Origin of the sequence: Brevundimonas sp. SPF441 (genome assembly GCF_009661015.1) — a bacterium.
Classification (GTDB): domain Bacteria; phylum Pseudomonadota; class Alphaproteobacteria; order Caulobacterales; family Caulobacteraceae; genus Brevundimonas; species Brevundimonas vesicularis.
The window spans coordinates 1-55,815 of sequence record NZ_WJWX01000015.1; the positions used below are offsets into that span (position 1 = coordinate 1).

A 55,815-nucleotide genomic window follows, 5' to 3' on the forward strand; every position below is an offset into this window, starting at 1 on the left:
CCACCACTTCGTGGTCCCCCTCCCCCGTGAACGGGGGAGGATTTTAGGATGCGTCTCCCCTCCCTCCTTCGCCGCACACCCTTCCGGCTGACGCTGCTCTTCCTGGCGCTGTTCGTGGCGGCGGCGGGGGCGATCCTGGCCTATGTCTATTTCGCCTCGGCGTCGGAGGCCCAAGGTCGGGCCAAGGCGGATGTGGAGATCGAGCTGGGCGCCCTGACGGCGATCCACCGCACGCGCGGCATCGACGCCCTGAACCAGGCCTTGGTCGAACGCTCCATCCGGGGCGGCCCGTATCTGTATCTGCTGACTGACAAGGCCGGAAAGACGATCACCGGCAACATCACCGAATCCCCGATCGACATCGACCTCAGCCTGCCGGCCGGCGCCAGCGACTGGGAGACCTTCCGCCTGACCGACACGGACGCCCAGGGCAAGGTCCAGCGGCGTCGCTCCATCGGGGTGATCACCACCCTGGCCGGCGGCGAACATTTGTTCGTCGGTCAGGACATCGGCGACATCGAGGCCTATCTGGCGCGCCTGACCCAGGCCCTGTGGGGCGCCATGGCCCTGGTCATGCTGCTGGGCCTGGCGGGCGGTCTCTACATCAGCCGGCGGGTCGAAAACGCCATGGCCGGGCTGAACCGCGTGGTGCAGTCGGTGCAGGACGGCGACCTCAAGGTCCGTGCGCCCGTGCGCCACACCGGCGACGAACTGGACGAACTGGGCCAGGGGCTGAACACCATGCTGGATCGGCTGGAGGCGTCCATGTCCTCGATCCGCCACGCCGGCGACGCCATCGCCCACGACCTGCGCTCGCCCCTGACGCGGATGCGGGCCAAGCTGGAGGTGGCCCTGATCGACGCCGAAGCCGGCAAGATCGACGGGGTGGACGCCCTGGGCATCGCCCTGGACGAGGCCGACCATCTGCTGAAGACGTTCAACACCGTCCTGGCCATCGCGCGGCTGCAGGCGGGCGGGGCGCCAGATCCCAAGGTCATGGACGCCGCCGACCTCGCCGCCGACATGGCCGAGCTTTATGAACCCGCAGCCGAGGACAAGGACATCGACTTCTCGTCCGAGGTCGAAAAGGGACTGATGATCGAAGGCAACCAGCCCTTCCTCGCCCAGGCCCTGGCCAACCTGATCGACAACGCCATCAAATACACCCCCGCCGGCGGGGCGGTGAAGCTGCGCGCGCGCCGCCGCTCGTCGGGCGAGATCGAATATTCCGTCACCGACACCGGACCGGGCGTCCCGGAAGAGGACCGCGAGCGGGTGGTCCAGCGGTTCGTGCGCCTGGACAACAGCCGTACCGAACCCGGCTCGGGCCTGGGTCTTTCGTTGGTTACCGCCGTCGCCGAGGCCCACTGCGGACGGGTCGTGCTGGATGAAGGCCCCGGGGCCTACGGCGACTTCGGGCCGGGGTTACGGGTGGCGCTGGTGCTGCCGCCGGCCTCGACCGGGATGAGCGGATGATGTGATGGCCCATCCACAATCCTCGATCCCGTTGGCGGACAGGCTTATCGCCGTCGGTCCGGTCACAAACATCGCCGCCGCCGACCGGCTGCAAGAAACCCTGATCCAAGCCGCCGACGCCGACGGCTGGCGCGAGATTCTGGACGCCGCCTGGCCCGCCCTGGCCCCCGTCGCCGGCGCCTCGCCCTATCTCGCCGGTCTGATGCGGCGTCGCCCCGCCCATCTGCGAAGCCTGCTGGAAGCCGATCCGGTGGAGGCGCTGGAGCGGATCATTCGCGACACGGACGCGCTGGACGCCGAGCCGGACGCGGTGCGCGCCCCGCTGCGGGTGCTGAAGGCCGACCTGCACCTGCTGACCGCCCTGGCCGATCTCGGCGGGGTATGGGGTCTGGATCAGGTCACCGACGCCCTGTCCCGGTTCGCCGACGCCGCATGCCGGGCCGCCCTGCGCGCCGTCGCCGCCGAACAGAGGGCGCGCGGCCGGCTGATCTCGCCGCCCGGCGATCCGCGCGGCCCCATTCCCGGCCTTTTCGGCCTGGCCATGGGAAAACATGGCGCCAACGAACTGAACTATTCGTCCGACATCGATATCTCCCTCTTCTTCGAGCCGCGCCTGATGGGCCTGGCCCTGCGCGAGGGCGAGGAGATGCAGGACTTCGCCAATCGCGTCGGCAAGGGGATCGCCGGCCTGCTGACCGAGCGGACAGGCGACGGCTATGTCTTCCGCGTCGATCTGCGGCTGCGGCCTGACCCGTCCTCGACCCCGCCGGTCGTCGCCGGGCCGATGGCGTTGGCCTATTATGAAAGCGTCGGCCAGAACTGGGAGCGGGCGGCCTTCATCAAGGCGCGGCCGGTGCTGGGCGACATGCGCGCGGCGGGCCGGTTCCTGAAGGCCATGATCCCCTTCATCTGGCGGCGCAGCCTGGACTACGCGGCCGTGCTCGACATCCAGTCGATCAAGAAACAGATCCACGTCCACAAGACGGGCGAGGGACTGCAGGCCGCCGGGGCCAATCTGAAGCTGGGTCGCGGCGGCATCCGCGAGATCGAATTCTACGCCCAGACCCAGCAGCTGATCCTGGGCGGCCGCGATCCGGCTTTGCGCAAACAGCGCACGCTGGAGGCGTTGAAGGCCCTGGCCGACGCGCGTCATGTGCCCTTGGCGGTCTGCGAGGAACTGTCCGCCGCCTATGTCGCGCTGCGCGGGCTGGAGCACCGCGTGCAGATGCTCGACGACGAGCAGACCCACCGCCTGCCCGAGGACGCCGAGCGCCGCGCCGCCGTCGCCGCCCTGGCCGGTTCGAACGACCTGGCCGCCTTCGACGGCCAGGTCGAGGCCCTGCTGGCGCGGGTCAACGCCCGCTATGGTGAACTGTTCGAGGGCGGCGAAGATCTGGACTCCAGCTACGGCAGCCTGGTCTTCACCGGGGTCGAGAACGATCCCGAGACGCTGGAGACCCTGCGTCGCATGGGCTTTTCCGAGGCGTCGTCGGTCGCTGACACAATCCGCAGCTGGCACCACGGCCGCATCCCGGCGACGCGCACGGCGCGGGGGCGCGAACTGTTCACCCGCCTGGCTCCGCGCCTGCTGGAGGCCCTGGCCCGGTCCGGTGCGCCGGACGAGGCGTTCCGGCGTTTCGCGGTCTTCTTCTCCGGCCTGGCGGCGGGCGTGCAGGTCCAGGCCCTGTTCCTGAACCAGCCCAAACTGTTCGAGATGGTGCTGGGCGTCATGGCCTTCGCGCCGCGTCTCGCCCGAACGCTTGGCCGGCAACCGGCGGCGCTGGACGGCGTACTGGACGCCCGCTTCCTGGTCGATCTGTCCGAAGAGACCGGCCTGACCGAACAGATGCTGCGTGAGGCCGGCGAGACGGAGGACTTCGAAGGGGCAATGAACGCCGTGCGCCGCCTGCATCGCGAGCAGATGTTCCGCATCGGCATCCACGCCCTGACCGGCCGGGCGGGGGCCGAGACGGCGGGCCGCGCCTACGCCGCCCTGGCCGACGCCGCCATGCGCACCCTGTCGCCCGCCGCCCTGGCCGAGGCCGAACGGCTGGGAGGCGCCTTCCCCGGCGCAGTCGCGGTGGTCGCTTTGGGCAAGGCCGGCTCGCGCGAGATGACGGCCGGATCGGACCTGGATCTGATGACCCTGTACGAGGCGCCGCCCGAGGCGACGTCCGAGATCAAGGGCTGGACCGCCGACGTCTTCTACGCCCGCTTCACCCAGCGGCTGATCGCGGCCCTGTCGGCGCATACGGCGGAGGGCGGCCTCTATGAGGTGGACATGCGCCTGCGCCCCACCGGCTCCAAGGGGCCGGTTTCGGTGCGGCTGAAGGCGTTCGACGCCTATTACGCCAAGGAGGCCGAGACCTGGGAATTCATGGTTCTGACCCGCGCTCGCGTGGTCTGGGCCAGCGATCCCAAGTTCGGCGCCCAGGTTTCGGCCGCCATCGAGGCCGCCCTGCGCCGTCCGCGTCCCGGCGTCGATGTCGCCGCCGACATCCGAAAGATGCGTAGCCTGATGGATCGTGAGCGTCGCCCGCACGGCTTCTGGGACTTGAAGCTCTCGCCAGGCGGGCAGGTGGACGCCGAGTTCGCCGCCCAGTTCCGCCAGCTTCAGGCCGCCGCCATCGGCGAGCCCTTGACCCTGTCGACGTTGGAGGCCCTGCACGACGACCCGGTACTGGCCGAGGCCTGGCGCGTGCAGCAGCGTCTGGCTCACCTTCTGGCCGCCGCCTTCGAGGGGCGGGTCGATCCGGAGAGCGAGCCCGGCGTCTTCCAGCTGCGCCTCGCCGAGGCCGCCGGCGCGCCGGACTTCGACACGCTGAAGATCGAGCTGACCGACCTGCGCGCGCGGGCGCGAAAGGCCTTCGAGCGGGCGGTTCCAGCAGGCCGCGACGGAGAATCCGCAACGCCGCGTTCAATCTCCTGACAGGGCAATGTCAAAGGGCGCCAAACGCGCCCGTGGAGATGATCGAGATGAGAAACACCTTTCTGACCGGCCTGGGCGTCATCGCTCTGGCCGCCGCCGCCGGCGCCGCGACAGCACAGGTTCCCCCGGCCCCCGCCGCCGGCGCCCCTGCGCCGCATCATTCGCGCGCGGATCCGAACCGCCAGATCACCCGCGCCGAGTTCGTTGATGCGCGCATCGCGCGCCTGACCGCACTCGATACGAACCGCGACGGCGTGGTCAGCCCCGAAGAGCGCACCGCCGCCATGCAGGCCCGTCGCGCCGAACGCGCGGGCGACCGGTTCGCCAAGCTGGACGCGAACGGCGACGGCTCCATCAGCCGCGCCGAGTTCGACGCCGGCCATGCCGCACGCCCGGATCGCGCTCCGCGCGCGGACCGCGCCGGTCATCGTGAGGGTCGTCGCGGGGGCGCGCATCACGCCATGCGCGGACAGGAACGCGAACGCGGTCCGGTGGTGATCGCCGAAGCCTCTGCTAAGCTGGGCGAGCGTTTTGATAAGATGGACGCCAACCGCGACGGTGTGATCTCCTCCGACGAGCGCCGGGCGGCCATGTCCGCTCAGCGTGAGCAACGGCAGGAACGCCGCGCGGCCCGCCAGGCTCAGCATCAGGCGCAACAACCCGCTTCCCCCGTCCCGGCTTCGGAGTAAGACGGTGTCGGGGTCGGCCGTCGTGAACGCACCGGTCCCTTTCGTCAGCAGCGGAAGAGGCAGGTTTGGTCGCGATCGTCGACCCCGACGAGGATCTGGTGCGGCGCGTGGGGCAGGGCGACCCGGCGGCGACGCAGACGCTCGTCTCGCGCAAGCTGCCGCGCATCCTGTCGCTGGCCCAGCGCATGTTGGGCGATGCGGTCGAGGCCGAGGACGTGGCCCAGGAGACGATGCTCAAGGCCTGGCGTCAGGCGCCCAAATGGACGCCCGGCAAGGCCCGGTTCGACACCTGGCTGCATCGGGTCGCGCTGAACCTCTGTTACGATCGGCTGAGGCGTCGGCGCGAAATCCCGACCGACACGCCGCCGGATCGTCCCGACGAAGGCCCGGCGCCGGATCGCGGTCTGCTGGCGGCCGAAACGGGCGTGCGGGTCACGGCGGCCCTGAAACGTCTGCCGGACCGACAGCGCGAGGCCATCGTCCTGTGCCATTATCAGGAGCTGTCGAATATCGATGCAGCGGCCCTGATGGAGATCAGCGTCGAGGCGCTGGAGAGTTTGTTGTCGCGCGGTCGTCGCGCATTGCGTCTGGCCCTTTCGGACATCGGTCCGGGGTCAATTAGAGGAGACGGACGATGAAGGCGGAACGGTTGCACGAACTGGCGGACGCCTATGGCGCCGACCTGCGTCGGTGGCCCGCGTCCGAGCGCGCCTTCGCCGAAAGCCTGATCGCCGCCGATCCGTCGCTGAAGGCGGTGCTTGATCAGGCGGCCGCGCTGGACGCTCTGCTCGACGCCGCGCCCAAACCTGTCCCGTCCGCCGCCCTGACCGCGCGCATCCTTGCGGCAGCGCCCCGGGCGAAAAGCCGTCTGGGCAAGGCGATCTGGTACCTCGGCGCCGGCTGGGCCGCCGCGGCCTGTGCGGGCGTGGTCGCCGGCGTCGGCCTGACCACCCATCTGACCGCCGACGCGCGCGCCGATGCGGTGCTTTACCAATCCTCGCTGACGGGCGTGGATGACACGGAACTGCTGGGATGACGTCCAAGAGCCTGAAGATCGCCTTGGCCGTCTCGGTGGCCCTGAACCTTTTCGCCGTGGCGGGCGGTGTCACCTATGTCGTCAATCGCGACCGGATCGAACGCCGGATCGAGGACCAACGCCGTCCGGGGCGCGAGGGACCGCTGGCCGAGGTGCTGGCCGATCTGGATCCGGCCGTACGCCAGCGCGTGCGCACCGCGCTGCGAGAATCGGCCCTGGCGGCGCGTCCTGATTTCGAGGCGGCCCGCGCCGCCCGGCGAGAGGCCATCGACGTCGCCGGTCAACCGACCCTGGACGCGGCCCGGGTCGAAAGCCTGCTGGAACAGTCCAGAGCCGCCGAGATGCGGGGCCGCACGCGCCTGGAAAACGGCGCGGTCGCCGTGCTGGCGACGCTGACGCCCGAGGAGCGCAAGGCCCTGGCCCCGATCCTTCAGCGTAAGGGCAACGCCCGTCGCGCCGCAGCCCACGGGCCGGATCACCGTCAGCCGGACGACCGCGCGCCCCGCTGACGGCGCTTCAGCGCTTAGCCCTTCCTGGACGCGCGGAAGGCGGCGACGGCGTTCACCGCCGAACGCACCGACGCCTCGATGGCGGCCCAGTCGCCCGACTTCACGGCGTCATCCGTCACCAGTTTGGAGCCCATACCCGCTGCGACGATGCCCGCGCCGAACCATTTGGCGATGGACGCCTCGTCCGGATCGACGCCGCCGGTGGGCATGATCTTGACCCAAGGCATCGGGCCCTTGACCGCCTTGACGAAGTCCGGTCCGCCGACCGACGAGCCGGGGAACAGTTTGACGATGTCGCAGCCCAGCTCGTGCGCCTCGCCGATGTCGGTCACCGAACCGCAGCCGGGGAAGTAGGCGACCATGCGGCGGTTGCAGACCTTGGCCACGTCGGGGATCAGGCAGGGGCTGACCACGAACCGGGCGCCCCGGTTCAGGTAAAGCGACGCCGTTCCAGTATCGACGACCGAGCCGATGCCCAGCACCACGTTCGGGTCGGTCTTGATCAGTTCGCGATTGATCTCGCCGAACAGGTCGCAGGCGAAGTCGCCGCGATTGGTGAACTCGACCACCGGCGCCCCGCCGCGCGCGCAGGCGCGAATGACGTTCAGGCTGACCTCGGCGTCGGGATGGTAGAAGACCGGGCACACGCCCTGGGTCTGAAGCGCCTGAAGCACGCTGACGCGATCATGGGCCATGGACGGGTTCCTCTGCGATAGGTTTGCGTCCGACCTCCGCTGTCGCGAATGCAAGGTCAAGTCAAACCGCGTAAGCAAAGCGATCAGGCGAATAGCATGAAGCCGATGCAGACCAGCAAGACGGTGCAAACCGCTCCCATGATCACCAAGAATACCGAACTTGCGTTCCAGTTTGCTGCTGCGGCCTTCATCTGTTCGGGAAAACGGATCGGCAGCCCCGTGAAGGGCAGCGACACGAAGGCGCAAACCAATCCTGCGATACCGCCCGCAAGGCACAGAAGCCAAGGTGGATTGTGGGGTGTCGTATACGCCAAAGCCCAAGCCAGCGGCGTTATAATCCCGCTGAAAACCGCAGTCGCGAGGAACTGCCAGACCTTGCCGTTTCGAACAGAAAGCGATGCCATCACGCCGGTGAACGTCGCCGGTACGAAGCCTATGACGTAAGCGAAAATGAACGGCAGTCCTCCCAGAAACAGGGAAAATATTGCGCCGCCTGGGCCCGCAATCACGATGAAGCCGACCAGAGGTCCGACCAGAGCGAAGACGGCCGTGATCGAAGCGGTCGAGCGAAGGGAGGACCGTGTACTTTCCATCTGTCGATCTTGACGGCTTTGGATTGTGGATCTCCTAACTTGAGATTATCGAGCTGCCTTTCTCGACACTGGCTGAGTTTGATCGTCCGTCAGGTGCCATTCTTAATGGCGACCGACTGTATGATGTCGGTCAACTAGAACCCTTCACCAATGCCGCCAGCCGCTTGACCAGGGCGCTTTCCGGATCGAACAACGGATCCAGAACCGTGAAATGGTTCAGGTCGGGCAGGGGCTCGAAGCGTGCCTTCGCCCCGGCGTCGCCCCAGCGCGTGGCCATGGCGCGGCTTTGATCCACGAAGGCCTCGCTTTCCGCACCGCCGACGATGCAGTCCAGAACCGCGCCGGCGGGCGCCGGCCATCGCATCGGCGACAGGGCCTGGGCCTCGGCCCTATTCAGATCCAGGGCGACGTTGAGCGAGGTGGGGATCAGCGGCTCCAGATCGAACACGCCCGAGATGGCGACCGCCGCCGAAGCCCGCCCGTCCGCCAGCAGGCAGGCCGCCATATGCCCGCCTGCCGAATGGCCGCTGACGACGGGGCGAGCGCCGGTGCGGGCATGGATCAGATCGACCGTCGCCCGCGCCTGATCGACGATCCGGCCCAGCCGCACGGTCGGCGCGAGGTCATAGGTCGGGATGGCGACGCTGACGCCGTGGGCCAGCAGGGGCGGAGCCACGAAGCTGAACCAACTCGCATCCAGCGCCTGCCAGTATCCACCGTGCAGGAAGACCACGACCGGCGCGCCGTCCCCGGCGTCGAACCAGTCGATCCGCTCGCGCTCGCCTGGGCCGTATTTCAGGACCTGGGGCGGATGGGCGGCGCGGGCGGTCTCCGATCCCGTCTTCCAGCGCGCCATCACCGCGGGGTGGTCGGGGACCAAGGCGCGGTTGTTGTATTGCGCCTCCAGCACGGCGTCTGTGTCTTGCGGCTTACCCGTCACGTCTTCGTCCGCTAGAAGCGCCCTCGAACCAGAGGACTGATCCGCCATGATGACCGCCATCTTCGTCTTCATCAAATGCGAGCTGGGCTACGCCAACGACGTGGCGGCCGATATCGTGGACAATGTCGAGAACGTCTCGGAGGTCTATTCCACCTCGGGTCAGCACGACCTGCTGGCCAAGTTCAACTTGCCGCGCGACGCCGACATCGGCACGTTTGTGACGAAACAGGTCCAGACGCGGCCGCACGTGCGCGACACCTTCACCGTCATCACCTTCTCGCCCTTCCTGCCGAGCAAAGGCTAGGGCGCGGCCTTTCGCCTGACCTTGTCCTTGCGGTCCTCGGCCTCGTCGTCGTCGCCGACCTTTTCCTCGACCGTGGCCGACAGGCGCTGGAAGACGCCCAGGCCCACCAGCACCAGCACCGAGGCGATCAGCAGGGCGGTGGGATAAAGCAGCTGCGCCACGTCCTCGCGCGCCGTCTTGAACACCACGACCAGCGCTTCGAGGAACAGGGCGATGACGATGGTCGACAAGAACTTGGTCAGGCTGCGCCGGGCCTCGGCGGCGCTGCGTTTCTCGTTGCCGCGCCGAACCTCGTCCTCGAAGATGTATTTGGCCACGTCGAAGACGGCGATGGCGACGATGACATAGCCCAGCACGTCCAGAACCGCGTCGGCGCCGGACTTGTCGGGCGAGCCGATGCCGTGCAGCGCATCCTTTACCCCGAACCCGATCAGGGCCATGGCCGCCAGCAACAGCAGCAGGCTGGCGAAGGCGAACACCGCCCGGGTCAGATAGGTCATGGAAATCCCTCCGCGTGGCCACAGCAACGCGCCAACCGCCAAGCTGTTGCCTGACGGGCAAAGGGTGACGCTGGCGCCGGGGACGGCTAAACGAGGGGCATAGGGAGACACGACATGACGCGATCCAACGCGCCCGCCTACATGACCGGTTTCGGCAATCATTTCGCGACCGAGGCCGCGCCCGGCGCCCTGCCGGTGGGTCGCAACTCGCCGCAGAAGACGCCGATGGGCCTGTATGCCGAACAGCTGTCCGGCACGGCCTTCACCGCGCCGCGCGCCGAGAACCGCCGCAGCTGGCTCTATCGCCTGCGTCCGTCGGCCCAGCATGGGCCTTACACGCCCTTCGATCAGGGCTGCGTCCGCTCCGGTCCGTTCGACGAGACGCCGCCCAATCCCAACCGGATGCGCTGGGACCCGCTGCCGATGCCGCAGGCTTCGACCGACTGGGTCGAGGGGCTGACGACCTATGGGGGCAATGGCGAGCCGGACGGCGGGGCCGGGGCGGGCATTCACCTGTATGTCGCCAACCGATCGATGACCGACCGGGTCTTCTATGACGCCGACGGCGAACTGCTGATCGTGCCCCAAGAGGGGCTGAATCGCTTCGTTACCGAGATGGGCGTGATCGAAGCCGAGCCGGGCCACGTCGTCCTGATCCCGCGCGGCGTGCGTTTCCGTGTCGAGGTCGAGGGGCCGGTTCGCGGCTACGTCTGCGAGAACTACGGCAGTACGTTCCGTCTGCCCGATCTCGGCCTCATCGGGTCGAACGGCCTGGCCAATCCACGCGACTTCGAGACGCCGATCGCGGCCTATGAGGATGTGGATCGCCCGACCGAGTGCGTCCAGAAGTACGGCGGGCGCCTTTGGGCCACGACCTTCGATCACAGTCCGCTGGACGTCGTCGCCTGGCACGGCAATCTGGCGCCCTGCCGCTATGACACGGCGCGGTTCAACACGATCAACACCGTCAGCTACGACCATCCCGATCCGTCGATCTTCACCGTCCTGACCAGCCCGTCCGAGGCGCCGGGCACCGCCAACATCGACTTCGTCATCTTTCCGCCGCGCTGGATGGTAGCCGAGGACACCTTCCGTCCGCCGTGGTTCCATCGCAACGTGATGAGCGAGTTTATGGGTCTGGTGACCGGCGCCTATGACGCCAAGGCGGGCGGATTCGCGCCAGGCGGCGCATCGCTGCACAACCGCATGAGCGGCCACGGCCCCGATCAGGCCAGCTATGACGGCGCGATCAAGGCTGAACTAAAGCCGCACAAGATCGAAAACACCCTGGCCTTCATGTTCGAGACGCGCATGCCGATCCGCGTCACGAAATGGGCGTCGGAATCACCGCAGATGCAGCTCGACTACGACGACGTCTGGTCAGGCTTCACCAAAGGACAGATCTCATGATCCGCATTTCCCTCATCGCCGCCGTCGCGCTCCTGGCCGCCGCCTGCTCGCCCCAGACCACGGGAGCGGCGTCGGATGCGCCGATGCAGAGCGCCGACGCCGCGTCCTGCGCCACGCGCGGCGGCACGATGAAACAGGTTGGGCGGATGCAATCCTGGCAGTGCGTCATCAGCTATGCCGACGCCGGCAAGCGCTGCACCGACGGCGATCAGTGCCAGGGCGACTGCCGCATCGAGGGCAACAGCGGCGTGGCTCCGGAGACGGCGGCGACCGGCGTCTGCCAGGCGACCAGCGACCGTTTCGGCTGCAATACGACGGTCGAGGACGGCAAGGCCGGCCCGACCCTGTGCATCGACTGAGGTCGCAGGCACGAAAAAGCCCCCGTCGCGAACGACGGGGGCTGATCCATCCATAAACGGATTTAGTGGGTCGCCAGACCTTAGTGGGTCGAAGGCGTGTTAGCCGTCGTAGCGCCGCCATCAGCGTTGCCGGCTTGCTGCTCGACCATGTCGGCCTTGCGGTCGGCGTTCTTCTCGACCTGATCGGCCTGGGCGTTCAGGGCGTCGGCCTGAGCAGCGGTCGGAGCGGTCGCGGCTTGCGATTCCAGCTGGTCGGCGCGGGCTTCGCCCGTCGCTTCGATGGCGTCGGCTTGCTTTTCAGCGGCCTTGTCGGCGGCGCTTTCACCGCAGGCGGCGACGCCGGCCAGCATGAAGACCGAAGCGGCGGCGATGGCGAACTTTTTCATTTGAGGTTCCTCTCCTAGGTGGAAACTCTCAAACGCTACGGTGACGGTTCGGTTCACGCCGCCGTGAGATTTTCGTGATCGCCCGCCGCGTCAGCCCTCCGACTGGGCGAAGGCGACCCTCGCGGCGCCCAGAAGCGCGGCGTGTTTGTGCATGATCACCTTGGTCGGAATGTCCTGCATATACTCCTTGAACCGGCCCTTGCGCTCGAACCGCTGTCGGAAGGGACTGGCCTTGATGAAGGGCAGGATGCGCGGAACGATGCCGCCGGCGATATAGACGCCGCCGCGCGCGCCGGTGGTCAGGGCGATGTCGCCGGCGACCGCGCCCAGGATGGCGCAGAAGCGGGCCAGGGTCGCGCCGCACGGGCTGTTCGGATCGGCCAGGGCCGTTGCGGTGATCTGAGCCGGGTCTTCGATGTGGGTCTCGCGTCCGTCGATCTCGGCCAGGGCCCGGTGCATGTTCAGCAGGCCCGGCCCGCAGATCAGACGCTCGATCGACACCCGGTCATAGCGGCGACGCAGGATGCGCAGGATTTCGTCCTCGACAGGATCGCCGGGGGGGAAGCAGGCGTGCCCGCCCTCGGACGGCATGGCCATTTCCTTGCCGGCCGCATCGCGCACCAAGGCCGAGACCCCGAAGCCTGTGCCAGGGCCGAGCACCGCGACGGTGCAGTGCGGATCGCCGTCGACCGGGCCGCCCAGACTTTCCAGCTGGTCTTCCGGCACGATGGGCGCGCCCCATGCCAGGGCCTCGAAGTCGTTGATCAGCTTGACGGGCTTCAGGCCCAGGGTCTGAAGCTCCGCCTCCGACACCTGCCAGGGCGAGTTGGTCAGGTCGATGGCGCCGTCCGTGACCGGGCCGGCGACGGCGATCACGCCGCCCGTCGGCTTGACCTCGCAGCCGTCGATGAAGGCGGCGACGCCTTCGAGGAAGGTCGGATAGGTCTCGGCCGGGAAGCTCTCGTGGTGGTCCAGCACGGGCTTGCCGTCCAACATTCGGGCCACGGCGAAGCGGGCGTTCGTGCCGCCGACATCGCCGACGAGGAGGGTCTTGTCATTCATTGGGGCGTTTCCTGCGCTCGGTTCGGTGGATCAGGCGTCCACAGTCCGATCGACGAAGTTGGGATTAGGCGGGGTGTCGTCGTTGCCGCGCGAACCGGTCGGCAGGGCGAAACAGACCGTCGCTCCCTGCTCGGCCGTCGTGACCACATGGCGGAAGGCGCCGAACAGTTCACGGCCGTAGCCCCAGGACGAACCCTCGGCGTTGGCGGCGGACCGGGCGGCCAGCGGACGGGCGGTCAGGTCGGGAACGCCGACGGTGGTCAGAACCCCGGCCTCGGCGTCCAGGCGGATGATGTCGCCGTCCTGAACATGGGCCAGCGGACCGCCGGCCAGGGCCTCGGGCGAGACGTGGATGGCGGCCGGCGTCTTGCCGCTGGCGCCCGACATACGGCCGTCGGTGACGAAGGCGACCTTGAACCCCTTGTCCTGAATGACGGACAGGGCCGGCGACAAGCTGTGCAGTTCCGGCATGCCGTTCGCCTTGGGTCCCTGGAAGCGCAGGACAACGACCACGTCGCGGAACAGCTTGCCGTCCCGGAAGGCTTGCAGCGCGTCTTCCTGAGTTTCGAACACGGCGGCAGGCGCCTCAACGATGCGGTTCTCCGGTTTGACGGCGGAGATCTTGATGACCGCACGACCCAGGTCGCCCTGAACCAGACGCAGGCCCCCCTCCTTGTCGAAGGGATCCGAGGCCGGGCGCAGGATGTCGAGATCGAGACTTTCCTGGACGCCGTCGCGCCAGACGAGTTCGCCGTCCACCATCGACGGTTCCTGGAAATAGGCCTCGATTCCGCGACCCATGATGGTCGTCACGTCGGTATGGATATTGCCCGCCATCGCCAGCTCACGCGCGATGAAGGCGACGCCGCCAGCAGCCTGGAAGGCGTTCACATCCGCCGAGCCGTTCGGATAGACCCGCGCCAGCAGCGGCGTCACCGACGACAACTCGTCCATGTCGGTCCAGTCGATCAGCACCCCCGCCGCCCGCGCCATGGCGACCAGGTGGATGGCGTGGTTGGTCGAGCCGCCTGTGGCCAACAGGGCCACTATCATGTTGACGATGGACTTCTCGTCGATGACGTCGGCCATGCGGCACTCGCCGCTGCGGGCCAGTTCGACCGCCCGTTTCGCCGCCGCCGCCGTCAGGGCGTCGCGCAGGCCGGTGTCGGGATGGACGAAGGCGGTGGAGGGCATGTGCAGTCCGCCCAGCTCCATCATCATCTGATTGGAGTTGGCAGTGCCGTAGAAGGTGCAGGTGCCGGGCGAGTGATAGCTGCCGATCTCGCTTTCCAGCAAGGTCTGACGATCCACCCTGTTCTGCGCATATTCGGCGCGGACGCGGGCTTTTTCGGCATTCGGAATGCCCGACGGCATCGGACCGGCGGGGGCGAAGACCACGGGCAGATGGCCGAACGCCAGGGCGCCCATGAACAGGCCGGGCACGATCTTGTCGCAGACGCCCAGCATCAGGCCGGCGTCGAAGGCGTCGTGCGTCAGGGCGATGCCCGCCGACATGGCGATCAGGTCGCGGCTGAACAGCGACAACTCCATGCCCGGACGACCCTGCGTGACCCCATCGCACATGGCGGGAGTGCCGCCGGCGACCTGGGCCGTAGCGCCGACCTCGCGCACGGCCTTGCGCACCACGTCGGGGAAGCGCTCGAACGGCTGGTGGGCCGACAGCATGTCGTTGTAGGCGGTGACGATGCCCAGATTGGGCTTGGACCCGTCCATCGAGGTCAGCTTGTCGGCGATGGTCTGGCCGGCGAAGGCGTGGGCCCAGTTGGCGCAAGACAGTTTGGCGCGGCCGGCGCCGCTGTCGCGCGCGGCGTCCATGCGACGGATGTAGTCGGCGCGGGTCTCGCGGCTTTTCTCGACGATGCGGGCGGTGACGGCCGCCACGGTGGGATGAAGCGCCATTTCAGCCTTCCTCCGTCCACAAAACTTCAAGGGGAACGCCGGCGGCGATCAGGGCGGCGATGGGCTGGATATTGGGATCGCCCGCCGCCTGTTCCTCGAACACACGACGCTTGGCGGCGCCCTTCAGGCCCAGGATCACCCGACCGGCCGACATCAGATAGGGCAGGTTGATCGACAGTCGTTCGAGGCTCGGCGCCATGCCGTCGCGCCCATGCGGCACGCCCAGCACCGTGGGCTTCAGCGTCGGAGTCAGCAGGGTCTTCAGCGTCGGGCTTTCGGGAAACATCGAGCATATGTGGCCGTCCTCGCCCATGCCCAGCAGCACTGCATCGAACCGCCCGCCGGCATCGGCCAGGGCCTTGGCCGCCACGATGGCCGCGCGGTCCACGGTGACCTCGGGCGTATAGAGCGGGATGAAGCGCGCCGTCGCCGCCTTGTCCTGAAGAAGCACGTCGCGGATCAGCCGGGCGTTCGATTCCGGCGAAGTCTCAGGCACATAACGCTCGTCCACCAGGGTCACGGCGATTTTGGACCAGTCCAGATCGGTCGCCGCCAAGCGGCGGTAGACGGGCGCGGGCGTCGAACCGCCGGGACCGGCGAACAGGGCCCGGCCATGGTCGCGGACGGCCGCGCCAAGAGTTTCGGCCAGACGCGCGGCGATGGCTTCGCCCCAGGTCTCGACGGAGGCGAAGGCTTCGATGGGATGGGTCATTTGTTTTTCCTCCCTTTCGTCATCCTCCGGCAAGCCGCGTAGCGGCGCAGACCGGGGGACCCAGCGGCGCCGAAGCGCAGCGAAGGCGAAATGTCGGATACGAAAGCGTGCGTGGCAGGGTCGCGCTCTCGCGCGCCGCTGGGTCCCCCGGTCCGGCTGCGCCGGCCGGAGGATGACGAAAGAAAGATGTCAGACATCGGTCGTATTCCAGTCGCGGCCGGTGCGGGCCATCAGCATGTCGGCGCTGTCGGGACCCCAGGTTCCGGCGACGTAGTCGTCGGGCTTCAGGTCGGATTCGGCCCAGGCCTCGGACACCTCGTCCACCCATTTCCAGGCCTGCTCGGCCTCGTCGCGTCGCACGAACAGGGTCGAATCTCCCGCCATCGCGTCCAGCAGCAGACGCTCATAGGCGATGCGGCGACGCGGCGGGGCGGCGGATTTGCCGTCCACACCCCACGACAAGCTCATCTTGATCGGCTGCAACTGCATGCGCTGATCCAGGCCTGGCCGCTTGTTCATCACCGTCAGAGAGATGTCTTCCTCGGGCTGCAACTCGATGATCATGCGGTTGGCCTGAACCTCGCCGCGGTCGTCGCGGTCGAAGATCGAGTGCGGCACCGGCTTGAACTGGATGACGATCTCGGTGCGCTTCTCGGGCAGGCGCTTGCCGGTCCGCATGAAGAAGGGCACGCCGGCCCAGCGCCAGTTGTCGATGTCGGCGCGGACGGCGACGAAGGTCTCGGTGTCGGACGGCTGGCCGCGTTCCTCGTCATAGCCCTTGGCCGGCTTGCCCTCCGAGACGCCCGCCACATACTGGCCGCGCACGGTGACGCGCTCGACCTCGTCCACCGTGACGGGACGCAGGGACCGCAGCACCTTGACCTTCTCGTTGCGCACCGAGTCGGGGTCCAGGTCGCTGGGCGGCTCCATCGCCACCAGACACAGCAGCTGCAGCATGTGGTTCTGCAGCATGTCGCGCAGGGCGCCGTATTCGTCATAGTAGGGCCAGCGATCGCCGACCCCCACCGTCTCGCCGATCGTGATCTGCACGTGATCGATAGACAGGTTGTTCCACAGCGGCTCGAAGATCGTGTTGCCGAACCGCAGAGCGATCAGGTTCTGGACTGTCTCCTTCCCCAAATAGTGGTCGATGCGGAAGACCTGGTTCTCGCTGAAGGCGTGGGCCACGGCGTCGTCGATTTCGAGGAAGGACTTCAGATCGCGCCCGACCGGCTTTTCCAGCACGATGCGGCAGTTCTTTTCGGCCAGACCCGCCGCCTTCATCGCCGTGACAATGCGGGCATAGAGCGAGGGGGAAACGGCCAGGAAGGAGGTGACCTCGCCGTCGCCGACCTTGTCCTTCAGCGGCTTCAGGCTTTCGGGCGAGGTGGCGTCGACCGCCAGATAGTCCAAGCGGGCCTTCATCCGCGACCAGCTGGCTTCGTCCCAGACCTTGTCCGCCTCGGCGCGCGCCTTCACCGCCTCGTGCACCTTGGCGATATAGTCGTCGGCGCTCTCTTCAGAACGCGCGGCGCCAATGATCTTCAGCCCTTCAGGTAGCAGGCCGTCGTGTTCGAGGAAATACAGCGACGGCAGAAGCATGCGCATCGCCAGATCGCCGCCGCCGCCAAACAGAATGAGAGCCGCCATGTCTTGTCCCTCGATGATCCCATGTGTCGGGACGCACGCCTTTACGGTCTAGCCGCTGTCTTTGGCCGCTTCCGCTCGCGAGGCCAACACGTCCAGCACGTCCTGAAACACCATGTTACGGGCATGGAGAAGAACGAGCAGGTGGTAGATCAAATCCGCAGCCTCGCTGGCGAGTTCCTCGTCCGGGCCGGCGACGCCGGCCAGAGCGGTCTCCACGCCCTCCTCACCGACCTTCTGGGCGATGCGTTTAGGGCCCTGTGCGATCAGTCGGGCGGTCCAGCTTTCGGACGGATCGGCGGCGGCACGTTCGGCGATGGTTCGCTCCAGCCGGGCGATCCGACCCAAGCCCGGCGCGTCGGCCTCTCCGAAACAGCTCGTCCGGTTCAGGTGGCAGGCATTTCCGACCGGCCTGACGCCCAAAACGATGGCGTCGGCGTCGCAGTCGGCCGTGATGGAGACGACGTAAAGCCGGTCGCCCGAGGTCTCGCCCTTCCTCCACCGCCCGCCGCGCGAGCGCGAGAAGAAGGTGGCCTCGCCGGATGCGATCGTCTCGTCCAGCGCAGCGCGATCCATATAGGCCAGGGTCAGGACCTGCAGCGTGGCGGCGTCCTGCACCACGACGGGGACCAGGCCGTCGCCCTTGGCGAAGTCGATGGTGTTCGGGTCGATCACAGTCTCATCTCCAGGCCTTCGTCGGCCAGGTATTGTTTCAGGTCCGGAATGGCGATGGCGCCGGTGTGGAAGACGCTGGCGGCCAGGGCGCCGGAGACGTTGGCCTGCTCGAACACAGCCTTGAAATGCTCGGGCGCGCCAGCGCCGCCCGAGGCGATCAGGGGGATGGTCAGACGTGCCCGCGCGGCGGACAGTTGCTCGATGTCATAGCCGCGCCGAACGCCGTCCTGATCGATGCAGTTCAGCACGATCTCTCCGGCGCCCAGGCTCTGCGCCTCGTCCAGCCAGTCCAGGGTGCGTTTGCCGGCATGACGGCGTGCATCGGGGTCGCCGGTATATTTGTGCACCACCCAATCGCCGTCTTCGAACCGGCTGTCGACGCCGACGACGACGCATTGGCTGCCCAGCCGCGCCGCCATGTCGGCGATCAGTTCGGGCCGTTCCAAGGCGGGAGAGTTGATCGAGACCTTGTCCGCCCCGTGGTCCAGGCAGCGCGCCGCCTGCTCCACGGTGCGAATACCGCCGGCGACGCAGAAAGGAATGTCCAGCAGTCGGGCGATGTCCTTGATCCAGCCGTAGTCCAGCGTCCGCCCCTCGGGACTGGCGGTGATGTCGTAGAAGACCAGTTCGTCGGCGCCTGCGTCGCGATAGCGGGCGGCCAGCACCGCCGCGTCGCCCATGTCCGTATGGCCGACGAATTTCACGCCCTTGACCACCCGGCCGTCCTTCACGTCCAGGCAGGGGATGATGCGCCGCGCCGTCACGACCGTTTGGCCGTCGCGATCGCCTCGGGCAGGGTGAAGCAGTTCTCGTAGAGCGCGCGCCCGACGATGGCCCCGTGACAGCCCAGCGCCTTGACCGCGGCGATATCGTCCAGCGAGGAAACGCCGCCCGAGGCCTGCAGCACCAGATCCGGCCGACGGCTGCGGATCTCGGCCAGCAGGTCCAGGTTCGGCCCGGTCAGGGCGCCGTCGCGACCGACATCGGTCACCAGCAGGTGTTTGGCCGTTCCCTTGGGATACCGATCCAGAGCCTCCCAGAGCGTCATGCCCGAGGACTGGGTCCAACCCTTCAGTGCAGGCACCGGCACGCCGTCCTCGATCTTGACGTCCAGGGCCAGGGTGATGCGCTCGACGCCGAAGGTTTCCAGCCAGGTCGCCACCGCCTCAGGCTGGGTCACGGCCAGCGATCCGACCACGACGCGCGACACGCCGGCGTCCAGCAGCTTTTTCACATCGTCGGCGCTGCGCACGCCGCCGCCCGACTGAACCTTGACGTCTATGGCTTGGGTCAGTTCACCGATCAGGGCGTGCTGGCGCGCCTCGCCCGCCTCGGCTCCGTCCAGGTCGACGATGTGGATCCACTCCGCGCCCTCGGCCGCAAAGGTCGTCAGGCGGGCGGCCGGCTGCTGGTCGTAATGCGTCACCTGGGCGAAGTCGCCGTGCATCAGGCGCACGCAGACGCCGTCCTTCAGGTCGATGGCGGGGTAGATCAGCATGACAGGCCCAGGAAGTTCTTGAGGATGGTCGCCCCGGCCTCGGCCGAGCGTTCGGGGTGGAACTGGCAGCCCCAGCGGTTGGCGGATCGAACCACAGCCGGAACGACGCCGCCATAGTCGGCGCGCGCCAGGGTCGCCGGTCCGTCGGGACAGACGAAGCCGTGGACGAAATAGGCATAGGCGCCTTCGGCGACGCCCTGCAGCAAGGGGTCGTCGCGGTCGCGCGTCAACCGGCTCCAGCCCATGTGCGGCACCGGCAGATCGCCCGCAGGCCTTAGCCGGGTCACCGCGCCGGGAATGAGACCCAGCAGATCGACGCCGTCGCCCTCGTCGCTCGATCCGAACAGCAGTTGCTGACCCAGGCAGACACCCAGCAGGGGGCGCGGGAAGGCGCGGATCGGCGCGATCAGACCCAGGTCCGACAGGCGCTTCATGGCGTACCCGGCCGCGCCTACGCCAGGCAGGATCACCCGTTCAGCCTCGGCGATGACGGCGGGATCATCGGTGAGGCGCACGATCGCGCCCAGCCGCTCCAGCGCGAACTGGACCGAGGCGACATTGCCGGCGCCGTAGGCGATGACGGCGACCTCGGTCACAGAACACCTTTGGTGGACGGCACGGCGTCGCCCTCGACGCGGATGGCCTGGCGCAAGGCGCGGCCGAACGCCTTATAGACGGCTTCGGTCTTGTGATGGTCGTCCTGGCCCGTGACCTTGATGTGGACGGCCGCGCCCATGGCCTCGGCCAGCGACCGGAAGACGTGGGCGGTCAGGTCGGTGCGGTAGTCGCCGATGAAGGGCGTCTCGAACGCTCCCTCGAACAGCGGATAGGGGCGGCCGGACAGGTCGATGGAGACCGTCGCATTGGCCTCGTCCATCGGCAGGACGAAGCCGTAGCGGGCGATGCCCTTGCGCTCGCCCAACGCCTGTTTCAACGCCTGGCCAAGAGCGATGGCGCTGTCCTCGATCGTGTGGTGCGGATCGGTGTGCAGGTCGCCTTCGCATTGCAGACGCAGGGAGAAGCCGCCGTGGGCCGCGATCTGCTCCAACATGTGATCGAAGAAGCCGACGCCGGTCTCGATCTTCACCGGACCGGGCGCATCCAGATCGACGGCACAGACGATGCGCGTTTCCTTGGTGTCGCGCACGGCCTGACCAACGCGGGCGGGCCGGCGCTTGGCCGGCGTCAGGCCGAAGGCGGCGAGCAGCCGGTCGTTGACCTCGGACTTGATCGAGATCGGCAGTCGCAGACGCTCGCCGGACAGATCGGCCTCGACGCCATAAGACTTCAGACCGGCCAGGGCGGCGGCAGGCTCTTCGGGGCGCGCCATGATGATGGGACCAACGCCCGGTTCGACCGGCATCTGGCGACCCAGCTCGCGCACGACCCGTTCGCGCTCGCGCCGGACCGAGGCGATCCGCTCGGCGGTCTCGATCATCCGGGACGGATCGAGCGCCTGCATCGCCAGCCGCACCAGCGGTTCGGGCAGGGCATAGGGTTCCAACACCGACGCCAGACGCGTCAGGGTCTGGGCTTGGCCGATCGCCGCGCCGACGCGGGCGCCGGCTAGACCATAGGCCAGGGACAGGCTGCGCAGCACGACCAGGTTCGGCTGATCGGCGACGACGGTCACGGCCGAGACGCTGTCGGAGAACTCGATCAGCCCCTCGTCCACCACCAGCAGGGCGGGGGCGACGCGGGCGGCCATTTCGGCGACGGCTTCGGGCGAGCCCAGGGCGCGGATGACGACGATACTTGCTTCCGGGGCGGGTTCGCCCTTGGCCGGATAGATGGCGGCGAGACTGTCATAGGGTTCGGCCTTCGGGGCCTCGACCGATCCGCCGTCGCGGGCGGCGAGGCGATAGGCCAGTTCCAGCCCGTGGGTCAGGCCGCGCACCGGCAGCACCTGTTCGGCGGGCACGCCATAGACCGCTGCCATGCGGACGGCGAGGGTTGAGGCGTCGTCGGGATAGCGATCCAGACCTTCGCCGCTGGAAACCAGCGGCGGATAGGGAGCGGGCAGCGTCATCCTTCAGCCCTCAGATCGGCGGCGCGGGCGTGGGCTTCCAGGCCCTCCATCCGGGCCAGGCGGGCGGCAATAGGGGCCAGCTGACGGGCGCCCGCCTCGGTCACCAGTTGGACCGACATAGTGGTCATAAAGCTGGCGGTGGTGACGCCGCCCAGGGTGCGGGCGCCGCCGTCGGTCGGCAGGACGTGGCTGGGACCGGCGGCATAGTCACCCAGCGTCTCGGCGGCGAACCGGCCGACGAAGACGGCCCCGGCGGCCTTGATCGAATCGACCAGCGGCTCGGGATCGTCGATCTGGATCGCCAGGTGTTCGGGGCCATAGAGGTTGGCGACTTCTGCGGCGGCGTCGAGGTCGCGCACCAGGATGGCGCGGGCTTCGTTCAGAGAGGCGCGGGCGATGGCTTCGCGGGGCAGGGTTGCGACCTGAACCTCCACCTCGCTCAGGATGTAGTCGATGGTGGCGCGGCTGGTGGAGACCAGCAGAACCTGCGCATCCGCATCGTGCTCGGCCTGGCTGAGCAGGTCGGCGGCGGCGATCTCGGGCGCGGCGTCGCGATCGACGATGACCATCAACTCCGACGGGCCGGCCGGCATGTCGACGGCGGGACCGCCTGGCAGGGCGGAGGCCTGCTTCTTGGCCTCGGCCACATAGGCGTTGCCGGGTCCGAACAGCTTGTCACAGGCCGGAATGACCCCGTCTTCCAGTTCGACGCCGAAGGTCAAGGCGGCGATGGCCTGGGCGCCGCCCATCAGCCAGATGGCGTCCAGTTCCGCCTCTGCGGCGGCCAGGATCATGGCGGGGTGGATGCCGCCGTCCTTGTTCGGCGGCGTCACGGCGATGCGCTGCACTACGCCCGCGACGCCGGCCGGAATGGCCAGCATCAGCAGCGACGAAAACAGCGGCGCGGTGCCGCCCGGAATATAGAGGCCGGCCGAGGCGATGGGGCGCCAGGCCAGTTTGGACCGCACGCCAGGCGTCGTCTCGACGAAGGGTGTGTCCTCGGGCCGGGTCGCCTGGTGGAAAACGCGCACATTGTCGGACGCCATGCGCAGGGCGCGCACGTCGCCGGGCGGCAGGGCGTTGCGCGCCTCGGCCACAGTCTCGGGCGTGATGGCGATGCGACGGGGCGGCGCCTTGTCCAGCTTCAAGCACCAGTCGGTTACGGCCGCGCCGCCGCGCTGGCGAACGTCGTCCAGGATGGTGCGCACGACCTCGGTCACGTCGCCGGCGGTGCGTTGGGCCGGGCGGGCGAGGGCGGCCGTCTTGCCGGCGGCGTCAAGGGAAGACCAGTCGATGCGTTTCATCACATCATCTTCTCGATCGGGAGAACTAGAATGGCCGAGGCGCCGGCGGCCTTCAGTTTCTCAAGCGTCTCCCAGAAGACGGCCTCCTGACAGACGGCGTGGACGGCGACCGCATCGTCGCGACCCATCAGGGGCATGACAGTGGGCGAGCCGGCGCCGGGCAGGATGGCGGTGATCTCGTCCAGGGCCGAGCGCGGGGCGTTCAGCATGACGTATTTGGCGCCTTGCGATGAGACGACGCCCGCCATCCGCTCAATGACGCTGTCCAGCAGCTGCTGCAGCGCGGGCTCGGGCGCGACGGGCGACTGGATCAGCACCGCCTGGCTTTCCAGAACCGTATCCTTGGCCCCCAGGCCGTTGGCCTCCAGCGTCGCGCCGGTCGAGACCAGGTCGCAGATGGCGGCGGCCAGTTTCAGCCGGGGTGCGACCTCGACGGCGCCGCGCATCACGACGATGTCGGCCTTGACCCCGCGTTCGTCGAGGAAGCGGCGCAGAATTTTGGGATAGGAGGTGGCGATGCGCAGACCGTCCAGCGAGGCCGGACCGTCATAGGCCAGGGTCGGAGGCGTGGCGATCTTCAGCGTGCAGCGACCGAATCCCAGCGGCATGACGATCGAGGCGTTCGGCCCGCCGTTGCGGCCTTCCTCCAGCACGTTCTCGCCGACGATGCCGAGGTCGCAGACACCGTCCGCCACGAAGGTGGGAATGTCGTCGTCGCGGACGCGCAGCAGGTCGATCGGATAGTTCTCGACCCGGTATAGCAGGTCGTTGTGACCCTTGACCCATTTCAGGCCCGCGTCGCGGATCAGGTCGAGGCTGCGGTCGGCCAGACGGCCGGATTTCTGGACGGCGATGCGAAGCCGGCCCTGCACGGTGCTCATGTTCGGATACTCAGTTCTTGTTCTTCAGGCGGTCCAGGGCGAGGCGATAGCCCTGATGCGGCATGTCTTTTAGATAGCGGGCGACGCGGACGACGGTGGTGGGGCTGGCATGGGCCTCGGCGGCGATCTCGCGATAGGATTTGCCGCCGGCGTCGAGCAGGCGCGCGACCTGCCAGCGCTCGGAGAAGGCGCGCAGTTCCGCAGGCGTGCAAAGATCGGCCAGAAAGGCGTCGATCTCGGCGCGCGTCTGCATCGACAGCAAGGCGTCATGCAGGTCGTCACGGGCGGGCTGGGTCGTCATGTGCGTTCCACTATGCTGTAACGATGGAACGGTCAAGGGGGGAGGAGACAGATCGTGCGTGGCGCACTATCTGCGTCTTTATGACCAAGGTTCTCATCATCGGCGCGGGACACGCTGGCGGCTCCGTCGCGGCGTTCCTGCGGCAGTATGGGCATGAAGGCCCCATCGTGCTGGTGGGCGAGGAGGATGCGCCGCCGTATCAGCGGCCGCCGCTGTCCAAGGCCTGGCTGAAGGGAGAGGCGGATCTGGAGGCGCTGCTGCTGCGGCCTCTGAGCTTCTACGCCGAGCAGAACATCGACTTCCGACCCTCGATGGTCGCCGTGTCGGTGGATCCGGCAGCGAAGACGGTCGTCTTTGAGGACGGGTCGTCGGAGACCTACGACATCCTTGTGCTGGCGACCGGTTCGATGGCGCGCAAGCTGCCGGTTCCGGGCGGGGACCATCCCGATCTGCTGGAACTCCGCACGATGAAGGACGCCGAGCGACTGAAGGCGGTCCTCGGGCCCGGCAAGCGTCTGGCGGTCGTCGGCGGCGGCTATGTGGGGCTGGAAGCGGCGGCGTCGGCGCGGGCCCTGGGCGCCGAGGCGGTGGTGATCGAGCGCGCGCCGCGCGTGCTGGCGCGGGTGGCGTCCGAGACCCTGTCGGCCTTCTTCACGGCACAGCACCGGGTGCACGGCGTCGAAATCCTGACCGACGCGGAGGTGGTCGCCGTGGCCCGCGACGGCGTGAGCCTGGCCGACGGATCGGTGGTGTCGGCGGATGCGGTGTTGGTGGGGGTCGGCGCCCTGGCGTGCGACGTCCTGGCGAGATCGGCCGGCCTGACCTGCGGCGACGGCGTGGTGGTGGACGCCGAGGCGCGCACCAGCGACCCGGCGATCTTCGCCATCGGCGACATGACGCGACGACCGATTCCGGTCCACGGCGGCGTGCATCATCGGCTGGAAAGCGTGCCCAACGCCCTGGAGCAGGCCAAACAGGCGGCCGCCGCCATCGTCGGGCGGGCCGGACCCACGCCCGAAGTGCCGTGGTTCTGGTCGGACCAGTATGACGTCAAGCTGCAGATCGCCGGACTGCCGTTCGACGCCGACCGACAGGTGGTGCGTGGCGACCCGACGGCGTCGGGCTTTGCCGTCTTCCATCTGAACGGCGACCGCATCGTCTGCGTCGAGGCCGTCAACGCTCCGCCCGAGTTCATGGCCGGCAAGCAGTTGATCGCCAAGGCGACGCCTGTGGACGTGGACAAGCTGGCCGATCCGGCGGTGTCGATGAAGGCGGTGGCCGTCGGATAAGGCGTCGCCGCAGTGCAACAAAACTGTTGCGCTTTACGTTCGTGACCATTCAAGCTGCGACTTCAACGCGGCGGGGGCGGATGACGAGAGCTTTCGACGAAATGAATGGCGGCGGATCGGGTGCGATCCGCGACAGCTACAAGACGCTGGCGGCGTGGCTGGAAAACGCGCCGGCCGATCTGTTGCAGGCGCGCTCGCGCCAGGCGGAGCTGTTCTTCCGCCGCATGGGCGTGACCTTCGCCGTCTATGGCGACGAGGAATCCAACGAGCGGCTGATCCCGTTCGACGTGGTGCCGCGCATCATCGGCGCGGACGAATGGGGCGGTCTGGAAAAGGGGCTGAAGCAGCGGGTCACCGCCATCAACGCCTTCCTCAAAGACATCTATGGGCCGCAGGACTGCATCAAGGCGGGCATTGTCCCGGCCGATCTGATCCTGACCAATCCGCATTATCGGCCGGAGATGCAGGGCCGTCGTCCACCGGGCGACGTCTGGTGTCATATCTCGGGCGTGGATCTGGTGCGCACGGGCGAGGACGGCTTCTACGTACTCGAAGATAACTGCCGCACGCCGTCGGGGGTCTCCTACATGCTGGAGAACCGCGAGATGATGATGCGGCTGTTCCCCGACCTGTTCGCGGAACACGCCGTACGTCCCGTCGAGATCTACACCGACATGCTGCTGCGCTCCTTGCAGGCGTCCGCGCCGGCAGGGGCGGGGGCGGATCCGACCATCGTCGTGCTGACGCCCGGCCCCTTCAACTCGGCCTACTATGAGCACAGTTTCCTGGCCGACAAGCTGGGCGTCGAGCTGGTCCAGGGCACGGACCTGTTCGTCAATGACGACACGGTCTTCATGCGCACGACCGAAGGGCCCAAGCGCGTCGATGTCATCTATCGCCGCATCGATGACGACTTCCTCGATCCCCTGACCTTCATGCCCAACTCCACCATTGGGGTGCCGGGGCTGATGTCGGCCTATTTCGCTGGACGGGTGACCCTGGCCAATGCGGTCGGGACGGGCGTGGCCGACGACAAGGCCGTCTATACCTACATGCCCGAGATCATCCGCTTCTTCACGGGCGAGGATGCGATCCTGCAGAACGTGCCGACCTGGCGCTGTCGCGAGCCGGACGCCCTGAAAGAAGTACTGGATAAGCTGCCGGAACTGGTGGTCAAGGAAGTCGGCGGATCGGGCGGCTACGGCATGCTGGTCGGGCCGACCTCGACCAAGGCCGAGATCGAGGATTTCCGCGCCAAGCTGATCGCCGATCCCGACGACTTCATCGCCCAGCCGACGCTGAGCCTGTCGACGGCTCCGACGCTGAATGGCGGCGCCCTGTCGCCCCGCCACGTCGATCTTAGGCCCTTCGTGCTGTCCAGCCCGGCCGGCGTGCGCGTCGCGCCCGGCGGCTTGACGCGGGTGGCGCTGAAGGAAGGGTCGCTGGTGGTGAACTCCAGCCAGGGCGGCGGAACCAAGGACACCTGGGTGCTGGACAACTGATGCTTTCACGCACCGCAGACAGCCTCTATTGGACCGGCCGCTATATGGAGCGGGCGGACTTCCTCGCCCGAATTCTGGAGGCGGCGATCCGTCTCGCCGCCCTGCCGGCGAAAGATCAGGCCGCCGTCACCGCCTGGGCGGGGGCCATCGCCTCGTCGGGGGTCAAGGCCGGCTTTGACGCGACCGGCCGGACCGTGTCGGAAAAGTCCGTGCGGGAATATCTGGCCTTCGGCTTCGACAATCCGACCTCGATAAAGGCCTGCATCACCAAGGCGCGGACCAATGCGCGCTCGGTGCGCACCGCCCTGACCATCGAACTGTGGGAGGCGATCAACGGCGCCTGGAACGGTCTGAACGAGCTGGGCGAACCGACCAAGCGCGACGACTTCACCAACTTCCTCGACTTCGTGAAATCGACGTCCCTGGCGGTTGAGGGCGCGTCGTCGCGGACCATGCTGCGCAACGACGCCTACTGGTTCCTGCGACTGGGCATGGCGATCGAACGGGCCGACAACACGGCGCGTCTGCTGGACGTGAAATATCACCTGCTTCTGCCACCCGGCGAACGGGTCGGGGGGCAACTGGACTACTTCCAGTGGACGACCCTGCTGCGCGAGGTTTCGGCCCTGACCGCCTATCGCTGGGTCTACCGCGAAAGCGTGCGGCCGTGGCTGGTTGCGGACCTGTTGGTGCTGAACCGCCAGATGCCGCGTTCGCTGGCCTCGTGTCAGGGCATGATCGTCAGCTATCTGGAGAAGCTGGCCACCGATTACGGGCGACGCGGCCCGGCGCAACGGCTGGCCTCCAATCGCCTCAGCCAGTTCAACGAGGCCAAGATCGAAGACATCTTCCAGTCCGGCCTGCACGAATACATTCAGGGCTTCCTGAACGAGAACAACGCCTTGGCCGCGGCCGTCCACGAACAGTATCTGGTCTGACCATGCGGATCCGGATCGATCACTCCACCCGCTACGCCTACGCCCGGCCCGCGCGCTTCATCGTCCAGATGCTGCGCCTGACGCCCAAGTCGTGTGAGAGCCAGCAGGTCCGCGACTGGCGGATCGAAACCGATGTGGACGCCCGGCTGCGGCGCAGCGAGGACGCGTTCGGCAACATCGTTCACAGCCTCTACACCGAGCGGCCGACCGACGCCCTGACCATCCGCGTCACCGGCGAGGTCTCGACCGTCGAGACGGGCGGCGTCGTGAAAGGGCAGGCCGAACGCCTGTCGCCCATCGTCTATCTGCGCGACACCCCGATGACCAAGGCCGACGCCGGCATCATCGATTTCGCCCGCTCCATTCCCGAGGGCGCGACGCTGGGCCGGATGCATCAGTTGATGGGCGCGCTGAAGGACACGGTGGCGTTCGAGGTCGGCTCGACCTCCGCCTCCCACACCGCCGCCGAGGCCTTTGCTCAGAAGCGCGGCGTCTGTCAGGACCATTCGCAAATCTTCATCTCAGCCGCGCGCCTGCTGGGCGTGCCGGCTCGCTATGTCTCGGGCCATCTCAGCCGTCAGGACGGACGCCACGATCAGGACGCCGCCCATGCCTGGGCCGAGGCCTGGGTCGAGAACCTGGGCTGGGTCGGGTTCGATCCGGCCAACGGTATCTGCCCGACCGAACACTATGTCCGGGTCGCGGTCGGCCTGGACGCGCGCGGCGCCACCCCGATCCGGGGCACGAGCTATGGCGGCGGCCAGGAGCAACTGACCGTCGCCCTGAATGTGCGGCCGGTGCAACAGAGCCAGCAACAACTGCAATCCAGTGGATGGCCCCGATAGGCATGACGCGCGAATCTGTTAGCGTCTGGGGATTCGCAACGCGGGGAGCGAATAGAGCGAAGTGACCTATTGCGTAGGCATGCTGGTGGACGACGGGTTGGCGATGATCGCCGACACGCGCACCAATGCGGGCGTGGACAACATCTCGTCCTATCGCAAACTGCACATCTACAAGTCGCCGGGCGAGCGGATACTGGCGGTCGCGACGGCAGGCAATCTGTCGGTCACCCAGACGGCGCTGGCCATGGTCGCAGCTGGGGTCAAACTGCCGGATTCCACCGAGCTTGAAACGCTCCAGACCGCCCCGACCCTGTTCCGCGCCGCCCAGCTTCTGGGCCATGCGATGGCCAGCGTGCGCGCCAGCATCAATACGCCGCCGACGCCGACCGCCGACGGGCTGAACGTCACCGCCTCCATGCTGCTGGGCGGTCAGATCGCTGGCGGCAAGATGGGGCTGTATCTGATCTACGGGCAGGGCAACTTCATCGAGTGCGGACCCGATACGCCCTATCTGCAGATCGGCGAGCTTAAATACGGCAAGCCCATTCTGGATCGCGCCCTGCACAGCTCCACCTCCCTGTCCGAGGCGGTGAAGCTGGGGCTGATCTCGTTCGATTCGACCATCCGCTCGAACATCGCCGTCGGCCCGCCGCTGGACCTGATCGTCATGCCGCGTGACCAGCTGACCGGCACGGCGCGGCGCATCGAGGCGGATGATCCCTATTTCCGTGATCTGGGCCGGCGTTGGTCCGAAGCCCTGGCCGCCGCCCACCGCGCCATGCCTGATCCGACCTGGCTGGATATCGACACGTCGGCGCCTCAGAGGAGCATAAGCGCCGTCGGCTAATTAAGATTGCGATTTGTTCGCAATTGTCTTGTGCCTTCCTGTGGGGCTGGTTATTGCGAGCGCATCGCAAAATCAGACCAAAAGGTCGCAAGACTATGTCCGAATCCCGCGCCGCCGCGCTCCGCTTGCTTCTCTTCGCCTCCAGCGCCGCCGGCATGCTGGTCGCCGCCCCCGCCATCGCCGCTGATGTGACCGCCGAGGACGGCGTGGTCGTCACGGCCGACCAGTCCCAGCCCGCCAATCTGGGCACGATCGACGTCAACGGTCGGTTCAAGAAGCCGGCCCCCGTCAGCCCCGAGTTCGTCGCGCCCCTGGTGGACACTCCGCGCGCCGTGACGGTCATCCCCCAGGCCATCATCGAACAGACCTCGGCCTCGTCCTTGCAGGACCTGCTGTCCAACTCACCCGGAATCACCTTCGGGGCAGGCGAGGGCGGTCAGCCGCTGGCCGATCGTCCCTTCATCCGGGGTCAATCGTCGGGCAACAACATCTTCGTGGACGGCATCCGCGACACGGGCGGGCAGCAGCGCGAGGTCTTCAACCTGGAGCAGGTTGAGGTCATCAAGGGGCCGGACGCCGTCTATTCGGGACGCGGCTCGGGCGGCGGCAGCATCAATCTGGCCTCCAAATCGCCCAAGCTGAACGCCTTCACCAATGTCAGCGCGGGCGCGGGCACCGACGGCTATCTGCGCGGCACGGTTGACGCGAACCTGCCGCTGGGCGAGACCGCCGCCCTGCGCATCAACCTGATGGGCGCCCAGGGCGACGTCCCGGGTCGCGACGCCGTGGACTACGATAAATGGGGTGCGGCCATCAGCCTGGGCGCCGGTCTGGGCACGCCGTCGTCGATGGTCTTCAGCTACTATCATCTGACCAGCGACCAGATGCCAGACTACGGCATTCCGCTGTTCACCAAGATCCAGTCGCGCACGACCGACAGCGGCGTTCTGGATGTGCCCTATGACAGCTTCTATGGGCTGAAAGCGCGCGACTACCTGACCAATGAGGTCGATGCGTTCACCTTTAAGGCCGAGCATCGCCTCAACGATTTCGCCACGATCCGCAACGTCAGCCGCTATTCGCAGACGCTGAATGACTACATCGTCACCAACCCCGGCGACGGCGGCTATGTCGGACGGGCGGCGGACGGCACCTACTGGATGAAGCGGGGCACCAAGACCCGTTGGAACCCGGTCACCACCCTGGCCAATGTGACCGATGTCTTCGGGCAGTTCGCCACCGGTTCGATCAAGCACAGCTATGACGTCGGCGTGGAGCTGTCGCGCGAGCACAACAAGAACGCCTCCTATTCGACCTACACCACTTCGGGCTCGGCCTGTCCGACGGGTCTGACCACGGTGTCGGGAACGTATCCGACTGCGACCAGTACCCTGGGCGCCGGCGACTGCACCCCGGTCTATAATCCCAACCCCGACGACGCCTGGACCGGCGTGATCAACCGCGGCCCGACCAGTTCGAACACGACCGAGGCCATCGGAGTTTATGCGAACGACAGCATCACCCTGACCGAGCGACTGATCCTGAACCTGGGCGTTCGCTGGGACCAGTATTCGGTCAAGGGCGTGAATGCCGTTTTGGGTTCGCCTTCGTCCACGGCTGGCGTCTGGAATGTCACGGGCTATACGGCCGTTCCGGAACAGACCTGGGAGTTCACCAACTATCAGGTGGGTCTGGTGTTCAAGCCGACGCAGAACAGCAGCGTCTATGCCTCATGGTCCACCTCTTCGACGCCGCCGACCATTTCGGCGGGCGATCAGAACGCCTCGGGCGGCACGGGCACGGTCGATGGCGTCGCCAACACGGTTCTGGATCCGGAAGACATCGAAAGCTTCGAGATCGGCGCCAAGGCCAATGTCCTGAACGACCGTCTCGCCCTGTCGGCGGCCGCCTTCCATCTGACCCGCAAGAACGCGCTGATCCTGGTTGAGCCCAACATCTTCCGTCAGGAGGGCGAGGTCGAGGTCAACGGCTTCGAGCTTGGCGTGTCAGGCAGCATCACGCCGAAGTGGACCGTGTTCGGCGGCTATACCTACATGGACTCCGAACTGGTGAAGGGCGCCTGCACGGTCGATGCCACGGTGACGCCGCCTGTGTGCAGGCCCAGCGCCTTTGAAGGTGACCCGCTGGCCAATACGCCCAAGCACAGCGCCAGCCTGTTCACCACCTATCGCGTCCTGCCCCGGCTGACGGTCGGCGGCGGCGTCTACTACACGTCCAAATCTCTGGGCGGGAACCAGGGCGGCGCGGGCGGCGGGAGTAACCGCATCTATGCGCCCGAATGGACCCGCGTGGACGCCTTCGCCGCCTATGATCTGACGGATCGCGCGACACTTCAGCTGAACGTCAAGAATGCGACGGACGAAGAATACATCATGCGCACCAACGGCGTTCACCACGCCGATGTGGCCGCAGGTCGCCAAGCCATCCTGGCCCTGAACCGGCGCTTCTAAAGGCCGCTTCCCCGGCCTAGTCTGACGGCCCCGCGATCCCCCGCGGGGCCGTTTCGTCATTCAGCGAGAACGCTTGTGCTGCTGCAAATTCCGGAAGTCTTCTCCAAGGCCGAGGTCGCGGCTTTGCGCGCGCGGCTGGATGCCGGGCCGTGGACGGACGGCAACGCCACCTCGGGCCATCAATCGGCGACGGCGAAGAAGAACCTGCAACTGCCCGAAGAGTCGGATGTGGCGAAGGAGGTGTCGGCCCTGGTCGTCCAGGCGCTGAACGCCAATCCGATGTTTGTAGCGGCGGCCCTGCCGCACACGATCTTTCCGCCCCTGTTCAACCGCTACGAGGGCGGGGGCGAGTTCGGCCTGCACGTCGACAACGCCATCCGCCAGTCCCGCAACGGCGGGGCGATCCGCATTCGCAGCGATCTGTCGGCGACCTTATTCCTGTCCGAGCCCGAGGACTACGACGGCGGCGAACTGATCATCGAGGAGATGTACGGGTCGCAGGCGATCAAGCTGCCGGCTGGCGATCTGGTCCTCTATCCGTCCAAGAGCCTGCACCGGGTCACGCCCGTGACGCGCGGCGCGCGGGTTTCGTCCTTCATGTGGATGCAGAGCCTGGTCCGCGACGACGCCGATCGTGAAACCCTGTTCCGTCTGGACATCGCCACCCAGCGCGTGTCGTCCGAGAGGGGGCCCAAGGATCAGGCGGTGATCGAACTGACCGGCGTCTATCACAATCTGCTGCGGCGCTGGACCGAGCTCTGACGCACAAGGCGCCGCGACGCCGCTAAATGCTATTGCAACCCGTTCGCAACAATGGCACAGCGAGCCCGTGACCGAACTCGCCACACAGCGTCAGGCCGAAACCGCAGCCAAGGGGCCCAAACCCAAGGCGGCGCTGAACGGCGCACGGTCGTTCTGGCTGAAGCAGCTGCATAGCTGGCACTGGATTTCAGCGGCGGTCAGCCTCGTCGGCATGATCCTGTTCGCGGTCACCGGCATCACCCTGAACCACGCGGCCTCGATCCCCGGCGATCCGGTCACGGTCGAACAGACCGCGACCTTGCCGGCGCCCCTGCTGCAGCGGCTGGCGGGCTTCCCGCAGGAGACGACCGATCCTGTCCCCGACGCGGTCGCACGCTGGGCGTCCGAGGCGCTGAAGGTTGAGATCGCCGGCAAGCCGACCGAGACAACGGCGCAAGAGGTCTATGTCGCCCTGGCCATGCCTGGCGGCGACGGCTGGGTCACCATCGACCGTTCGACCGGCGAGACCCTGCACGAGAAGACGACGCGCGGTTGGATCGCCTACCTCAACGACCTGCACAAGGGCCGCAACGCCGGCGTGGTCTGGTTCTGGTTCATCGACGTCTTCGCGGCGGCCTGCGTCATCTTCGCCATCACGGGCCTGGGGCTGATGTTCCTGCACGCCAAGGGTCGACCCTCGACCTGGCCGCTGGCGGCGCTGGGCCTGCTGATCCCCGTCGTCATCGCCCTGATCTTCATTCACTGACGAGTTTTCCGATGCGCCTTCTTCCCGTCGTCATCACCACCGTCGGCCTGGCCGCCGCCGCTGCGCCCGCCATGGCCGCCGACCTGACGGTGTCGGTCGAGATTCCGCGTCTGAACACCGCCTCGTATCATCGCCCCTATGTCGCGGTGTGGATCGAAAAGCCGGACCAGTCGGCCGAACGCACCCTGGCCGTCTGGTATCAGCAGACCCGCAACAACGAAGGCGACGGCAAGGACTGGCTGAAGGATCTGCGCACCTGGTGGCGCAAGGGCGGTCGCGCCATGAGCCTGCCGGCCGACGGCGTATCCGGCGCCACGCGCGCGCCGGGCCGCCAGACCGTCACCGTGCCCGCCGCACGCCTGCGCAACCTTCAGCCCGGCCAGTACAACATCGTCGTCGAGGCGGCCCGCGAACTGGGCGGACGCGAGGTCGTGCGCGTGCCCTTCCGCTGGGGCGCGGCCAACACCGGCGCCGGAACCGGCTCCACCGAACTGGGCGCCGTGCGCGTCGCCGTCTCTCGCTGAGGATTGACCATGAAGAAGACGATCGCCCTGCTGACGCTGGCCGCAGCACTGGCCGCCCCCATGGCCGCCCAGGCCCACCGCGCCTGGCTGGCGCCCACCGCCACGACCCTGTCGGGCACGGACGCCTGGGTCGGGTTCGACGCGGGCATGTCGAACCAGGTGTTCAACCCCGATCACGCCGCCATGCGCCTGACCGGCCTGACCATCACCGCGCCGGACGGCTCGGCGGTCCAGCCCGAGAACGCCATGCAGGGCCGCTATCGCTCGACCTTCGACGCCCATCTGACCCAGAACGGCACCTACAAGATCGCCAACGTCATGAACGGCGTGATGGCCAGCTACACCATGAACGGCGAACAGAAGCGCTGGCGCGGCGCGGCCTCGGAATACCCGGCGGGCCTGCCCGAGGGCGCGACCAATGTTCAGGCGACCCGCACCGCCAGCCGCATCGAGACCTTCGTCACCCTGAACAATCCGACAGACACTGTCTTCAAGACGACCGGCGAAGGGCTTGAGCTGGTTCCCGTCACCCACCCGAACGATCTGGTGGTGGGCGAGCCCGCCACCTTCAAGCTGCTGAACAACGGCCAGCCGGCGGCTGACATCGACGTCACCGTGGCGCGCGGCGGTCTGCGTTACCGCGACAACCCCGAAGAATCGACGGTCAAGACCAACGCCGAGGGCGCCTTCACCATCACCTGGCCGGAAGCCGGCATGTATTGGTTGAACGCCTCGGTCCGCACCGAAGGCCAGGGTGAAACGCTGGGTTCCAACGCCAGCTATGTGGCGGCGATGGAAGTCCTGCCCTAAGCGAAGGGCCATGTCCGACATTCCCCCTTCGCGCGGTTCGCGCGCCGCCCCGCCCACGGTCAATATCGGCGACGCCGCCCCTCTGGGCGACCGCGTCGACAACCGCGTCCTCGTGCCCGCAATCGAAGGCGCGCCGCCTCGTCCGCCCAGCGATCTGATCCGTTCGCTGGGCGGCCAGACCATGGGCACGACCTGGAGCGCGCGCGTCATCGCTCCGCCAGGCGTGGGCGAGGCAGAGATCCGGTCTGCGATCGAAGAGGAACTGGCGACCGTCGTCGGCCTGTTCAGCCCGTGGGAGCCGTCCAGCGAAATCAGCCGCTTCAACACCGCGCCGGCCGGCGTCTGGGCGGTGTCCCAGCCGTTCTGGGATCTGCTGGATGCGGCGATGACCCTGGGCGACGAGACCAACGGCGCGGTCGATCCGACCCTGGGCGCCTTGGTCGATCTGTGGGGCTTCGGCCCGCCCGGACCGCGCTCGGCCTTGTTGCCCGTCCCGTCCGAAGACGAGATCGCCGCGGCTGCGACCGTGTCGGGCTGGCAGAAGCTGAGGCTGAACGGCGATGCGCGCGCGGTGATGCAGATGGGGGGGATGAGGCTGGACTTCTCCGGCATCGCCAAGGGTCATGCGGTGGACCGCGTGTCCGACCGCCTGATGGCCGTGGGCGCGACCTCCCACCTGATCGAGATCGGGGGCGAGTTGAAAGGGCGCGGCGTCAAGCCGGACGCCCAGCCGTGGTGGGTCGAGATCGAGCGGGTCGAGGGTTCGCCTGCGCCCCACACTGTGGCGGCCCTGTTCGATTTGGCCGTGGCGACCAGCGGCGACTATCGCCGCGCGTTCCGCCATGACGGGCGCCTGTATCCCCACACCATCGACGGATCGACCGGTCGGCCGGTCAGCAACAATCTGAGTTCGGTCACCGTCCTGCACGCCTCAGCCATGATGGCCGACGCCTACGCCACGGCCCTGACCGTTATGGGACCGTTCGACGGACCAGACTACGCCGAGGCCGTGGGTCTGATGGCCCATTTCGTCGAACGCACCGAGCGCGGGCCGGTCGAGCGGATGTCGCCGGCCTTCGCCGCCCTGCTTGACGACGACGGAGATCGTCCGGGGTGACAGCCGATCCGCAGCGCTGGCTGTGGGCGGTCGGGGCCTTGGCGCTTTGGCTGGCCCTGATCGCCGTCATTGTCTGGCGGGAGCGCAGAGCCAATGCGGCAGCCCGCGCGCAGTCTGATGCTCTGGCGGGCGCAGGCGAGGGACGGCCGGTGTTGATCGCCTTCGCCAGCCAGACGGGCTTCGCCGAGGAACTGGCGTGGATGACGGCGCGGTCTCTGGGCGATGGCGGCGTGGGCGCGCGGGTGCTGTCCTTCGCCGATCTGGATGTGCAGACGCTGATGTCGGCGGACCGGGCGCTGCTGATCGTCTCGACGACCGGCGAGGGTGATCCGCCCGACAGCGCCGCCCGGTTCGTGCGCAAGGTCATGGGTGAGGCGACGGACTTGTCGAAATTGCGCTTCGGTCTGCTGGCGTTGGGCGACCGCAGCTATGACCAGTTCTGCAGCTTCGGCCATGCGGTCGACGGCTGGCTGCGACGCGCCGGCGCCGAACCGCTGTTCGACATGGTCGAGGTCGACAACGGCGAGGCCGGCGCCCTTCGCCACTGGCAGCACCAGTTGAACCAGATCACGGGCAGCGTCACGGCTCCCGACTGGACTCCGCCCGCCTACGCCCCCTGGCGGCTGGTCGAACGCACCCTGGTCAATCCGGGCAGTCCCGGCGACGAGGCCTATCATCTGGCGTTCGAGGCCGTGGGCGCGACGTCCGACTGGTCGGCCGGCGACATCGCCGAGGTCGGCCTGCCTGAGCGTGATGGCGTCACGCCGGGTTCACGTGAATATTCCATCGCTTCCCTGCCGTCGGACGGCCGGGTCGAGTTCCTGATCCGACTGATGCGCCATCCTGACGGCGCGCCGGGCCTGGCCTCGGGCTGGCTGACGCAAGACCTGTCGCTCGGCGGCGAGATCGGGATGCGGCTGCGCACGAACCGCAGCTTCCACGGCCCGGCGGACGAGACGCCGATGATCCTGATCGGCAACGGCACGGGCATCGCCGGGCTGCGCGCGCACCTGAAGGCGCGCACCGACACGGGCGGGGCCTGGCTGCTGTTCGGTGAACGCACCCAGGCGCACGACGCCTTCTTCGATGCGGAGTTGCAGGCCTGGCTGGCGTCGGGCGTGCTGCGGCGGCTGGACCGGAGCTTCTCGCGCGATGCGGGCGACGGCCGATATGTGCAGGACCTGGTCGCGGCTGCAGCCGACGAACTGCGTGCCTGGGTCGCGCGCGGCGCGGCGATCTACGTCTGCGGCAGTCTGGAAGGCATGTCGCAAGGCGTGCATGCCGCGCTGGAAAGCGCGCTTGGCGCGGACGTGGTGCTGACCATGCTGGAAGACGGTCGCTATCGGCGCGACGTGTACTGAACCCCGTCTTTGCCGATGGGGGCTAGCGGCCTAGACGCCCCAACAATTCCGCCGCGAAGGTCGACAGAGTGTCGTCGCGCGCGCCCATGACGATGATCCGATCGCCCGGCTTGGCGATCTCGACGATCCGGTCGCCGCAGTCGGCGCGCGTCGCCAGCGCCTCGGCCTGACGGCCGGCGGCGCGGACGCCGGAGGCGATGTCTTCCGATCCCACGCTGCGGTCAGTGGTGCCGCCGTAATAGACCGGTTCGGGCATCAGCAGCACGTCGTCCTCGCGCATCAGGCCGGCGAAACCGTCGATGAACTCGGACTTCATCAGCTTCAGCGGCCCGAACCCATGCGGCTGAAACAGGATCAGCAGCCGGCCGTCGAAGGCGTGCAAAGTCTTCAGCGTGGCCGCGATCTTGTCCGGGTTGTGGGCGAAGTCGTCGATGACGGTGATGTCGCCCGCCGTTCCGACGACCTCCATCCGGCGCCGGATGCCGGCGAAGGTCTCCAGCGCCTTGACCGCCTCGGCCGTCGGCACGCCCAGCGCCCGGGTCGCGCCCAGCGCGGCCAGGGCGTTGGCGACATTGTGCGCGCCGGGCACGTTCAGGACGACGTCGTGTTCGCTCCAGCCCTCGATCAGGCGGAACCGCATGCCCGTCGGCAGGGGCTGAAGATCATGGGCGGACAGGTCGGCCTTCTCTTCGCCCAGGCCGAACGTGATCGCCTTGCCCGCTGGCAAGGTCTGGGCCAGGGCCGCCGTCTCGGGGTTGTCCAGGTTCAGCACGGCCGTCGTCGCCCGCGCGGTGAAGCCGCCGAACAGGTCGCGCAACTCCTCCATCGACTTGTGGTCCAGCGAGATGTTGGACACCACCGCCACCGTCGGATCGTAGCGGGCGATCGAGCCGTCGCTTTCATCCACCTCCGACACGAACACGTCTGGCCCGCCGATCAGGGCGCTGGCGAACGGATGGTCGGCGTCGGCGAAGTTCTTCATCACCGCCCCGTTCATGACGGTCGGCTCGCGGCCCGTCTGATGCAGGATCCAGGCGATCATGCCGGTAATGGTGGACTTGCCGCTGGTGCCCGCGACCCCGACCGAGGTCGGGGCGGCGTTGAAGAGTTCGCTGAGCAGTTCGGGCCGGGTCTTGATGGTTGCGCCGGCGCGCTTGGCTGCGCCGATGTCGGGCACCGTCTCCTCGATGGCGCCGGTGGCGATGACGGTCTGATCCGCGCGGGTCACGCCCGATCCGTCCTGGGGGTGCAGGGTCACGCCGTGGGCGCGCAACCAGTCGAACTTCTCGGGCGTGCGGCCCTGGTCCAGCGCCCGGTCCGACCCTTCGATCACGGCGCCGCGCGCCTGGACGATCATGGCCAGGGGCAGCATGCCCGACCCGCCGATGCCGCAGAAGAAATAGGAGGCGTCTTGGTTCATGCCCCCTTAGAACAGGGGATCGGGCCGGTCCGCCAGTAGGGGATCGCAAAAACGACGAAGAAGACGGACGTGACCACCAACAGTTTCAAGATCGGCGTCGTCTGCGCCAGTTCGCGCTTCTCGAAAGAGCGCGCCGAGGCGGTCGAGGCCTGGATGGCGCACAACCATCCCGACCGCGATGTCGCCGTCGTCTTCCACCCCGCCTGTTTTCTGAAACACGGTCATTTCGCCGGCGACGACCGGGCGCGCGCCGACGCCTTCGTGGAGTTCGCCAACGACCCCCGCATCGACGCCATCTGGTTCGCGCGCGGCGGATACGGCTCCTGTCGCATCGCTGATGCGGTGATCCCGCGCCTGGACGCCGTCGCCCGCAAGAAGCGCTACATGGGCTATTCCGACGCCGGCAGCCTGCTGGCCGGGATGTACAAGGCGAGATTCCAGCATCTGGCGCACGGACCGATGGCCTCGGATTCGGTGCGCGACGACGCGACCGCGCGCGGCGCCCTGTCCTGGCTGACCACGGGACGCACCGACTGGATCGAGCCGTCGTTGGCGACCGATCCGCGCCCGGCCGTCGCCTTCAACCTGACCATCCTGAACGAACTGACCGGCACGCCGCTTGAGCCCGATCTGTCCGACCACGTCCTGATGCTGGAGGAGGTTTCCGAGGCCGCCTACCGGATCGACCGGATGATGTTTCACTTGACCAGCCAGGCCAGCATCCGTCGCGTGGCCGGGATTCGCCTGGGACGAGTCTCGGACGTCACGCCAAACGATCCCGATTTCGGTCAGACTCCGGAGGAAATCGTTCGATACTGGTGCCTGCGTTCGGGCATACCCTTTCTGGGAAGCGCCGATATCGGGCATGACGCCGCCAATAAGGTCGTCCCCTTCGGTCGCCCGTAAGGCGAACGACGCGCGACGAAAAGGACACAGTCTCGCCTCTATTCGCTAAGGCGAGGCCGCCCGCCTCTCGACAGAACGGCGGTCCTGACCTCAGATGCCGGTCCGCGAGGCGTTAGGACTTCGTTAGCCAAGGCGTTGGGGGACGCTGCGGTTTGCGCCTTCTGCGATGCGGCGGTTCGTTCGGATATCGGGGGATGCCCGGACGAGCCGCCTGATCGTCTTCCCATCCATCGACGTTGAGGGCCGCAGGGCTTAAGGATCGAGGGTGCGTTTCGACGAGAGATTCATCGATGAACTGAAGGCCCGCCTTCGGCCGTCCGACGTGATCGGGCGGACGGTGAAGCTGAAACGTCAGGGCCGCGAATATGTCGGCCTGTCGCCATTCTCGAAGGAGAAGTCGCCGTCCTTCTTCGTCAATGACGACAAGGGCTTCTTCCACGACTTCTCGTCCGGCAAGCATGGCGACATCATCTCCTTCCTGCAGGAAACCGAGCGGCTGAGTTTCGTCGAGGCGGTGCAGCGCCTGGCCGGCGAGGCGGGGATGCAGCTTCCCGCCGAAGACCCCAAGGAGGCCGAGCGCGAGCAGAAGCGGGCGGGTCTGTCGGACTGGATGGACCTGGCCCAGAAATGGTTCGCCGCAAACCTGCGCCGCACGCCGGGCAAGGCGGCGCGCGAATATCTGGACAAGCGCGGCCTGCCCGAGGATCAGTGGGAGCGGTTCGGTCTGGGCTATGCGCCTAACGACCGCGAGGGGCTGAAGCAGGCGTTGGTCCAGCGCGGCGCCAAACCCGCCGAACTGGTCGAGGCCGGGCTGCTGATCTCGCCCGAAAGCGGCGGCCAGCCCTATGACCGGTTCCGCGACCGGCTGATGTTCCCGATCCTGGATGCGCGCGGCCGGATCGTCAGCTTCGGCGGCCGGGCCATGAACCCCGACGACCGCGCCAAATATCTGAATGGCCCGGAAAGCCCGCTTTTTCACAAGGGCGCGACCCTGTATGGCCTGCCTGAGGCGCGGCGGATACTGGGCGCGGAATCCAAGAATGACCAGGCCATCATCGTGGTCGAGGGCTATATGGACGTCATTGCCTGCCAGCGCGCGGGCCTGCCGGCCGTGGCGCCGATGGGCACGGCTCTCACTGAGGAGCAGATGGAACGGCTGTGGCGCGTGTCGCACGAGCCGATCCTGTGCTTCGACGGCGATGCGGCCGGACTGCGCGCCGCCTATCGCGCCATCGAACGGTCGCTGCCGCTGCTGAAGCCAGGGCGCTCTTTCCGCTTCGCGCTGCTCGGCGCCGGGCAGGATCCCGACGACATCCTTCGCGACAAGGGCGCGCCCGCGCTGCGCCAGGCCCTGGCCGAAACTTATGGGTTCGCCGAGGTGCTGTTCCGCCGCGAACAGGATCTGGAGCCGCTGGACACGCCGGAGCGCAAGGCCGGCTTCAAGGCGAGGCTGAGGAACACCGCCTCGGCCATCCAGGACAAGGATCTGGCCGAACAATACCGCCGCGACCTGTTCGACCGTTTCGACGCCCTGTTCCCCCGCAGCCCCCAACGCGCGCCCTGGACGCCGGGGCAGGGCAAACGCGGTTTCGGCCCGCCGCCCAAACTGGGTCAGACGGCCGAGGGCGCCCAGGCGATGCAGTCGCTGTTTCGCGCCATCGAGCCCGTGCCGGCCGCCTTGGCCCACGGCGCCATCGACGACCCCGAACGGATGGACGACCATCTGGAAGAGATCGCCGCCCACGGATTCGGCGACAAGGGGCTGGATGGACTGGCGCAGGAGCTGGTTCGCCTGCGTCTGTCGGGACATAGCCTTGACTCCGCCGCCCTGCGACGCCATCTGGCGCAATCGGGTCATGATGCCTTAGTGCGCGAGGTCGAGAAGGCGGCGGCAAAGTCCGGCGCGCCATTCCTGGCCGCAAATGCGCCCCTCGCCGAGGCAAGGGTCCGATGGTCGCAGGCGTTCGACGCTTCGACGCGGGTCGCCGCGTTGGAGGACGCCTTGGCCCATGCACGTGATGTGCCTGGGCAGGATGAGGCGTTCCGCCGGCTGAAGGCCGAGCGGGATGCGCTTCGCCGTGCGATCAAAGCCGGGACGATTTGGGAAGACAGCGCGGGCACGTAACTTTACGGCACGCCAAGCATTGTATTTTTCGCCGGGGCGGACTGATCACCCTCTCGGCTGGAGACAGACTGACTATGAACGCACAGACCGAGACGCAGGACACCGAGGTTTCGACCGATGGGCCCCTGCTCGATCTGACGGACGCCGGCGTCAAGAAGTTCATCAAGCAAGCCAAGGCGCGCGGCTATGTGACGATGGAGGAGCTGAACAAGGTCCTGCCATCCGAAGAAGTCACGCCCGACGCTATTGAAGACACCTTGGCGATGCTGTCCGAAATGGGCGTCAACGTCGTGGAGGCCGAGGAGGACGCGCAGGAGCAGCAGTCCACCGACGTCGCCGCCGCCGCCGGCACCGCCGTGGCCGAAACGCCCGCCAAGTCGGCCTATGACCGCACCGACGACCCCGTGCGCATGTACCTGCGCGAGATGGGTTCGGTCGAACTGCTGAGCCGAGAGGGCGAAATCGCCATCGCCAAGCGGATCGAGGCCGGCCGTGACGCCATGATCTCGGGTCTGTGCGAAAGCGCCCTGACCTTCGAGGCCATCATGGTCTGGCGCGACGAGCTGGAAAACAACCGCATCCTGCTGCGCGAGGTCATCGACCTGGACGCCACCTATGGCGTTCTGAACCCTTCGTCCCTGCCGGGCGCCGCCCAGCCTGAAGGCGAAGAGGAAGAAGAGGCCGAGGAAAAGCCGGCCGCCGAAGACAAGCCTGAGTCCGACGACGACGATGACGACGACTTCGACGATGGCGGCGGCATGTCGATCTCGGCGCTGGAAGCCGAGCTGCGCGACGGGGTTATGGACGTCCTGAACGCCATCGCTGCGGACTTCGGCGCCTTCCGCGCCCTGCAGGACAAGCTGGTTCAGACACGCCTGAAGGGCGAGGTGCTGAGCGCCAAGGATGAAAAGGCCTATCAGGCGCTGACGACGTCCATCTCGGACCGTCTGAAGACGATGAAGCTGAACAACAACCGCATCGAGGCGCTGGTCGAGCAGCTCTATGCGATCAACAAGCGCCTGATCGGTCTGGAGGGTCGTCTGCTGCGCTTGGCCGATAGCTATGGCATTTCGCGGCCTGAGTTCCTCAAGGCCTATTTCGGCTCCGAGCTCGACCCCACCTGGACCGAACGGATCAAGGATCAGGGCGTGCGCTGGACCAAGTTCAGCGAGAACGAAGCCAGCCAGATCGCGACCATCCGTTCTGACGTCGCCGCCGTGGCGCTGGAAGCCGGTCTGCCGATCGACGACTATCGCCGCATCGTCCAGACGGTGCAGAAGGGCGAACGCGAAGCCCGTCAGGCCAAGAAGGAAATGGTCGAGGCCAACCTGCGCCTCGTGATCTCGATCGCCAAGAAATACACCAACCGCGGCCTGCAGTTCCTGGACCTGATCCAGGAGGGCAACATCGGGCTGATGAAGGCGGTCGATAAGTTCGAATACCGCCGCGGCTACAAGTTCTCGACCTACGCCACCTGGTGGATCCGTCAGGCGATCACCCGCTCGATCGCCGACCAGGCGCGCACCATCCGCATCCCGGTGCACATGATCGAGACGATCAACAAGATCGTCCGCACCAGCCGCCAGATGCTGCACGAGATCGGCCGCGAGCCGACGCCGGAAGAGCTGGCCGAAAAGCTGGCCATGCCGCTGGAGAAGGTGCGCAAGGTCCTGAAGATCGCCAAGGAGCCGATCTCGCTGGAAACCCCGATCGGTGACGAGGAAGACAGCCACCTGGGCGACTTCATCGAGGACAAGAACGCCGTCTTGCCGATCGACGCCGCCATCCAGTCGAACCTGCGTGAGACGACCACCCGCGTTCTGGCGTCGCTGACGCCGCGTGAAGAGCGGGTGCTCCGAATGCGCTTCGGCATCGGCATGAACACCGACCACACGCTGGAAGAAGTCGGACAGCAGTTCTCGGTGACCCGCGAACGCATCCGTCAGATCGAGGCCAAGGCGCTGCGCAAGCTGAAGCACCCGTCGCGGTCGCGCAAACTGCGGTCCTTCCTGGACAGCTGATACGATCAAGGGCGGCTCTGACGGGCCGCCCTTTTTTCTTGGCAGGCGACATGGCCCGAAAGCACGTCAATCTCGGCGCGGCGCCGGCCAAGTCCGACCTGCCGCAAAAGTTCTGCGCCGCCTGCGGTCTGCCGTTCGCCTGGCGCAAGAAGTGGGCGCGGGATTGGGATCAGGTGCGGTTCTGTTCGGATCGCTGCCGGGCCAAGGGTGCGTCCGAAGAGCGCTGATAGATGGCTCTCCGCCTCGTGACTACGGCGGCGTCGGGAATCAGCTAAGCGTCGCGACCATGCACTCCGTGTCGCGTATCTCTCCCTTTCTCATCGGCCTCGGCGTCCTGCTGATCCTCAGCGGCTGCGTGCGGCGGCCGCCCGAGCCGTTGCGGCCGCCATCGCCCTATCCGTCACGCACCGAGGCGCCGCTGGTCGGGGGGCTGGTGGACCGGATGATCGACGGCGGGACCCAGGCCCTGGTCGTGCGCGAAGGCGGCGATCTGGGCCGGTGCCTTGCCGAGCTGAACGCCGCGCGCGTGCGGTTCAGCCCCGTGCCGGATCGCCAGAACACGGCGACCTGCGGACTGAGCAAGGGCGGCGTGTTGGGCGCCGACTTGGGCACCGTAGCGCGCATGACGCCGGGCGATGTGGAGATGACCTGCCAAACGGCGCTGGCGCTGAGCATCTGGCGTCGTCAGTCGCTGGAGCCGGCGGCGCGCGAGATCCTGGGCTCGGACGTCGTGCAGATCGACCACATGGGGGCCTACGCCTGTCGCAATGTGAACAACGGCGTGGGCTCGAACCGCATCAGCGCCCATTCCCAGGCGGCGGCGCTGGACTTCGCCGGGGTGCGGTTGAGGGACGGGCGGCGCATCACCGTGACTAAGGACTGGAGCGGCGACACGCCCGAAGCGCGCTTCCTGAAGCGTATCCGCGACGACGCCTGCCGCATCTTTGGCACGACGCTGAGCCCCGACTACAACGCCGTCCACTACGACCATTTGCACCTCGAGGCGACCGACACGCGCTTCTGTCGCTGAGGCAACGCTTTGGCGCGGGGCGGATTACGCCCCTATGCGCGGTGAACTGAAGACCTATCAGGCCAAGCGCCGATTTGGCGAAACGCCCGAGCCGAAGGGCGCCAAGGCCAGGAGCGCGAAGGGCGGCTTCCGCTATCTGATCCAGCGCCACGCGGCGACGCGTCTGCACTATGATTTCCGTATCGAGGCGGACGGGGTGCTGAAGTCCTGGGCCGTGACCAAGGCGCCGTCGCGCGACACGGCGGTCAAGCGGCTGGCGGTCGAGGTCGAGGATCATCCGCTGGATTACGGATCGTTCGAAGGCACGATCCCCGACGGCAACTACGGAGCCGGAACGGTGCAGATGTGGGACGTCGGCACCTGGGAGCCGCAGGAGCCGGACCTGGAGGCGGCCTGGGCCAAGGGTCAGATCAAGATGATCCTTCACGGCGAACGGCTGAAAGGCAAATGGGCGCTGATCCGGCTGAAGAGCGACAGGGGCAAACCCTCCAAACGCAACAACTGGCTGCTGCTGAAGGAGAAGGACGACTTCGCCGTGGCGGGCGAGGGTGATGCGCTGGCCGAAATCGACGCCTCTGTGACGACCGGGCGGTCGCTGGCCGAGATCGCGGATGGGACGAAGGAGTGGACGGCGTCCAAACCGACGGGGCGTAAAGGTCCGGTCAAGCCCAAGCCCTCGAAAGCGGCGGCGAAGGCCAGGAAGCCGCCGGCCTTCGTGCCGATCCAGCTGTGTAAGGTGACCGACCATCCACCGGGCGGGACGGGCTGGGCGCACGAGATCAAGTTCGACGGCTATCGCATCCAGATCGGGGTCGGCGGCGGTCGGGCGGTCTTGCGGACGCGCAAGGGTCTGGACTGGAGCGACAAGTTTTCGGATCTGGCGGCGGATGCGGCGACCTGGCCCGACGCGGTGATCGACGGCGAGCTGTGCGCGCTGGACGAGGATCATATGCCGGACTTCGGGGCGTTGCAGGCGGCCATCTCGGACGAGAAGACGGAAGGCCTGGTCTATTTCGCCTTCGATCTGTTGTTCGAGGGGGCGGAGGATCTGCGTAAACTGCCGCTGTCGCATCGCAAGGCGCGGCTGCAGGCCTATGTGGACCGGATCGGCAAAACGGCCGGGGCGCGGCTGCGCTACGTAGAGCATTTCGCCTCGACCGGCCAGGCGGTGCTGGAGAGCGCCTGCCGCATGGATCTGGAAGGCGTGATCTCCAAGAAGCTGGACGCCCCCTATCATGCCGGGCGGTCTTCGACCTGGCTGAAATCCAAATGCCGGGGTCGCGATGAAGTCGTGATCGGCGGCTGGTCGTCCGAGGGCGGCACGCGGTTCCGCTCTCTGCTGGTCGGGGTCAGGGAAAAGGGCGGTCTTCGCTATCTGGGCCGGGTCGGAACTGGTTATGGCGAGGCGGTGACGAAGGCCCTTGTTCCGGCGCTGAAGGGCGTGGCGGCGCAGAAGTCTCCCTTCGCCGGGGCGGGCGCGCCCAAGGCGGCCAAGGACATCCGTTGGGTCAAGCCGGTGCTGGTCGCCGAGGTCGAGCATGGCGGTTATACCGAATCCGGATCGCTGCGGCAGGCGGCGTTTAAAGGCTTGCGTGAAGACAAGACGGCCGCCGAGGTCACCCAGGCGCCCCAACCGCCCACGGATATGGGCGAAGCCAAGAAGACCACGACGACGGTGCGACCGGCCGGAAAGCCCGGCAAGGTGGTCGTGGCGGGCGTGACCCTCTCAAGCCCCGATAAGGTGCTGTGGCCCGCCGTGGGCGACCGGCCGGCGATTACCAAGGCCGATCTGGCGCGCTACTACGAGGCGGCGGCTGAGCGGATCCTGCCCCATGTGGCGGACCGGCCGACCTCGATCATTCGGGCGCCCGAGGGAATCGGCGGCGAGACCTTCTTCCAACGCCACGCCATGGCGGGGTCGAACCCGCGGCTGAAGCTGATCGACGTCAAGGCGCGCACGCCCTATGTGGCCGCCGTCGATGCGGGCGGCCTGGTCGCCATCGCCCAGTCAGGCGGGCTGGAACTGCACCCCTGGGGCTGTGCGCCCGGCCAGCCGGAAATCCCTGACCAGATCACCTTCGACCTGGATCCGGACGAGGGGCTGAACTTCGCCGACGTCATCGCCGCGTCCAAGGTCGTGAAAGCGAAGATCGAGGCGCTGGGTCTGGCCGCCTTCGTCAAGACGACCGGGGGCAAGGGGCTGCACGTCGTCGCGCCGATCAAGACCGACGCCCGCTCGCGTGTGACCTGGGATCAGAACAAGGCCTTCGCCAAGGCGGTGGCCGAGGCCATCCGCGCCGAGGCGCCGGACCGGTTCACCACGACCCTGGCCAAGAAGGCGCGGGGCGGAAAGATCTTCATCGACTATCTGCGCAACGGGCGAATGGCGACGGCGGTCGCACCCTGGTCGCCGCGCGCACGGCCGGGCGCCGGGATTGCCTTCCCGCTGTCGTGGGGGCAGGTGAAGGTCGGGCTGGATCCCGCCGCATTCAATCTTTGGACCTATGCGGCCTTGCTGAAGAAGCCCGATCCCTGGGCCGAATTCCGCGCCTCGGCGGTCAGTTTGAAATCGGCGCTGAAAAAGATGGGCGTCTAGGCCGCTGTCTTCTTCTTTGCAGCAGCCTTCCTGGGCGTCGCCTTCTTTGCCGGGGCCTTCTTTGCGGCTGGCTTCTTTGTCCCCGTCGCCGACCCTTTCAGGCTGTTCCGCAATGCGGCCATCAGGTCGATGACATTGGTGTCGTCGGGTTCGGCGACATCGACCACGCCCTTGCCGCCCTTGGACTTGGCCTTGATCATCGCGCGCAGAGCGTCGTCGTAGCCGTCCTTGAAGTCCGTCGGGTCGAAGTCCGCCTCCTTCTGCCCGATGATGCGCGCGGCGATCTCGACCATGTCGGGATCGGCCTTCACTGTCGGAATGTCGTCGAAATAATCGTCGGAATCGCGCACCTCGTCATGGGCGCGCAGGGTGTAGGCGATCAGTCCCTTGCCCCGGACCTCCAGCGCCAGCTGGCGCTCCTTGCCCCGCAAGACCAGCTGACCCAGCGCCACCTTGCCCTGCTTCTTCATGGCGTCGCGGATGACGGCGAAGGCTTCGACCCCCGCGCCTTTCTCGGGCACCACGAAGAAGGGATCGTCCCAATACAGTCGGTCGATGTCATCCTCATCGACGAACTTGTCGATCGAGATGGTCTTGGTGCTCTCCAGCTTCACCTTGTCGAAGTCGGCGTCGTCGAACAGGACGTATTCGTCCTTGGACACCTCATAGCCGCGCACCAGATCACTGCGCTCGACGGGCCCGGCGTCCGGGTCGGTCGGCACCATGCGGATGCGATTGTTGGTGTCAGGATTGATCAGGTGAAACCGCACGTCGTTCGTGCTGGTTGTCGCCGTGTAGAGGGCCACCGGACAGGTGACCAGCGACAGCTTCAGATGTCCTTGCCAGGTGGGGCGGGCGGCCATGTCGGTTCTCCTCGATCCGTGACAATGCGTCAGGGCGATTTGCGTTCGAACAGGGCCGCCGCCGGGGGATCAGGCCTTGCCTTCGAAGGCGACGCTGAAGCCGCCCCACATCATGCGCTTGCCGTCGAAAGGCATGTCCATGTTCGCAAAGTCGGGGTCGTCCTGCATCTTGCCGAAACAGGCGTCGGCGGTGGCGCGGTCGGGCCAGGTGACCCAGGAGAAGACGACGACCTCGCCCTCTTGCAGCTTCACCGCCATGGGAAAGCTGGTCAGCGTGCCGTCGGGCACATCCTCGCCCCAGGTCTCGACTTGCGACAGGGCGCCGTATTTCTGAAACAGGGGCCAGGAGGCCTGGGCGGACTTGACGTAGCGCGCCTTGTCCTCGGTTTTCACGGGGGTCAGGAAGCCGGTCACATAGGTCATCGGTCGTCTCCTCTTCTGGATTCAAACGTCGGCGACGGCGCGGTCCAGCGCCGCGATGTCGATCTTGATCATGCCCATCATGGCCTGCATGGCGGCCTTGGCGCGCGCGGGGTTCGGATCGGTGGTCAGTTCCATCAGGCGGCGAGGCGTGATCTGCCATGACAGGCCCCAGCGGTCCTTCAACCAGCCGCAGGCGTTTTCGCCGCCGCCGTCGGCGAGCAGGGCGTCCCACAGCCGGTCCGTCTCGGTCTGATCCTCGGTCATCACCATGAAGGAGACGGCTTCGGTGAAGCGAAAGTCCGGTCCACCATTGAGCGCCAGATACTGACGACCCGCCAGCACGAATTGCACCGTCAGGACCGTGCCTTCAGCGCCGGAGGGCGTATCGACCGGCGAGCGGTTGACGGCGGTGATGCGGCTGTCGGGCAGGAGGCTGACATAGAAGGCGGTCGCAGCCTCGGCGTCGCTGTCGAACCACAGGCAGGGAATGATCTTGTCGCTCATGCCGCATCTCCCTGCGCCAACGCCGCCAGTTGATCGGCGACGGCGCCCCAGCCCTGTTCGAAGCCCATGGCCTTGTGGGTTTCGGCGGCTTTTTCGTCCCAGTGCCGAGCGGTGGCGGTGTAGCGGGTTCCGCCGCCTTCGGGCTCGAAGGTGTCGATCCGCACGAAGTTCATGTCGCCGGCCTGCGGAACCCAGCCCTCGGTGAAGGCGCTGGTCGAGACCAGTTTGCGGCCCGGAACCACCTCCAAAAACACGCCGGAATAGGGATGCCGCTCGCCCTCGGGCGAGGCCATTTCCACATTGGCCCGCCCGCCGACGTGCAGGTCCCAATCCACGACCGGCGTGGTCCACGGGCGAGGGCAGAACCACTCGCCGGTGCGCTCGGTGTAGATCTTCCACACCGTCTCCGGCGAAGCCTTGATCAGACGGCTGATGCTCAGTTCGCGACCGTCACCCATCACGACACCATGGCGTTGGCGGCGAAGGCTTCGGGACCGGCGGCGACGGCGGCCGGGTCCATCCACATCGGCTCCCAGATATGGCCGTCCGGATCGGCATAGCCGCGCCCATACATGAAGCCGTGATCCTGAATCGGGTTTGGATCCATAAGGCCGCCTGCCGCACCCGCGCGTTCGACAGCCGAGTCCACAGCCTCTCGGCTGTCGAACGAGATGCACAGCGACATCTGCGCCGAGGCATGGGCGTCGGGGATCGCCCGGTCGGTGAAGGTGCGCCACTTGTCGTGGGTCAGCAGCATGACGTGGATCACATCCGACACCACCATACAGGCGGCCGTGTCGTCGCTGAACATTGGGTTTTTGGTCGCGCCGATAGCCTCATAAAAGGCGATCGATCGGGGCAGGTCGGCGACCGGCAGGTTGATGAAAATCAGCTGGGCCACGGCGTTTCCTCTCCTTGTTATTTGCGAAACCTGACTCCGATGATTACCATAGTCAACTATGAAGTTAGAAAAGATAACCGATAAGGCGGGCCGAAAATATCATGATGCGTGCGGCGCTGCGCACGGACTGGACCTGATCGGCGAGCGCTGGGCTCTGCTGGTGATCCGCGAACTGATGATGGGCCCGCGCCGGTTCGGTGATCTGAGAAAGGATCTGCACGGCATTTCCGCCAACGTGCTGACCCAGCGACTGGAGGGGCTGGAGGCTTCGGGCATCGTGACCCGCCGCAAGCTCCCGCCGCCCGCCTCGGTTCAGGTCTATGAGCTGACGCCGTGGGGATACGAGATCAAGCCGGTCTTCATGGTGCTGGGCGGCTGGGCCGCGCGCTCGCCTCGCCACGACCCGACCCTGCCGATCAGTGCGGTGTCGATCATGCAGTCGTTCGAGACCATGTTCGATCCGGCGTTGGCCGGAGACTCCGCGATGACCCTCGGCTTCGTCTTCGGCGAAGAACCTTTTGTCGTTCAGATCGAAAAAGGGACGATCACGACCCGTCGCGGCGCCACGGACACCGCCGACGTCGTCCTGACGACCCAACCGCCGCTGGTCGCGGCCTGCGTCTACGGCAAGGTCCCGCCCGGCGCCTTCGAGGCCGACGGCCTGATGACCCTGACCGGCGACCGGGCCGTTTTCGATCGCTTTGCGGGCTTCTTCAACCTGCCGGAGAAGGCGCCGGTCTGAAGCTTCAGGCCAGCATGTCCAGCAGCGTGCCGGTCATGTCGTCGGCGGTGCGCATAACAGCGGCGTTGGCGCTGAAGGCGGTCCTGGCCTGGATCCGCTCCACGGTTTCGTCGGCGAGATTGTCCAACGGCGCGGTGGCGGTGCGGCGCGCGCTGTTGTCGAACCGGTTCTGCGCGGTCGTCATTCCGGCGGCGGCGATGGAAAGCGCTTGCATGGCGAAGCTCCGGACGCGGTGGGTTCGATCGCCAGACTGCGTCTTTCAGGTCGACGTCGCCTGAAGGAACAGGGTGAACGGCGTTTTCCGCCCCGCTTGCGCCCTTATTGATGTATAGAGCGCCATCATTCGCCCGGCCTGAGGTCTGACCTCGGCCGGGCGCGGTCGTTTCGGCGACTGCTCTTGTCCGTTGTCCCAGGTTCCCTATGCCCTTTCCCGCCGTCCATCCCGCGCTCGACCGCGCCCTGATCAACAAGGGCTATGCCGAACCCACCCCGGTTCAGGCCGCCGTCCTGGAGGGAGAGCATGCGGATCGCGACCTGCTGGTCTCGGCCCAGACGGGTTCGGGCAAGACCGTGGCCTTTGGTCTGGCCGCTGCGCCGACCCTGCTGGGCGACAAGCCGATCTTCGGCCTCGGCGGCGCGCCGCTGTGCCTGGCCATTGCGCCCACGCGGGAACTGGCCATGCAGGTCGCGGCCGAGCTGCAATGGCTGTACGCCGACTCCGGGGCCAAGATCGCCACCTGCGTCGGCGGCATGGATGCGCGCCGTGAAGCCCGCGCCCTCGGCTTCGGCGTCCACATCGTCGTCGGCACGCCCGGCCGCCTGAAGGACCACATCGACCGGGGCAACCTGGACCTGTCCGAGCTGAAGGTCGCCGTCCTCGATGAGGCCGACGAGATGCTCGACATGGGCTTCCGCGAGGACCTTGAGCACATCCTGGACCAGGCGCCGGCCGAACGCCGCACCCTGCTGTTCTCGGCGACCATCGCGCGCGACATCGCCACCCTGGCCAAGCGCTATCAAAAGGACGCGGTCCGCATCGACGCGACCGACAAGACGCGCCAGCACGCCGACATCGAATACCGCGCCTACCGTATCGCGCCCAACGAGATCGAGCACGCGGTGGTCAACACCCTGCGCTGGTTCGAGGCGCCGCGCGCCATGGTCTTCTGCTCGACCCGCGACAGCGTGCGTCACCTGCAGTCATCGCTGCTGGAGCGCGGCTTCTCGACCGTCAGCCTGTCGGGCGAGATGGGTCAGCGCGAGCGCACCGACGCGCTTCAGTCGCTGCGTGACGGCCGCGCCCGCGTCTGCGTCGCCACTGACGTCGCCGCGCGCGGTCTGGACCTGCCCGACCTGGGTCTGGTCATCCACGCCGAACTCCCGATGAACCGCGCCGGCCTGCTGCACCGTTCGGGCCGGACCGGCCGGGCGGGCAAGAAGGGCATCTCGGTCATGCTGGTCCCGCACTCGCGCCGTCGCAAGGCCGAGCGGCTGATGGACGAGGCCGGCGTCGACGCCGTCTGGACGGGCGCCCCGACCTTCGATGAAATCCGCAAGGCCGACGAAGGCCGTCTGCTGTCGCCCGAGTTCTTCGAGGCCGACGTCTCCGACGAGGACATGATCGTCGCCAAGCGGATGATCGCCGAGCGCACGCCCGACGAGATCGCCGCCGCCCTGGTGCGCCTGCTGCGCAAGGAACAACCGGCGCCGGAAGAACTGTCAGATCCGGGTTCGGATCGCGGTCCGGCCAAGCGCGAGCGCACCGTGCGCAACGACGACGGCACGGCGGCTCAACCTTGGCCGGGCGACCGCCTGGGCGCTGATGATGTGGTCTGGTTCCGTCTGGACGTGGGCCGCAACAAGAACGCCGACCCCAAATGGCTGATCCCGCTGATCTGCCGCATCGGCGGCATTTCCAAGCCTCAGATCGGCGCCATCCGCACCTTCCCCGAAGAGACGCGGTTCGAGGTCGCCAAAACCCACGAGAAGGCTTTCCGAGAAGCCGTCGCCGCCTCCAAGGACGAGGTGAAGATCACGCCGTCGGAAGCCCCGACGCCCGGCTCGATGAAGGCCAGCCGCTTCGCCGGCAAGCCGCGCGAGGATGGCGACCGCCCCTTCAAGAAGACCCCCTACAAGCGCGCCGATGGCGGAGAGGGCGACGCCCGCCCGCCGTTCAAGAAGAAGCCCTGGGCGCCAAAGGCTGACGGCGGCGCCAATCCGCGCTCGAACGCCTCGGGCGACAAGCCCTATGCCAAGAAGCCCTTCAAGGCCAAGCCGGGCTTCAAGAAGGACGGCTTCAAGGGCAAGCCCAAGGGCTGATCTGCGACCACTTGCCTGATCGTGGGCGGAGGCGCACCCTCCGCCCATGAGCACGCCGTCCGCACCTGAGGGCCGTTACGCCTCGTTCGAGGCCTTCTATCCCTATTACATCCATGAGCATTCCAACCGGACGTGTCGGCGCATCCACGTCGTCGGCACCTTTCTGGTGATCTCGGCCTTCGTCGCCTTCGTGGCGACGCGGAACGCCTGGTGGCTGCTGGCCATGCCGCTGCTGGGCTACGGCTTCGCCTGGGTCGGGCATTTCTTCTTCGAAAAGAACCGGCCCGCGACGTTCAAGTATCCGCTGTGGAGCCTGATGGGCGACTTTCGCCTGTTCTTCGAGACAGTGACGGGCAAGCGCCGTTTCTGAGGCCCGCATTTCAAGCTGCACGGTTCGGCGAAACGGAATAGTCTCCCCCTGCGGCGTTGCGCCGCTGCTGGAGGGAGCATCATGAAATCCATCGCCGTCATCGCCGCTGCGTCCGTGCTGCTCGCCCCTGGCGTCAGCCTGGCTCAGAAGAGCGGGGCCAAGCCCGACTTCACCCTGGACCCCAACTACGGCTCGGTGCGGCTGGAGACCGGCTTCACGCCCGATCCCTGGACCAAGTCCATCCTGGCGGGCGGTTCGATCGCCGCCTCGGCGGCGCAGTCGGGCTGCGAGGGCAAGGTCAGCGCCGCGCCCGATCTGCAACTGAACTTCGAAGCCGGCGATCTGGACCTGACCATCAAGGCGGTCGCCAGCGAGGACACGACGCTGCTGGTCAACAGCCCCGGCGGCCGCTGGTATTGCGACGACGACAGCGGCGGCGACCTGGACCCGATGGTGACCATTTCCAACCCCGAGAGCGGTCGCTACGACATCTGGCTGGGCACCTATAACGACAACATGGTCCAGTCGACGCTGCAGATCAGCGAACTGGGCGGCACGGACACGACGGCGGGCGCGGCGCCCAATATCGATCTTGAGCCCAACTACGGCACGGCCAATCTGCGCGGCGGCTTCACGCCCGACCCCTGGACCAAGTCGATCCTGGCCGGCGGCTCCTCGCCCGCCTCGGCCGCCAAGGCGGGCTGCGAAGGTTCGGTCAGTTCAGCCCCGGACATCCAGATCTTCTTCGAGCCCGGCGACGCCGATCTGACCTTCCGCGTGCGCGCATCGGAAGACACGACTTTGCTGATCAATACGCCCAACGGCCGCTTCTACTGCGACGACGACGGCGCGGGCGGCGTCGATCCGAAGGTGACGATCACCAATCCGCAGAGCGGCCGCTACGACATCTGGGTCGGCACCTATAATGGCTCGATGGTGCAGTCGACGCTGGAAGTGTCCGAGTTGGACTGATCGGCGTAAGCCATCAGACACGAAAACGCCGGCTGACCTTCGCGGTCAGCCGGCGTTTTTCATGATCGGCCGGATAAGTTGGAAGCGGTGGTCCAGGCCGGGGGGCAACCGTCGAAATCGCCGGCGTCCACGATGGTCAGGGTGCGCATGTTCAGGCGCTGCGCCTGGTTCATCGAGCCACGACCGTTGCCGGTATAGAGGTCGATTTTCTGGCCCTTGATCGCGCCGCCGGTGTCGGAGGCGTACCAGTAGCCGTCGTGGATCGAACCGTCGGCCAAACGCATGCCGACCGTTTCGCGGATGAACAGCTTGGTGCGGCGCGGGATCACACGGGGATCGACCGCGACGGTGCGCATGGCGATCGGACGGCAACCCAGCGAATCGTTGCCCGTCGCGCCGCCGCCGCCTGCGTGATAGAGGCGCGCCGACGCGCGCCAGTCCGGATCGGAGGCCATCAGCTCGGCCTGTTCGGCGTTCAGGGCGGTCTCGACTTCATCGGAACCGACGATGGCGGCAGGGGTTTCAGTCCTGACTTGATCCGCCGCTACGACATCATTGTAGGGGACAGGCCCGCTCGTCACAGACGATACGGCAGCCCAAAGCATGGCGATAGCAGCGGATGCGCCGATCATGAGTTTCGCTCAGGAGACACCGGCTCCCAACGCCGCCGGCGCTGGCCTTGTCGCGTTAACCTGTGGCGAGAAAGTGGCGAAACCCGCCTTGGCGCCGTCTGTTACGATTTGTTTCTAGGTTAATGCCCTGTTTTGCATAACTTATTTATCCCCAGTCTGCGCGCTTGGGGACGACGCCGCGGGCTTCAAAACTTGAAGTTGAGGCCCGCCTGAAGCACCGGCAGGACCTTGTAATCATCGGCCTCGGCCTGAATCTCACGCTCTTCCTGATCCAGACGCGAACGGAAGGTAGGGTCGTTCGACAGCGTCCCGCCGCGAGCGTCCAGATCCACTTGCGGCGCATCGCCAAAGGCCGCGCCTGCCAGAATGCGGAAGCCGAGCCTTCCGCCGCGCGTAAAGGTGTTGTCATAGCCCAGGCCGACGAAGGGCGCGGTGCTCTCCAGGTCGATGCGGCCGGTCAATGTCCCGACCTGGGCCGGGGTGAAGGTCGCGCCGCCGACATTGACGTTTCCGGTGGGCGTCGCATCCAGATCGACCTTGCGATCGCCGAAATAGGCCCCGCCCGAGATCAGAAAGCCGTTGCGGAACGGATGCAGGTCCACAAAGGCGCCCGGCGACTTGAAGTCGATCTTGGCGTCGTAATCGATGCCCTTGTAGGTCTGGTCCCGATCCCATTTCAGCACGTCATAGCCGCCGCGCAGCACCACGACCGGGCTGAGCGCGAACTGGGCCTGAAGGCCGGCACCCGGCGTGCCGACCTGGGCGCCGACGGCGAACCGGCCGTCAGCCTGCGCCAGGGCCGATGTGGCGGGCAGGGCGGTCGCGATGACGGCGGCGATCAGCGGGGTCTTCATGGCGTGCAGGTCCAAAGCGGCAGGGTTCTCTTAACCCTGCCGGCCAGCTCTGAAGATTGGGTTACGCCGCC

General features: G+C 67.1%; 58 protein-coding genes (1 of these 58 only partly in view). 31 read left to right on the top strand and 27 right to left on the bottom strand.

Annotated features, from left to right (window positions below; all coding sequences use genetic code 11):
• Positions 1-48: 48 nt before the first annotated feature.
• The 6 genes from GGC30_RS09795 to GGC30_RS09820 all read left to right on the top strand — a co-directional run bounded on the left by GGC30_RS09795 (position 49) and on the right by GGC30_RS09820 (position 6,639).
• Positions 49-1,476, top strand: a complete 1,428-nt coding sequence (locus tag GGC30_RS09795; RefSeq protein WP_153923698.1) for a HAMP domain-containing sensor histidine kinase — start codon at positions 49-51, stop codon at positions 1,474-1,476.
• Between the two features lie 4 nt (positions 1,477-1,480).
• Entirely contained in the window at positions 1,481-4,405 is a 2,925-nt protein-coding gene (locus GGC30_RS09800) for a bifunctional [glutamine synthetase] adenylyltransferase/[glutamine synthetase]-adenylyl-L-tyrosine phosphorylase (RefSeq protein ID WP_153923700.1), read from the top strand.
• 47 nt (positions 4,406-4,452) lie between these two features.
• Complete coding sequence (locus GGC30_RS09805; protein WP_228763696.1) at positions 4,453-5,094, top strand: EF-hand domain-containing protein; 642 nt, start codon at positions 4,453-4,455, stop codon at positions 5,092-5,094.
• 65 nt (positions 5,095-5,159) lie between these two features.
• On the top strand, positions 5,160-5,732 hold the full coding sequence (locus GGC30_RS09810) for an RNA polymerase sigma factor (RefSeq protein WP_153923704.1): 573 nt from the start codon (positions 5,160-5,162) through the stop codon (positions 5,730-5,732).
• Positions 5,729-6,130, top strand: a complete 402-nt coding sequence (locus GGC30_RS09815; protein WP_153923706.1) for a hypothetical protein — start codon at positions 5,729-5,731, stop codon at positions 6,128-6,130. The genes GGC30_RS09810 and GGC30_RS09815 overlap by 4 nt, the downstream gene beginning before the upstream one ends.
• On the top strand, positions 6,127-6,639 hold the full coding sequence (locus GGC30_RS09820; RefSeq protein WP_055752817.1) for a periplasmic heavy metal sensor: 513 nt from the start codon (positions 6,127-6,129) through the stop codon (positions 6,637-6,639). Before GGC30_RS09815 ends, GGC30_RS09820 begins: the two co-directional genes overlap by 4 nt.
• Before the next feature lie 14 nt (positions 6,640-6,653).
• On the opposite strand, the gene GGC30_RS09825 is transcribed toward GGC30_RS09820, so the two are convergent.
• From GGC30_RS09825 to GGC30_RS09835, 3 genes are all read right to left on the bottom strand, one after another.
• Positions 6,654-7,334 (bottom strand): bifunctional 4-hydroxy-2-oxoglutarate aldolase/2-dehydro-3-deoxy-phosphogluconate aldolase, encoded by a 681-nt coding sequence (locus GGC30_RS09825; protein WP_153923708.1) that lies wholly within the window; start codon positions 7,332-7,334, stop codon positions 6,654-6,656.
• An 83-nt stretch (positions 7,335-7,417) separates the two neighbouring features.
• A complete protein-coding gene (locus GGC30_RS09830; protein ID WP_153923710.1) occupies positions 7,418-7,927 on the bottom strand; it encodes a hypothetical protein in 510 nt (169 codons plus the stop codon).
• Between the two features lie 130 nt (positions 7,928-8,057).
• The gene (locus tag GGC30_RS09835) at positions 8,058-8,927 is read right to left on the bottom strand and encodes an alpha/beta hydrolase (RefSeq protein ID WP_153923713.1); all 870 of its coding nucleotides are present in this window, start codon (positions 8,925-8,927) and stop codon (positions 8,058-8,060) included.
• Between GGC30_RS09835 and GGC30_RS09840 the strand changes: the two genes are divergently transcribed.
• Positions 8,914-9,171, top strand: coding sequence for an Lrp/AsnC ligand binding domain-containing protein (locus GGC30_RS09840; RefSeq protein ID WP_039244189.1), 258 nt, complete (start codon positions 8,914-8,916; stop codon positions 9,169-9,171). The two genes, GGC30_RS09835 and GGC30_RS09840, sit on opposite strands and share 14 nt — an antisense overlap.
• Here GGC30_RS09840 and GGC30_RS09845 read toward each other — a convergent pair.
• Entirely contained in the window at positions 9,168-9,671 is a 504-nt protein-coding gene (locus GGC30_RS09845; RefSeq protein WP_045811869.1) for a hypothetical protein, read from the bottom strand. The two genes, GGC30_RS09840 and GGC30_RS09845, sit on opposite strands and share 4 nt — an antisense overlap.
• Before the next feature lie 114 nt (positions 9,672-9,785).
• Here GGC30_RS09845 and hmgA point away from each other — a divergent pair, with 114 nt between their 5' ends.
• Together hmgA and GGC30_RS09855 are read left to right on the top strand one after the other, a co-directional pair.
• Positions 9,786-11,081: a homogentisate 1,2-dioxygenase gene (gene hmgA / locus GGC30_RS09850; protein ID WP_194943573.1), complete on the top strand. Its 1,296-nt coding sequence runs from the start codon at positions 9,786-9,788 to the stop codon at positions 11,079-11,081.
• Positions 11,078-11,440 (top strand): hypothetical protein, encoded by a 363-nt coding sequence (locus GGC30_RS09855; protein WP_153923715.1) that lies wholly within the window; start codon positions 11,078-11,080, stop codon positions 11,438-11,440. Before hmgA ends, GGC30_RS09855 begins: the two co-directional genes overlap by 4 nt.
• A gap of 80 nt (positions 11,441-11,520) precedes the next feature.
• On the opposite strand, the gene GGC30_RS09860 is transcribed toward GGC30_RS09855, so the two are convergent.
• The 13 genes from GGC30_RS09860 to GGC30_RS09920 all read right to left on the bottom strand — a co-directional run bounded on the left by GGC30_RS09860 (position 11,521) and on the right by GGC30_RS09920 (position 23,855).
• A complete protein-coding gene (locus GGC30_RS09860) occupies positions 11,521-11,826 on the bottom strand; it encodes a hypothetical protein (protein WP_055752822.1) in 306 nt (101 codons plus the stop codon).
• A gap of 90 nt (positions 11,827-11,916) precedes the next feature.
• Positions 11,917-12,888: a glucokinase gene (gene glk, locus GGC30_RS09865; protein WP_153923717.1), complete on the bottom strand. Its 972-nt coding sequence runs from the start codon at positions 12,886-12,888 to the stop codon at positions 11,917-11,919.
• A 30-nt stretch (positions 12,889-12,918) separates the two neighbouring features.
• Positions 12,919-14,808, bottom strand: a complete 1,890-nt coding sequence (gene edd, locus GGC30_RS09870; RefSeq protein WP_153923719.1) for a phosphogluconate dehydratase — start codon at positions 14,806-14,808, stop codon at positions 12,919-12,921.
• Position 14,809: 1 nt separating this feature from the next.
• A complete protein-coding gene (gene pgl, locus GGC30_RS09875; RefSeq protein ID WP_153923721.1) occupies positions 14,810-15,520 on the bottom strand; it encodes a 6-phosphogluconolactonase in 711 nt (236 codons plus the stop codon).
• 189 nt (positions 15,521-15,709) lie between these two features.
• A complete protein-coding gene (zwf, locus tag GGC30_RS09880) occupies positions 15,710-17,170 on the bottom strand; it encodes a glucose-6-phosphate dehydrogenase (protein WP_153923724.1) in 1,461 nt (486 codons plus the stop codon).
• A gap of 48 nt (positions 17,171-17,218) precedes the next feature.
• Positions 17,219-17,842, bottom strand: coding sequence for a bifunctional phosphoribosyl-AMP cyclohydrolase/phosphoribosyl-ATP diphosphatase HisIE (gene hisIE / locus GGC30_RS09885; protein WP_017504400.1), 624 nt, complete (start codon positions 17,840-17,842; stop codon positions 17,219-17,221).
• The gene (gene hisF / locus GGC30_RS09890; protein WP_370451943.1) at positions 17,839-18,606 is read right to left on the bottom strand and encodes an imidazole glycerol phosphate synthase subunit HisF; all 768 of its coding nucleotides are present in this window, start codon (positions 18,604-18,606) and stop codon (positions 17,839-17,841) included. Before hisF ends, hisIE begins: the two co-directional genes overlap by 4 nt.
• Positions 18,603-19,340 carry a 1-(5-phosphoribosyl)-5-[(5-phosphoribosylamino)methylideneamino]imidazole-4-carboxamide isomerase gene (gene hisA, locus GGC30_RS09895; RefSeq protein WP_153923726.1) on the bottom strand — a complete coding sequence of 246 codons (738 nt, stop codon included), beginning with the start codon at positions 19,338-19,340 and terminating at the stop codon, positions 18,603-18,605. The genes hisF and hisA overlap by 4 nt, the downstream gene beginning before the upstream one ends.
• Positions 19,334-19,936: an imidazole glycerol phosphate synthase subunit HisH gene (hisH, locus tag GGC30_RS09900; protein WP_370451944.1), complete on the bottom strand. Its 603-nt coding sequence runs from the start codon at positions 19,934-19,936 to the stop codon at positions 19,334-19,336. The genes hisA and hisH overlap by 7 nt, the downstream gene beginning before the upstream one ends.
• Positions 19,933-21,369, bottom strand: coding sequence for an imidazoleglycerol-phosphate dehydratase HisB (gene hisB, locus GGC30_RS09905; RefSeq protein WP_153923728.1), 1,437 nt, complete (start codon positions 21,367-21,369; stop codon positions 19,933-19,935). The genes hisH and hisB overlap by 4 nt, the downstream gene beginning before the upstream one ends.
• Positions 21,366-22,673 (bottom strand): histidinol dehydrogenase, encoded by a 1,308-nt coding sequence (gene hisD / locus GGC30_RS09910; protein ID WP_153923730.1) that lies wholly within the window; start codon positions 22,671-22,673, stop codon positions 21,366-21,368. Before hisD ends, hisB begins: the two co-directional genes overlap by 4 nt.
• Positions 22,673-23,554, bottom strand: a complete 882-nt coding sequence (gene hisG / locus GGC30_RS09915) for an ATP phosphoribosyltransferase (RefSeq protein ID WP_055752833.1) — start codon at positions 23,552-23,554, stop codon at positions 22,673-22,675. Before hisG ends, hisD begins: the two co-directional genes overlap by 1 nt.
• Before the next feature lie 10 nt (positions 23,555-23,564).
• Positions 23,565-23,855: a YerC/YecD family TrpR-related protein gene (locus tag GGC30_RS09920; RefSeq protein WP_153923732.1), complete on the bottom strand. Its 291-nt coding sequence runs from the start codon at positions 23,853-23,855 to the stop codon at positions 23,565-23,567.
• Positions 23,856-23,935: 80 nt separating this feature from the next.
• On the opposite strand from GGC30_RS09920, the gene GGC30_RS09925 reads away from it, so the two are divergent.
• From GGC30_RS09925 to GGC30_RS09980, 12 genes are all read left to right on the top strand, one after another.
• Complete coding sequence (locus tag GGC30_RS09925; protein ID WP_153923734.1) at positions 23,936-25,144, top strand: NAD(P)/FAD-dependent oxidoreductase; 1,209 nt, start codon at positions 23,936-23,938, stop codon at positions 25,142-25,144.
• A gap of 80 nt (positions 25,145-25,224) precedes the next feature.
• Positions 25,225-26,646: a circularly permuted type 2 ATP-grasp protein gene (locus GGC30_RS09930; RefSeq protein ID WP_017504409.1), complete on the top strand. Its 1,422-nt coding sequence runs from the start codon at positions 25,225-25,227 to the stop codon at positions 26,644-26,646.
• Positions 26,646-27,584, top strand: coding sequence for an alpha-E domain-containing protein (locus GGC30_RS09935; RefSeq protein WP_039244207.1), 939 nt, complete (start codon positions 26,646-26,648; stop codon positions 27,582-27,584). Before GGC30_RS09930 ends, GGC30_RS09935 begins: the two co-directional genes overlap by 1 nt.
• Before the next feature lie 2 nt (positions 27,585-27,586).
• A complete protein-coding gene (locus tag GGC30_RS09940; protein ID WP_066623881.1) occupies positions 27,587-28,429 on the top strand; it encodes a transglutaminase family protein in 843 nt (280 codons plus the stop codon).
• 61 nt (positions 28,430-28,490) lie between these two features.
• The gene (locus GGC30_RS09945; protein ID WP_055752837.1) at positions 28,491-29,276 is read left to right on the top strand and encodes a hypothetical protein; all 786 of its coding nucleotides are present in this window, start codon (positions 28,491-28,493) and stop codon (positions 29,274-29,276) included.
• Positions 29,277-29,371: 95 nt separating this feature from the next.
• Positions 29,372-31,747, top strand: a complete 2,376-nt coding sequence (locus GGC30_RS09950; RefSeq protein ID WP_153923736.1) for a TonB-dependent siderophore receptor — start codon at positions 29,372-29,374, stop codon at positions 31,745-31,747.
• 75 nt (positions 31,748-31,822) lie between these two features.
• On the top strand, positions 31,823-32,509 hold the full coding sequence (locus GGC30_RS09955; RefSeq protein ID WP_370451945.1) for a Fe2+-dependent dioxygenase: 687 nt from the start codon (positions 31,823-31,825) through the stop codon (positions 32,507-32,509).
• A 67-nt stretch (positions 32,510-32,576) separates the two neighbouring features.
• On the top strand, positions 32,577-33,254 hold the full coding sequence (locus GGC30_RS09960) for a PepSY-associated TM helix domain-containing protein (protein WP_370451946.1): 678 nt from the start codon (positions 32,577-32,579) through the stop codon (positions 33,252-33,254).
• 11 nt (positions 33,255-33,265) lie between these two features.
• Positions 33,266-33,778, top strand: coding sequence for a DUF2271 domain-containing protein (locus GGC30_RS09965; protein WP_055752840.1), 513 nt, complete (start codon positions 33,266-33,268; stop codon positions 33,776-33,778).
• A 9-nt stretch (positions 33,779-33,787) separates the two neighbouring features.
• Positions 33,788-34,588: a DUF4198 domain-containing protein gene (locus tag GGC30_RS09970; RefSeq protein WP_153923740.1), complete on the top strand. Its 801-nt coding sequence runs from the start codon at positions 33,788-33,790 to the stop codon at positions 34,586-34,588.
• Positions 34,589-34,598: 10 nt separating this feature from the next.
• Positions 34,599-35,705, top strand: coding sequence for an FAD:protein FMN transferase (locus GGC30_RS09975; protein ID WP_153923742.1), 1,107 nt, complete (start codon positions 34,599-34,601; stop codon positions 35,703-35,705).
• Positions 35,702-37,066, top strand: a complete 1,365-nt coding sequence (locus GGC30_RS09980; RefSeq protein WP_370451947.1) for a sulfite reductase subunit alpha — start codon at positions 35,702-35,704, stop codon at positions 37,064-37,066. The genes GGC30_RS09975 and GGC30_RS09980 overlap by 4 nt, the downstream gene beginning before the upstream one ends.
• 22 nt (positions 37,067-37,088) lie before the next feature.
• On the opposite strand, the gene murC is transcribed toward GGC30_RS09980, so the two are convergent.
• Positions 37,089-38,486, bottom strand: a complete 1,398-nt coding sequence (gene murC / locus GGC30_RS09985) for a UDP-N-acetylmuramate--L-alanine ligase (protein ID WP_153923744.1) — start codon at positions 38,484-38,486, stop codon at positions 37,089-37,091.
• A gap of 69 nt (positions 38,487-38,555) precedes the next feature.
• On the opposite strand from murC, the gene GGC30_RS16780 reads away from it, so the two are divergent.
• The 6 genes from GGC30_RS16780 to ligD all read left to right on the top strand — a co-directional run bounded on the left by GGC30_RS16780 (position 38,556) and on the right by ligD (position 47,164).
• The gene (locus GGC30_RS16780) at positions 38,556-39,392 is read left to right on the top strand and encodes an LD-carboxypeptidase (protein WP_370451948.1); all 837 of its coding nucleotides are present in this window, start codon (positions 38,556-38,558) and stop codon (positions 39,390-39,392) included.
• Between the two features lie 265 nt (positions 39,393-39,657).
• Positions 39,658-41,517, top strand: coding sequence for a DNA primase (dnaG, locus tag GGC30_RS09995; RefSeq protein ID WP_295208398.1), 1,860 nt, complete (start codon positions 39,658-39,660; stop codon positions 41,515-41,517).
• A gap of 74 nt (positions 41,518-41,591) precedes the next feature.
• Entirely contained in the window at positions 41,592-43,538 is a 1,947-nt protein-coding gene (gene rpoD / locus GGC30_RS10000) for an RNA polymerase sigma factor RpoD (RefSeq protein ID WP_153923746.1), read from the top strand.
• A 50-nt stretch (positions 43,539-43,588) separates the two neighbouring features.
• The gene (locus tag GGC30_RS10005) at positions 43,589-43,765 is read left to right on the top strand and encodes a DUF2256 domain-containing protein (RefSeq protein ID WP_153923748.1); all 177 of its coding nucleotides are present in this window, start codon (positions 43,589-43,591) and stop codon (positions 43,763-43,765) included.
• A gap of 59 nt (positions 43,766-43,824) precedes the next feature.
• Positions 43,825-44,568 carry an extensin family protein gene (locus GGC30_RS10010; protein WP_153923750.1) on the top strand — a complete coding sequence of 248 codons (744 nt, stop codon included), beginning with the start codon at positions 43,825-43,827 and terminating at the stop codon, positions 44,566-44,568.
• Between the two features lie 34 nt (positions 44,569-44,602).
• On the top strand, positions 44,603-47,164 hold the full coding sequence (gene ligD / locus GGC30_RS10015; RefSeq protein ID WP_153923752.1) for a DNA ligase D: 2,562 nt from the start codon (positions 44,603-44,605) through the stop codon (positions 47,162-47,164).
• Here ligD and GGC30_RS10020 read toward each other — a convergent pair.
• From GGC30_RS10020 to GGC30_RS10040, 5 genes are all read right to left on the bottom strand, one after another.
• A complete protein-coding gene (locus tag GGC30_RS10020; protein ID WP_153923754.1) occupies positions 47,161-48,027 on the bottom strand; it encodes a Ku protein in 867 nt (288 codons plus the stop codon). The genes ligD and GGC30_RS10020 overlap by 4 nt on opposite strands.
• 69 nt (positions 48,028-48,096) lie before the next feature.
• Positions 48,097-48,450: a DUF1428 domain-containing protein gene (locus tag GGC30_RS10025; protein WP_153923756.1), complete on the bottom strand. Its 354-nt coding sequence runs from the start codon at positions 48,448-48,450 to the stop codon at positions 48,097-48,099.
• 21 nt (positions 48,451-48,471) lie between these two features.
• Positions 48,472-48,954: a VOC family protein gene (locus GGC30_RS10030; protein WP_153923758.1), complete on the bottom strand. Its 483-nt coding sequence runs from the start codon at positions 48,952-48,954 to the stop codon at positions 48,472-48,474.
• Positions 48,951-49,412, bottom strand: coding sequence for an SRPBCC family protein (locus GGC30_RS10035; RefSeq protein WP_153923760.1), 462 nt, complete (start codon positions 49,410-49,412; stop codon positions 48,951-48,953). Before GGC30_RS10035 ends, GGC30_RS10030 begins: the two co-directional genes overlap by 4 nt.
• Entirely contained in the window at positions 49,412-49,855 is a 444-nt protein-coding gene (locus tag GGC30_RS10040; RefSeq protein WP_370451949.1) for a VOC family protein, read from the bottom strand. The genes GGC30_RS10035 and GGC30_RS10040 overlap by 1 nt, the downstream gene beginning before the upstream one ends.
• Positions 49,856-49,913: 58 nt before the next feature.
• Between GGC30_RS10040 and GGC30_RS10045 the strand changes: the two genes are divergently transcribed.
• Complete coding sequence (locus GGC30_RS10045; RefSeq protein WP_153923762.1) at positions 49,914-50,597, top strand: helix-turn-helix domain-containing protein; 684 nt, start codon at positions 49,914-49,916, stop codon at positions 50,595-50,597.
• A gap of 4 nt (positions 50,598-50,601) precedes the next feature.
• On the opposite strand, the gene GGC30_RS10050 is transcribed toward GGC30_RS10045, so the two are convergent.
• Positions 50,602-50,811, bottom strand: a complete 210-nt coding sequence (locus GGC30_RS10050; protein WP_112863571.1) for a flagellar basal body rod C-terminal domain-containing protein — start codon at positions 50,809-50,811, stop codon at positions 50,602-50,604.
• A 206-nt stretch (positions 50,812-51,017) separates the two neighbouring features.
• Between GGC30_RS10050 and GGC30_RS10055 the strand changes: the two genes are divergently transcribed.
• The 3 genes from GGC30_RS10055 to GGC30_RS10065 all read left to right on the top strand — a co-directional run bounded on the left by GGC30_RS10055 (position 51,018) and on the right by GGC30_RS10065 (position 54,258).
• Positions 51,018-52,916: a DEAD/DEAH box helicase gene (locus tag GGC30_RS10055; protein WP_153923764.1), complete on the top strand. Its 1,899-nt coding sequence runs from the start codon at positions 51,018-51,020 to the stop codon at positions 52,914-52,916.
• A 46-nt stretch (positions 52,917-52,962) separates the two neighbouring features.
• Positions 52,963-53,286 carry an Mpo1-like protein gene (locus GGC30_RS10060; RefSeq protein WP_026108600.1) on the top strand — a complete coding sequence of 108 codons (324 nt, stop codon included), beginning with the start codon at positions 52,963-52,965 and terminating at the stop codon, positions 53,284-53,286.
• Positions 53,287-53,367: 81 nt separating this feature from the next.
• Positions 53,368-54,258, top strand: coding sequence for a hypothetical protein (locus GGC30_RS10065; RefSeq protein WP_045811903.1), 891 nt, complete (start codon positions 53,368-53,370; stop codon positions 54,256-54,258).
• Between the two features lie 59 nt (positions 54,259-54,317).
• Here the strand turns inward: GGC30_RS10065 and GGC30_RS10070 are convergent, their stop codons facing one another.
• The 3 genes from GGC30_RS10070 to dusA all read right to left on the bottom strand — a co-directional run.
• Positions 54,318-54,890, bottom strand: coding sequence for a 3D domain-containing protein (locus GGC30_RS10070; protein ID WP_153923766.1), 573 nt, complete (start codon positions 54,888-54,890; stop codon positions 54,318-54,320).
• Between the two features lie 185 nt (positions 54,891-55,075).
• On the bottom strand, positions 55,076-55,744 hold the full coding sequence (locus GGC30_RS10075; protein ID WP_153923768.1) for a hypothetical protein: 669 nt from the start codon (positions 55,742-55,744) through the stop codon (positions 55,076-55,078).
• Between the two features lie 61 nt (positions 55,745-55,805).
• Positions 55,806-55,815: the 3' portion of a tRNA dihydrouridine(20/20a) synthase DusA gene (gene dusA / locus GGC30_RS10080; RefSeq protein WP_153923770.1), read on the bottom strand. 1,022 nt of this gene lie beyond the right edge of the window; the window shows 10 of its 1,032 coding nt (coding positions 1,023-1,032); the start codon falls outside the window, past its right edge; the stop codon is at positions 55,806-55,808.

Bases quoted from the DNA above. Each gene is read 5' to 3' on its own strand.
- murC (WP_153923744.1), bottom strand. From the start codon at position 38,486: ATGAACCAAGACGCCTCCTATTTCTTCTGCGGCATCGGCGGGTCGGGC.
- GGC30_RS10075 (WP_153923768.1), bottom strand. From the start codon at position 55,744: ATGAAGACCCCGCTGATCGCCGCCGTCATCGCGACCGCCCTGCCCGCC.
- GGC30_RS09820 (WP_055752817.1), top strand. From the start codon at position 6,127: ATGACGTCCAAGAGCCTGAAGATCGCCTTGGCCGTCTCGGTGGCCCTG.
- GGC30_RS09805 (WP_228763696.1), top strand. From the start codon at position 4,453: ATGAGAAACACCTTTCTGACCGGCCTGGGCGTCATCGCTCTGGCCGCC.
- rpoD (WP_153923746.1), top strand. From the start codon at position 41,592: ATGAACGCACAGACCGAGACGCAGGACACCGAGGTTTCGACCGATGGG.
- GGC30_RS09965 (WP_055752840.1), top strand. From the start codon at position 33,266: ATGCGCCTTCTTCCCGTCGTCATCACCACCGTCGGCCTGGCCGCCGCC.
- hisG (WP_055752833.1), bottom strand. From the start codon at position 23,554: ATGAGCACCGTGCAGGGCCGGCTTCGCATCGCCGTCCAGAAATCCGGC.
- pgl (WP_153923721.1), bottom strand. From the start codon at position 15,520: ATGACCCATCCCATCGAAGCCTTCGCCTCCGTCGAGACCTGGGGCGAA.
- hisB (WP_153923728.1), bottom strand. From the start codon at position 21,369: ATGACGCTGCCCGCTCCCTATCCGCCGCTGGTTTCCAGCGGCGAAGGT.
- hisA (WP_153923726.1), bottom strand. From the start codon at position 19,340: ATGCTGATCTACCCCGCCATCGACCTGAAGGACGGCGTCTGCGTGCGC.
- GGC30_RS09835 (WP_153923713.1), bottom strand. From the start codon at position 8,927: ATGGCGGTCATCATGGCGGATCAGTCCTCTGGTTCGAGGGCGCTTCTA.
- GGC30_RS09795 (WP_153923698.1), top strand. From the start codon at position 49: ATGCGTCTCCCCTCCCTCCTTCGCCGCACACCCTTCCGGCTGACGCTG.
- GGC30_RS10025 (WP_153923756.1), bottom strand. From the start codon at position 48,450: ATGACCTATGTGACCGGCTTCCTGACCCCCGTGAAAACCGAGGACAAG.
- GGC30_RS09800 (WP_153923700.1), top strand. From the start codon at position 1,481: ATGGCCCATCCACAATCCTCGATCCCGTTGGCGGACAGGCTTATCGCC.
- GGC30_RS09940 (WP_066623881.1), top strand. From the start codon at position 27,587: ATGCGGATCCGGATCGATCACTCCACCCGCTACGCCTACGCCCGGCCC.
- GGC30_RS09840 (WP_039244189.1), top strand. From the start codon at position 8,914: ATGATGACCGCCATCTTCGTCTTCATCAAATGCGAGCTGGGCTACGCC.
- GGC30_RS10035 (WP_153923760.1), bottom strand. From the start codon at position 49,412: ATGGGTGACGGTCGCGAACTGAGCATCAGCCGTCTGATCAAGGCTTCG.
- GGC30_RS09825 (WP_153923708.1), bottom strand. From the start codon at position 7,334: ATGGCCCATGATCGCGTCAGCGTGCTTCAGGCGCTTCAGACCCAGGGC.
- GGC30_RS09975 (WP_153923742.1), top strand. From the start codon at position 34,599: ATGTCCGACATTCCCCCTTCGCGCGGTTCGCGCGCCGCCCCGCCCACG.
- GGC30_RS10030 (WP_153923758.1), bottom strand. From the start codon at position 48,954: ATGAGCGACAAGATCATTCCCTGCCTGTGGTTCGACAGCGACGCCGAG.
- GGC30_RS10010 (WP_153923750.1), top strand. From the start codon at position 43,825: ATGCACTCCGTGTCGCGTATCTCTCCCTTTCTCATCGGCCTCGGCGTC.
- GGC30_RS09950 (WP_153923736.1), top strand. From the start codon at position 29,372: ATGTCCGAATCCCGCGCCGCCGCGCTCCGCTTGCTTCTCTTCGCCTCC.
- GGC30_RS09925 (WP_153923734.1), top strand. From the start codon at position 23,936: ATGACCAAGGTTCTCATCATCGGCGCGGGACACGCTGGCGGCTCCGTC.
- GGC30_RS09970 (WP_153923740.1), top strand. From the start codon at position 33,788: ATGAAGAAGACGATCGCCCTGCTGACGCTGGCCGCAGCACTGGCCGCC.
- GGC30_RS09845 (WP_045811869.1), bottom strand. From the start codon at position 9,671: ATGACCTATCTGACCCGGGCGGTGTTCGCCTTCGCCAGCCTGCTGCTG.
- hmgA (WP_194943573.1), top strand. From the start codon at position 9,786: ATGACGCGATCCAACGCGCCCGCCTACATGACCGGTTTCGGCAATCAT.
- GGC30_RS10060 (WP_026108600.1), top strand. From the start codon at position 52,963: ATGAGCACGCCGTCCGCACCTGAGGGCCGTTACGCCTCGTTCGAGGCC.
- GGC30_RS10065 (WP_045811903.1), top strand. From the start codon at position 53,368: ATGAAATCCATCGCCGTCATCGCCGCTGCGTCCGTGCTGCTCGCCCCT.
- GGC30_RS09920 (WP_153923732.1), bottom strand. From the start codon at position 23,855: ATGACGACCCAGCCCGCCCGTGACGACCTGCATGACGCCTTGCTGTCG.
- GGC30_RS09815 (WP_153923706.1), top strand. From the start codon at position 5,729: ATGAAGGCGGAACGGTTGCACGAACTGGCGGACGCCTATGGCGCCGAC.
- GGC30_RS09935 (WP_039244207.1), top strand. From the start codon at position 26,646: ATGCTTTCACGCACCGCAGACAGCCTCTATTGGACCGGCCGCTATATG.
- GGC30_RS09860 (WP_055752822.1), bottom strand. From the start codon at position 11,826: ATGAAAAAGTTCGCCATCGCCGCCGCTTCGGTCTTCATGCTGGCCGGC.
- GGC30_RS10050 (WP_112863571.1), bottom strand. From the start codon at position 50,811: ATGCAAGCGCTTTCCATCGCCGCCGCCGGAATGACGACCGCGCAGAAC.
- GGC30_RS10070 (WP_153923766.1), bottom strand. From the start codon at position 54,890: ATGATCGGCGCATCCGCTGCTATCGCCATGCTTTGGGCTGCCGTATCG.
- ligD (WP_153923752.1), top strand. From the start codon at position 44,603: ATGCGCGGTGAACTGAAGACCTATCAGGCCAAGCGCCGATTTGGCGAA.
- GGC30_RS09830 (WP_153923710.1), bottom strand. From the start codon at position 7,927: ATGGAAAGTACACGGTCCTCCCTTCGCTCGACCGCTTCGATCACGGCC.
- hisD (WP_153923730.1), bottom strand. From the start codon at position 22,673: ATGAAACGCATCGACTGGTCTTCCCTTGACGCCGCCGGCAAGACGGCC.
- GGC30_RS09855 (WP_153923715.1), top strand. From the start codon at position 11,078: ATGATCCGCATTTCCCTCATCGCCGCCGTCGCGCTCCTGGCCGCCGCC.
- edd (WP_153923719.1), bottom strand. From the start codon at position 14,808: ATGGCGCTTCATCCCACCGTGGCGGCCGTCACCGCCCGCATCGTCGAG.
- GGC30_RS10005 (WP_153923748.1), top strand. From the start codon at position 43,589: ATGGCCCGAAAGCACGTCAATCTCGGCGCGGCGCCGGCCAAGTCCGAC.
- GGC30_RS10055 (WP_153923764.1), top strand. From the start codon at position 51,018: ATGCCCTTTCCCGCCGTCCATCCCGCGCTCGACCGCGCCCTGATCAAC.
- zwf (WP_153923724.1), bottom strand. From the start codon at position 17,170: ATGGCGGCTCTCATTCTGTTTGGCGGCGGCGGCGATCTGGCGATGCGC.
- GGC30_RS10045 (WP_153923762.1), top strand. From the start codon at position 49,914: ATGAAGTTAGAAAAGATAACCGATAAGGCGGGCCGAAAATATCATGAT.
- GGC30_RS09930 (WP_017504409.1), top strand. From the start codon at position 25,225: ATGACGAGAGCTTTCGACGAAATGAATGGCGGCGGATCGGGTGCGATC.
- glk (WP_153923717.1), bottom strand. From the start codon at position 12,888: ATGAATGACAAGACCCTCCTCGTCGGCGATGTCGGCGGCACGAACGCC.
- GGC30_RS10020 (WP_153923754.1), bottom strand. From the start codon at position 48,027: ATGGCCGCCCGCCCCACCTGGCAAGGACATCTGAAGCTGTCGCTGGTC.